At 60.1% G+C, this 57,671-nt stretch carries 42 protein-coding genes (1 of these 42 running past the window's edge); 30 read left to right on the top strand and 12 right to left on the bottom strand.

Going from position 1 to position 57,671, the window contains the following annotated elements; translation table 11 throughout:
• Nucleotides 1-746: 746 nt before the first annotated feature.
• Nucleotides 747-1,790 (bottom strand): SIS domain-containing protein, encoded by a 1,044-nt coding sequence (locus FE782_RS28780; RefSeq protein WP_138197807.1) that lies wholly within the window; start codon nucleotides 1,788-1,790, stop codon nucleotides 747-749.
• Between the two features lie 163 nt (nucleotides 1,791-1,953).
• Between FE782_RS28780 and FE782_RS28785 the strand changes: the two genes are divergently transcribed.
• The 13 genes from FE782_RS28785 (at nucleotide 1,954) to FE782_RS28845 (ending at nucleotide 20,998) form a co-directional block, all read left to right on the top strand.
• Complete coding sequence (locus FE782_RS28785) at nucleotides 1,954-2,928, top strand: ROK family protein (protein WP_138197808.1); 975 nt, start codon at nucleotides 1,954-1,956, stop codon at nucleotides 2,926-2,928.
• A gap of 12 nt (nucleotides 2,929-2,940) precedes the next feature.
• Nucleotides 2,941-3,795 carry a class II fructose-1,6-bisphosphate aldolase gene (fba, locus tag FE782_RS28790; protein ID WP_202914628.1) on the top strand — a complete coding sequence of 285 codons (855 nt, stop codon included), beginning with the start codon at nucleotides 2,941-2,943 and terminating at the stop codon, nucleotides 3,793-3,795.
• Nucleotides 3,796-3,801: 6 nt separating this feature from the next.
• Nucleotides 3,802-4,734 carry a 1-phosphofructokinase gene (pfkB, locus tag FE782_RS28795; protein ID WP_138197810.1) on the top strand — a complete coding sequence of 311 codons (933 nt, stop codon included), beginning with the start codon at nucleotides 3,802-3,804 and terminating at the stop codon, nucleotides 4,732-4,734.
• A 100-nt stretch (nucleotides 4,735-4,834) separates the two neighbouring features.
• Nucleotides 4,835-5,620: a DeoR/GlpR family DNA-binding transcription regulator gene (locus tag FE782_RS28800; protein ID WP_138197811.1), complete on the top strand. Its 786-nt coding sequence runs from the start codon at nucleotides 4,835-4,837 to the stop codon at nucleotides 5,618-5,620.
• A gap of 91 nt (nucleotides 5,621-5,711) precedes the next feature.
• Complete coding sequence (locus tag FE782_RS28805; RefSeq protein ID WP_158299602.1) at nucleotides 5,712-6,770, top strand: Gfo/Idh/MocA family protein; 1,059 nt, start codon at nucleotides 5,712-5,714, stop codon at nucleotides 6,768-6,770.
• Between the two features lie 139 nt (nucleotides 6,771-6,909).
• Nucleotides 6,910-8,700 (top strand): sensor histidine kinase, encoded by a 1,791-nt coding sequence (locus FE782_RS28810; protein ID WP_138197813.1) that lies wholly within the window; start codon nucleotides 6,910-6,912, stop codon nucleotides 8,698-8,700.
• Entirely contained in the window at nucleotides 8,693-10,201 is a 1,509-nt protein-coding gene (locus tag FE782_RS28815) for a response regulator transcription factor (protein WP_138197814.1), read from the top strand. Before FE782_RS28810 ends, FE782_RS28815 begins: the two co-directional genes overlap by 8 nt.
• 132 nt (nucleotides 10,202-10,333) lie before the next feature.
• On the top strand, nucleotides 10,334-11,800 hold the full coding sequence (locus tag FE782_RS28820; RefSeq protein WP_138197815.1) for an ABC transporter substrate-binding protein: 1,467 nt from the start codon (nucleotides 10,334-10,336) through the stop codon (nucleotides 11,798-11,800).
• Between the two features lie 94 nt (nucleotides 11,801-11,894).
• Nucleotides 11,895-12,833, top strand: coding sequence for an ABC transporter permease (locus tag FE782_RS28825; protein WP_138197816.1), 939 nt, complete (start codon nucleotides 11,895-11,897; stop codon nucleotides 12,831-12,833).
• A gap of 30 nt (nucleotides 12,834-12,863) precedes the next feature.
• Nucleotides 12,864-13,781: a carbohydrate ABC transporter permease gene (locus FE782_RS28830; RefSeq protein WP_138197817.1), complete on the top strand. Its 918-nt coding sequence runs from the start codon at nucleotides 12,864-12,866 to the stop codon at nucleotides 13,779-13,781.
• Nucleotides 13,782-13,805: 24 nt separating this feature from the next.
• Complete coding sequence (locus tag FE782_RS28835) at nucleotides 13,806-15,125, top strand: glycoside hydrolase family 125 protein (protein ID WP_138197818.1); 1,320 nt, start codon at nucleotides 13,806-13,808, stop codon at nucleotides 15,123-15,125.
• Nucleotides 15,126-15,130: 5 nt separating this feature from the next.
• The gene (locus FE782_RS28840; RefSeq protein WP_202914630.1) at nucleotides 15,131-18,244 is read left to right on the top strand and encodes an alpha-amylase family protein; all 3,114 of its coding nucleotides are present in this window, start codon (nucleotides 15,131-15,133) and stop codon (nucleotides 18,242-18,244) included.
• 18 nt (nucleotides 18,245-18,262) lie between these two features.
• Nucleotides 18,263-20,998, top strand: coding sequence for an alpha-mannosidase (locus tag FE782_RS28845; RefSeq protein ID WP_138197820.1), 2,736 nt, complete (start codon nucleotides 18,263-18,265; stop codon nucleotides 20,996-20,998).
• Nucleotides 20,999-21,079: 81 nt separating this feature from the next.
• On the opposite strand, the gene murQ is transcribed toward FE782_RS28845, so the two are convergent.
• From murQ to FE782_RS28865, 4 genes are all read right to left on the bottom strand, one after another.
• Entirely contained in the window at nucleotides 21,080-22,012 is a 933-nt protein-coding gene (gene murQ, locus FE782_RS28850; RefSeq protein WP_138197821.1) for an N-acetylmuramic acid 6-phosphate etherase, read from the bottom strand.
• Between the two features lie 57 nt (nucleotides 22,013-22,069).
• Nucleotides 22,070-22,942, bottom strand: coding sequence for a carbohydrate ABC transporter permease (locus FE782_RS28855; RefSeq protein WP_202914629.1), 873 nt, complete (start codon nucleotides 22,940-22,942; stop codon nucleotides 22,070-22,072).
• A gap of 25 nt (nucleotides 22,943-22,967) precedes the next feature.
• The gene (locus tag FE782_RS28860) at nucleotides 22,968-23,930 is read right to left on the bottom strand and encodes an ABC transporter permease (RefSeq protein ID WP_138197822.1); all 963 of its coding nucleotides are present in this window, start codon (nucleotides 23,928-23,930) and stop codon (nucleotides 22,968-22,970) included.
• Nucleotides 23,931-24,044: 114 nt separating this feature from the next.
• Nucleotides 24,045-25,673 (bottom strand): extracellular solute-binding protein, encoded by a 1,629-nt coding sequence (locus FE782_RS28865; RefSeq protein WP_238392703.1) that lies wholly within the window; start codon nucleotides 25,671-25,673, stop codon nucleotides 24,045-24,047.
• Nucleotides 25,674-25,875: 202 nt separating this feature from the next.
• Between FE782_RS28865 and FE782_RS28870 the strand changes: the two genes are divergently transcribed.
• Nucleotides 25,876-26,958, top strand: coding sequence for a hypothetical protein (locus FE782_RS28870; protein ID WP_138197823.1), 1,083 nt, complete (start codon nucleotides 25,876-25,878; stop codon nucleotides 26,956-26,958).
• Between the two features lie 746 nt (nucleotides 26,959-27,704).
• On the opposite strand, the gene FE782_RS28875 is transcribed toward FE782_RS28870, so the two are convergent.
• Nucleotides 27,705-30,929 (bottom strand): ATP-binding protein, encoded by a 3,225-nt coding sequence (locus FE782_RS28875; RefSeq protein WP_158299603.1) that lies wholly within the window; start codon nucleotides 30,927-30,929, stop codon nucleotides 27,705-27,707.
• A gap of 29 nt (nucleotides 30,930-30,958) precedes the next feature.
• Nucleotides 30,959-31,630 (bottom strand): response regulator transcription factor, encoded by a 672-nt coding sequence (locus tag FE782_RS28880; protein WP_138197825.1) that lies wholly within the window; start codon nucleotides 31,628-31,630, stop codon nucleotides 30,959-30,961.
• Between the two features lie 212 nt (nucleotides 31,631-31,842).
• On the opposite strand from FE782_RS28880, the gene FE782_RS28885 reads away from it, so the two are divergent.
• A complete protein-coding gene (locus tag FE782_RS28885; protein WP_138197826.1) occupies nucleotides 31,843-33,039 on the top strand; it encodes a styrene monooxygenase/indole monooxygenase family protein in 1,197 nt (398 codons plus the stop codon).
• Between the two features lie 22 nt (nucleotides 33,040-33,061).
• Here FE782_RS28885 and FE782_RS28890 read toward each other — a convergent pair whose 3' ends face one another.
• Both FE782_RS28890 and FE782_RS28895 read right to left on the bottom strand, forming a co-directional pair.
• Nucleotides 33,062-34,378: a BaiN/RdsA family NAD(P)/FAD-dependent oxidoreductase gene (locus FE782_RS28890; protein ID WP_138197827.1), complete on the bottom strand. Its 1,317-nt coding sequence runs from the start codon at nucleotides 34,376-34,378 to the stop codon at nucleotides 33,062-33,064.
• A 32-nt stretch (nucleotides 34,379-34,410) separates the two neighbouring features.
• A complete protein-coding gene (locus FE782_RS28895) occupies nucleotides 34,411-35,721 on the bottom strand; it encodes a BaiN/RdsA family NAD(P)/FAD-dependent oxidoreductase (protein ID WP_138197828.1) in 1,311 nt (436 codons plus the stop codon).
• 158 nt (nucleotides 35,722-35,879) lie between these two features.
• Between FE782_RS28895 and FE782_RS28900 the strand changes: the two genes are divergently transcribed.
• From FE782_RS28900 to FE782_RS28920, 5 genes are all read left to right on the top strand, one after another.
• Nucleotides 35,880-36,680 carry a polysaccharide deacetylase family protein gene (locus tag FE782_RS28900; RefSeq protein WP_138197829.1) on the top strand — a complete coding sequence of 267 codons (801 nt, stop codon included), beginning with the start codon at nucleotides 35,880-35,882 and terminating at the stop codon, nucleotides 36,678-36,680.
• A gap of 10 nt (nucleotides 36,681-36,690) precedes the next feature.
• A complete protein-coding gene (locus tag FE782_RS28905; protein WP_138197830.1) occupies nucleotides 36,691-37,032 on the top strand; it encodes a DUF1904 family protein in 342 nt (113 codons plus the stop codon).
• Between the two features lie 131 nt (nucleotides 37,033-37,163).
• On the top strand, nucleotides 37,164-37,529 hold the full coding sequence (locus FE782_RS28910) for a hypothetical protein (protein WP_138197831.1): 366 nt from the start codon (nucleotides 37,164-37,166) through the stop codon (nucleotides 37,527-37,529).
• A gap of 83 nt (nucleotides 37,530-37,612) precedes the next feature.
• Nucleotides 37,613-38,776 (top strand): acyl-CoA dehydrogenase family protein, encoded by a 1,164-nt coding sequence (locus FE782_RS28915; protein WP_138197832.1) that lies wholly within the window; start codon nucleotides 37,613-37,615, stop codon nucleotides 38,774-38,776.
• Nucleotides 38,777-38,868: 92 nt separating this feature from the next.
• Entirely contained in the window at nucleotides 38,869-39,909 is a 1,041-nt protein-coding gene (locus FE782_RS28920; RefSeq protein WP_138197833.1) for a Gfo/Idh/MocA family protein, read from the top strand.
• 99 nt (nucleotides 39,910-40,008) lie between these two features.
• Here FE782_RS28920 and FE782_RS28925 read toward each other — a convergent pair whose 3' ends face one another.
• Both FE782_RS28925 and FE782_RS28930 read right to left on the bottom strand, forming a co-directional pair.
• Nucleotides 40,009-40,338 (bottom strand): LysM peptidoglycan-binding domain-containing protein, encoded by a 330-nt coding sequence (locus tag FE782_RS28925; RefSeq protein WP_138197834.1) that lies wholly within the window; start codon nucleotides 40,336-40,338, stop codon nucleotides 40,009-40,011.
• Nucleotides 40,339-40,440: 102 nt separating this feature from the next.
• A complete protein-coding gene (locus FE782_RS28930; RefSeq protein WP_138197835.1) occupies nucleotides 40,441-41,325 on the bottom strand; it encodes an AraC family transcriptional regulator in 885 nt (294 codons plus the stop codon).
• 82 nt (nucleotides 41,326-41,407) lie between these two features.
• Between FE782_RS28930 and FE782_RS28935 the strand changes: the two genes are divergently transcribed.
• The 6 genes from FE782_RS28935 to FE782_RS28960 all read left to right on the top strand — a co-directional run bounded on the left by FE782_RS28935 (nucleotide 41,408) and on the right by FE782_RS28960 (nucleotide 50,067).
• Nucleotides 41,408-43,486: an alpha-L-rhamnosidase-related protein gene (locus FE782_RS28935; RefSeq protein WP_138197836.1), complete on the top strand. Its 2,079-nt coding sequence runs from the start codon at nucleotides 41,408-41,410 to the stop codon at nucleotides 43,484-43,486.
• A gap of 38 nt (nucleotides 43,487-43,524) precedes the next feature.
• Nucleotides 43,525-45,273, top strand: a complete 1,749-nt coding sequence (locus FE782_RS28940; RefSeq protein WP_138197837.1) for a sensor histidine kinase — start codon at nucleotides 43,525-43,527, stop codon at nucleotides 45,271-45,273.
• 12 nt (nucleotides 45,274-45,285) lie between these two features.
• On the top strand, nucleotides 45,286-46,767 hold the full coding sequence (locus tag FE782_RS28945) for a response regulator (RefSeq protein WP_138197838.1): 1,482 nt from the start codon (nucleotides 45,286-45,288) through the stop codon (nucleotides 46,765-46,767).
• Between the two features lie 151 nt (nucleotides 46,768-46,918).
• Nucleotides 46,919-48,289 (top strand): ABC transporter substrate-binding protein, encoded by a 1,371-nt coding sequence (locus tag FE782_RS28950; RefSeq protein ID WP_138197839.1) that lies wholly within the window; start codon nucleotides 46,919-46,921, stop codon nucleotides 48,287-48,289.
• Nucleotides 48,290-48,373: 84 nt separating this feature from the next.
• Entirely contained in the window at nucleotides 48,374-49,240 is an 867-nt protein-coding gene (locus FE782_RS28955; RefSeq protein WP_138197840.1) for a carbohydrate ABC transporter permease, read from the top strand.
• A complete protein-coding gene (locus tag FE782_RS28960; RefSeq protein WP_138197841.1) occupies nucleotides 49,237-50,067 on the top strand; it encodes a carbohydrate ABC transporter permease in 831 nt (276 codons plus the stop codon). The genes FE782_RS28955 and FE782_RS28960 overlap by 4 nt, the downstream gene beginning before the upstream one ends.
• Before the next feature lie 44 nt (nucleotides 50,068-50,111).
• Here the strand turns inward: FE782_RS28960 and FE782_RS28965 are convergent, their stop codons facing one another.
• A complete protein-coding gene (locus FE782_RS28965) occupies nucleotides 50,112-51,164 on the bottom strand; it encodes a family 43 glycosylhydrolase (protein WP_138197842.1) in 1,053 nt (350 codons plus the stop codon).
• Between the two features lie 202 nt (nucleotides 51,165-51,366).
• Here FE782_RS28965 and FE782_RS28970 point away from each other — a divergent pair, with 202 nt between their 5' ends.
• The 4 genes from FE782_RS28970 to FE782_RS28985 all read left to right on the top strand — a co-directional run.
• Entirely contained in the window at nucleotides 51,367-52,269 is a 903-nt protein-coding gene (locus tag FE782_RS28970) for a LysR family transcriptional regulator (protein WP_138197843.1), read from the top strand.
• 111 nt (nucleotides 52,270-52,380) lie between these two features.
• Nucleotides 52,381-54,681 carry a 5-methyltetrahydropteroyltriglutamate--homocysteine S-methyltransferase gene (gene metE, locus FE782_RS28975; protein ID WP_138197844.1) on the top strand — a complete coding sequence of 767 codons (2,301 nt, stop codon included), beginning with the start codon at nucleotides 52,381-52,383 and terminating at the stop codon, nucleotides 54,679-54,681.
• A gap of 114 nt (nucleotides 54,682-54,795) precedes the next feature.
• Nucleotides 54,796-56,349 carry an alpha-L-rhamnosidase-related protein gene (locus FE782_RS28980; RefSeq protein WP_138197845.1) on the top strand — a complete coding sequence of 518 codons (1,554 nt, stop codon included), beginning with the start codon at nucleotides 54,796-54,798 and terminating at the stop codon, nucleotides 56,347-56,349.
• An 84-nt stretch (nucleotides 56,350-56,433) separates the two neighbouring features.
• A protein-coding gene (locus tag FE782_RS28985; protein WP_138197846.1) for a sensor histidine kinase crosses the window boundary here: on the top strand, nucleotides 56,434-57,671 show its 5' portion. The gene runs 514 nt beyond the window's last position; the window shows 1,238 of its 1,752 coding nt (coding positions 1-1,238); it begins with the start codon at nucleotides 56,434-56,436; its stop codon lies beyond the right edge, outside the window.

A 57,671-nucleotide genomic window follows, 5' to 3' on the forward strand; every position in this document is an offset into this window, starting at 1 on the left:
AGCTCTGCCGCTGTTCACTCATGTGAACACCTCCTAGTTAAGTTCATTATTTAATGTCTCTTAACTGGTGTCCACTTTTTATTCTAGTTGCAAAACTCCGACTACAGCGCCGGGAACGGGCCCGGGAGGCGGAATAGTCGGAGAAACTCCGACTACAGCGCCGGGCGCGGGCCCGGGAGGCGGGATAGTCGGAGAAACTCCGACTACAGCGCCGGGAACGGGCCCGGGAGGCGGAATAGTCGGAGAAAGTCCGACTACAGCGCCCGGAACGGGACCGGGAGGCGGAATAGTCGGAGAAAGTCCGACTGCAGCGCCGGGCACGGGCCCGGGAGGCGGAATCGTCGGAGAAACTCCGACTACAGCGCCGGGCGCAGGCCCGGGAGGCGAGATAGTCGGAGAAGCTCCGACTACAGCGCCGGGCGCGGGCCCGGGAGGCGGAATAGTCGGAGAAACTCCGACTACAGCGCCGGGAACGGGCCCGGGAGGCGGAATAGTCGGAGAAACTCCGACTACAGCGCCGGGCGCAGGCCCGGGAGGCGAGATAGTCGGAGAAACTCCGACTACAGCGCCGGGAACGGGCCCGGGAGGCGAGTTAGTCGGAGAAAGTCCGACTACAGCGCCGGGGGCAGGCCCGGGAGGCGGAATAGTCGGAGAAAGTCCGACTACAGCGCCGGGCGCGGCCTGAGGCACAGACATCAAAGAAGACCGGCGGGCGCTAGGCCGGCCGGTCCTCCGTATAACGCGCCTTACAACTTAACCCAAGCGACGAGTCCGTCGGGTTGGTCGGGGTTGGTCCCTTTGCGCTCGGCGGCGACCAGGGCGGCGATCTGCGGGATGAAGATGAACGGAATGCCCTGCGCGGCGACGTCGAGCGGGCTCTCGGTCACGATCGAGAGATCCGTCAGCTCCGCCGGCGCCGCCTCGGCGCGGTCGGCGAACGCGATGACGCGGGCGCCGCGGCCCTTCAAATCGCGCAGCAGATTATGCTGATGCGTCGTGCCGCTGCCCGTCACCGCCGCGATGACGAGCGTCTCCGCGTCGACGGTGACCATCGGGCCGTGCCGGACGTCGAGCAGACGGTGCGAATGCGCCTGCATCTTGGCGATTTCGGTCAAGGCGATCGCTCCTTCCGAAGCGAGGCCGTACAGCTCGCCGTCGGCGAGGACGACGGCGTTCGTCCATTCGAAGTCGGCCGCTTGGCGGATGCCGTCCTCGACGCGCGCCATATACGCTTCGCCTTGGCCGATCGCCTTCCCGATGTCGGCGATCAGCGCTTCGTCGTCTCCGAGGTAGGCGGCGATCAACAGATTCGCGACGTACAAGTTCACGACCGTCCGCGTCTGGCAGACGCTGTGGTCGAACGCCCACGGAAGCTCGAGCGAGAAGTCCGCAAGTCCTGCAAGCGGCGAGCCTTCGACGCAGGAGAGCGCCAAGACGGGAACGGCGCGATCCTTCCGGACGAGGCGCAGCGCCTCCACGACCTCGCTCGTGCTGCCGGAGCGCGAAGGCGCGACGAGCAGCGCGTTCGCGAGCAGCGGCGCGTACGCATCCGCGTTCAGCATCAGGTCGCCGCCGGCGAGCGCGATCGACGGCAGGCCGGCGCGGAGACGGACGGAGAAAGCGGCCGACTCGCTCAGGCAGTAGCTGGAGCCGCAGCCGGCGAAGACGACGGAAGAGACGGCGGAAGCGCGAACGAAGGAGACGATGGCGTCCCGCTTGCTTTGCATATAATCGTAGGTTTGCTGTAAGGCGGCGTATTGCTGTTTGATTTCTTGATAAGTCAAACTCATGAATCAGGTACCTCCCCTATGAAAATGAGATCCAACCAATCATTCCTACCTCTCATTCTAATCATTAATATTCAAAAATCAATCAAAAAAATGATTGAAAAATTCATTTTCCAAAATTATTATTAAGTACATGAGGAGTTCATCGGGCAAGGGAGGGTCAACGATGAAATATGCAGCAGGCGTCGACGTCGGAGGGACGAATATCGTGTGCGGTCTGATCGAGGAGACGGGACGGGTCGTCGCGAGGAAGAAGTACGCTACGGCGCCCGAACGCGGATCGGCCGCCGTGCTCGAGGGCATCGCCGCGACCGTCGAGCGATTGCGAGAAGATGCGGGCATTCCCGCAGACGATCTGGAAGCGATCGGGCTCGGCATCCCCGGGCTGTTGGATCCCGAACGAGGCATCAGCGTTCGCGCCGTCAATTTGGGCTGGACCCAAGTTCCGGTAGCCGCCGAGCTGCAACGAAGGCTGGGGAAGCCGACGTACATCGATAACGACGTGCGCATGTACGCGTACGGCGAGGCGATCGCCGGCGCGGGGCGAGGCGCCCGCTATGTGCTCGGCGTGACGATCGGAACCGGCCTTGCGTCGGCGTTCGTTCAGAACGGCGAGCTCCTCTACGGCCATCGCTTCATGGCCGGGGAGATCGGGCATGTGCCGATCGAACATTTCGAATCGATTCCTTGCAATTGCGGACGGATCGGATGCCTCGAGACGGTCGTCTCCGCGACGGGCATCGCACGGCAAGCGCGGACGCGAATCGAGCGGGGCGAGCGCAGCTCGCTCGCCGAGCGGTTTCCGGATTTGTCGCGGCTGCGGTCGGTCGACGTGACGGAGGCGTGCCTCGCCGGCGATGCGCTCGCGAAGGACGTGTTGGACCGGACGGGACGGGCGCTCGGCGCCGCGCTCGCGTGGGCGGTGCCGTTGCTGTCGCCGGACGCGATCGTGATCGGCGGCGGCGGGGCGCTGGCCGGCGATGCGCTTTTCGTTCCGATGAAGTCGGAGTTGGATTCGCGATTGCTTCAGGATTATAAAGATCAGTTCGTTATCCGCAGCGCCGAGCTGCACGACGACGCCGGGTTGATCGGGAGCGCCTTATGGGCGCTCGCCCGCGGCCGGAAAGCACTTCATACCTAGGAGGAACCTATCATGCCCCTTATTTCTTCGACTTCGATGCTGCAAGCCGCCAGACAACAACAGTACGCCGTCGGCGCGTTCAACGTGCACACCCTCGAGATGCTGCAAGCCGTCGTAGAGGCCGCCGAGGAGACGCGTTCGCCGCTCATCATTCAATCCACGGTCGGCACCGTGAAGCATCTCGGACCGGATTATATCGCCGCCGCGGCGCGCGTCGCCGCCGATCGCACCGGGCTGCCGATCGCGCTTCATCTGGATCATTGCACGGACTTCGACTTGATCGTGAAGTGCATCCGCGCCGGCTATACGTCGGTCATGATCGACGCGTCCATGCATCCGTACGAGGAGAACGCGGCGCGTACGAGCAAAGTGATGGAGGTCGCCGAGGCGGCCGGCGTGAACGTGGAGGCGGAGCTCGGCAAGGTCGGCGGCGTCGAGGACGACATCATCGTCGACGAGCGGGACGCGCTGCTGGCCGATCCGAACGAATGCAAGGCGTTCATCGAGCGGACGGGCGTGCATACGCTCGCTCCGGCGATCGGCACGGCGCACGGCATCTACAAGGGCGAGCCGAACATCGACTTCGATCGGATCGCGAAGATCGCCGAGCTCGTCGAAGCGCCGCTCGTGCTTCACGGCGGCTCCGGCATTCCCGCGGAGCAGGTGAAGCGCGCGGTGTCGCTCGGCATGGCGAAGATGAACGTCGCCACCGAGCTGCGCATCGCCTTCTCCGACGCGATCAAGGACGTCTTCGCCGCGCATCCGGACGAGAACGACCCGCGCAAATACATGGTGCCGGCGAAGGCGGCGGTGAAGCGTCTCGCCATCGAGAAGATGCAGCTGTGCGGTTGCGTCGGGAAGGCGTAATCGCCGATGATCGCGACGGTTACACTGAACAGCGCTATCGATAAGACGTATTACCTGGGCGGTTTCGGGAAGGGGGGCGTCTACCGCGTCGCCCGCCAAATCGCCGAACCCGGCGGCAAGGGCAATAACGTCGCCAAGGTCGCTCGACTGTTGGGGGCCGAAGTCGCCGCTTCCGGCTTCGCGGCCGGGGCGAACGGCGCCTTCATCGTGGGGCGGCTGGCCGAACGCGGCATCCGGACCGCCTTCGTCCAGGCGCAGGGGGAATCCCGCATCTGCCTCAACATTATCGACGAGACCGACGGGAGCTCCACCGAGCTGCTGGAGCAAGGCCCCGTCGTTACCGAGACGGACGTCGCCGAATTGAAGCGGACGCTGCGGGAGCTCGCGTCGTCGTCGAGCATCGTCGTCCTGTCGGGCAGCTTGCCGCAAGGCGTTCCCGTCTCGCTGTACGCCGAGTTGATCGAGACGATCCGGACGGCGAACGCGAAGGCGTACCTGGATACGAGCGGCGCCGCTTTCGCCGCCGCGCTGCAAGCGAAGCCCGACTTCGTCAAGCCGAACGAACAAGAATTGGCCGCCTGGCTCGGCCGGGAGCTGCGCTCCGAAGACGAGGTCGCGCAAGCGGCTTCGAGCTTGGCGTACCTCGGCATCGGAGCCGTCTGCGTCACGCTGGGCGGACGAGGGGCGATCGCCTTCCTCGACGGGAAGGGCTACCGGGTGAAAGCGCCGAAGCTCGAAGCGGTGAACACGGTCGGTTGCGGCGACTCGTTCGTCGCCGGGATGGCGTACGCGGCGGAGCGGGGCGCCTCGCCCGAGGAGCGGCTGCGCTCGGCCGCCGCGGCCGCCGCGGCGAACGCGATGTCGGATCGGGCCGGGCATCTCGAACTACGAAGATATAAGGAGTATCTGAACGAGGTCGAAGTGACCGCGTTCCGTTGACGGAAGGCCGGGCGCGCCTTCGAGCTCCTTTTCAACCTAGCCTCCGCTTGTTAGAATATGGAGAGACGCGGGCCGGCTCGGCCCATCGAAGGAGAAGCGCATGGAGCATTCGAAGGGCGAAAGCCGCCGATTAAAGCTGCTGGAACGAATCAAACAGAACGGCAAAGTGTCCATCCAAGAAATCGTCGACGAGATGGGATGCTCGGAGGCGACGGCGAGGCGCGACCTGGACTTGCTCGAGAAGGCGGGGAAAATTATCCGCACGATCGGGGGAGCCGTCAGCGAAGGCGCTTCGTCGGCGCTCTCCGGGGAGCTTCCTTTCGCGAACAAGCGCTCCTTCCTCCGTCAGGAGAAGGAGCGCATCGCGGACACCGCGGCCGGCTTGGTCGAGGAAGGGGACGTCATCTGTCTGACGGGCGGGACGACCACCTTCTTCATCGCCAAGGCGCTGAAGGAACTGAAGGAACGCCGGAACCTGACCGTCGTCACCAACGCGGTCAACATCGCCGCCGAGCTGGCGGATGCGGAGGATATCCAGGTCGTCGTCATCGGCGGCGTCATGCGGTCGAAGAGCTACGAGCTGACCGGGCCGTTGGCCGAGAGCGTCATCGAGAAGCTGAACGTCGCGAAGATGTTCCTCGGGGTCGACGGCGTCTCGCTTACGCACGGGTTCACGATGCACTCGGAGTTGGAGGCGCGCATTGCGCAGCGGTTGATCGAACGGTCGGCGCAAGTATACGCGGTGCTGGATCACAGCAAGCTGCAGCGGACGGCGCTGTTCACGATCACCGCGCTGGATCGGGTGACGGGCATCGTCACCGACCGCAAGCCGGAGAAGTGGTTCGAAGACGCATGCGAGAATCATCGAATCCAAATTCATTATTGAAAACGCGGGGCCTTCCTCCGGTAGTTCATTCTGCCGAGAAGGCCCCTTCTTAGCGTTAAAACCTAGAGAGAGATCGGGAGGAATGGAGAGAATGAAACCATTGAAGACGGCGGTGATCGGGCTCGGCCGAATCGGCTGGTCGTATCATTGCCCGCAGCTTGCGAAGCACGAAGGGTACGCGTTGACCGCGGTCATGGACCGTTCTCCGGAACGGCTCGCCGAAGCGGAGCAGACGTTCGGCGTTCGCGGGTATCAAGATTTCGATCGATTGCTGGAATCGGAGAAGCCGGACCTGGCGGTCATCGCCTCGCCGACGATCTTCCATAAGGAGCAGGCGATTCGCGCCATGGAACGCGGCGTCGACGTGCTGTTGGAGAAGCCGATGGCGGGAAGCCTCGAGGAAGTGGACGAGATCCTCGAGGCGATGCGGAAGCACGGCAGAAGATTGATGGTGTTCCAGCCGCATCGGACGTATGCCGAATTTCTCGCGGCGAAGCGCATCGTCGACGGCGGCAAGCTGGGGCGGATCTTTATGATGAAGAGAGCCTCTTCCGGCTACGTCCGCAGGAACGACTGGCAATCGATGAAGAAATACGGCGGAGGTATGCTGAACAACTACGGAGCCCACTTCATCGACCAATTGCTCTGTCTGGCCGGCTCCGAGGCGAAGCGTGTCGCTTGCGGCATGAAGAACATCGCGACGCTCGGCGACGCGGACGACGTCGTCAAGCTCGTCATCGAGACGGAGAACGACATGACGCTCGATCTGGACATCAACATGGCGGCGGCCGTACCGCTCCCGCCGTGGACGATTCTCGGGCAGTACGGCGGCGCGAATTTGGAATATACGGAGCAGGGCGCGCGGTTCGTCGTCCGGTACGTCAAGCCGGAGGAGCTGCCGGACCTGAGCGTTCATCCGGAGTTAGCCGCTCCCGGGCGCACGTACGATAACGGGGATCGCCTCGTCTGGCATGAGGAGAGCGTTCGCGTCGACGAATTCCAACCGCTTAACTTCTACGATCAGTGCTGGGATTACTTCGCGCGCGGGGGGCCGTCCTTCGTGGCGGTCGAGCAAACCCGGGAAGTGATGAGAATCATCGAAGCATGCAGAGAACAGAACGCATCGGTCGAATCGCCGTTACCGGTATGATCCCCCAATTCCATACTGTCGCGAAGAGAGCATTCGGGTCCGAAGGACCGCCGATTGCTCTCTTCGCCGTTCCGCCGGTTCCGCGAAGAGGGGGACATCTGCTAGAATAAGGGGTCAGATCCGGGGGGATGAATATGGAATGAAGAATTTGTATAAAACTTTTTTTCAGAAAAAACTGTATGTCAAAATTATCGGGCTGTTCTCCGTCATGACCGTTCTGAGCGTCATCACGCTTTTCTACATGTTATCCGCGGTCATGTCCGAATCGATCACGCGGGTGGAGCTCGACAGTCAAGAAGAGGCGATGGAGCTGGTCGACGACGTCATTCGCTCGAAAACCGAGCAGGCGCAGTCGTTGATGCTGGCGATCTATCGCAACGACCCGTTGTATTCCGACTTTTCCGCTTTCCTTACAAGCTCGTATGAAGACTACATTCAAAAGCGGCTCAACCGCGCCCATCAATACCCGGGATTCGACTTCCCCAACGCGACGAGGTATTTCAAAGATTTCATCGACGACAACCGGGATGTGCGGCATGCGATTATATACAGCGGAGAGACGCAGGCTTTATATGCGCTCGGGCCTAGCGGGAACCTGAAGCACGTGGAAGTCAACGCGTCGCGATCCTATATTCCCGAATTCATGTCGTCCGACGTGCCGCTCGTCTCCGTTCCGAACGTCTGGGTTCGCAAGGCGATCGGGGAATTCGACCCGAACTTATTCGCGGTCAGCGTCCCGATTACGCAAGTGCGGACGTTCCGTCCGATCGGCAAGCTGGTCCTGCTGTACGATACGGAAGCGATCCGGAGAGCGGCGGGGGAGAAGACGGAGGCGAAGGGGAGCATCGGCGTCGTCGCGGCGGACGGGAAGCTGCTGTATCGATCGCCGGATACGCCGAAAGACGTGACGTTCGCCCTGCAGCCGGACGCCGATGTCGAAGCGAATTATTATATTACGACGGTAGCGAACCCCGCGGGCGGATATACGGTCGTAAGCGCCGTCTCGAAGGCGCTGATCGCGGAGCAGTCCCGAGGCGTCCGAGTCGGATTAGCGATCGTGGGCTTGGCCTGCATCGGAATCGCGATCGCGGTGTCCTCCTGGTTCATCGTGAGGCTCTCCAAGCGGACCAACCGCATCATCGGCTTTATGCGGCGGGCGGAAACCGGCGACATGGCGGTCCGAATTCCGGACGAGAAGGAAGACGAGCTGGGTCAAATTTCAAGGTCGTTCAATCAGATGCTGGACGAGCTGTCCAAATATATCGACCGGGTATATAAAGCGGAGATCAAGCAGAAGAACGCGGAGATGGCGGCGCTGCAGGCGAGGGTCAATCCGCATTTTCTCTATAATACCTTGGAAGTGATTCGCATGAGAGCCGTCTCCCAGGGCGCGAAAGACGTCGGGGAGATGATTTACAGCATGTCGTCCTTGTTCCGAAATTTCGTGAAGCCGAAGCCGAGGCATACGCTGCGGGACGAGTTGGGCAATTGCCGGCTGTATCTGGAATTGTTCCGGATTCGTTACAAGGACAAGTTCCGGTACGAGATCGACTGCGAGCCGGAGCTGAGGGAGATGGAGATCATCAGCACGTCGCTTCTTCCCATCGTAGAAAATTATATCGTACACGGATTGCGGACCGAAGCGTCGGATAACGTCGTTACGATTCGGGCCGTCCGGGAAGGAGACGACATCCGGTTCGTCTGCGCCGACAACGGCGCGGGGATCGAACCGGATCGGCTGGAGCGGATTCGCGCGACGCTGAACAACCCGGACGCGGAGTCGGAGTCGTTCGGATTGCGCAGCGTGTTGGAGCGGCTGGTGTTGTTCTACGGCAACCGCGCGCGGCTCGAGATCGACAGCGCGCCGGGGGTCGGCACGACGGTCGCCGCTTGGATTCCGATACAAGGAGAACATTCGAATCATGTATAAAGTGTTTCTCGTAGACGACGAACCTTTCATCATCGAAGGGTTGTACGACATACTGGATTGGTCGGAGCTCGGGCTGGAAATCGTCGGCAGCGCCGGGAACGGGAAGGAAGCGTCGGCGGCGCTGCGGACGGCGCCGGCGGACATTCTGATTACGGATATTTCCATGCCCTTCATGAACGGCCTGGAATTGATTCGCGATATTCGCGGCGATCGACCCGACATCCGGGTCATCGTGTTAAGCGGCTATAACGAATTCGAATACCTGAAAGAAGGGCTTGTACTTGGCATTGAAAATTATTTACTGAAGCCGATTAACGTGGAAGAGCTCCAGGCGACGCTGCGGAATACGGTCGAGAAGCTGGATCGGGAGCAGGAGCCGCCTAAGCTGCAGGGAAGCGACATCGGCATTCTGAAGGAAAACATTATGTACCGTTGGGTGACGGGCGGCATCTCGGAGGCGGAATTGGCCGAACGCGCGGAGCTGCTGCATATCGATATCGGCCGCGCCTGCTTCTTCGTCGCCCTTCTTCGAACGGACGGCGATCCGGAAGCGCTCTACCGGACGGCGGCGGAGCTCTTGCCGCCGGCGGTCCCGTTCCACGATCTGAACGGAGACGTCGTCGTCCTGTTCCTGACGGACGACGCGACGGAAGGGAAACGGGAGGCGATCGAACGACTGCAGCGGCTGCAGCGCCGAATGGAACCGTTCGGGGGATGCCGGATCGCGATCGGAAGCGTAGAGCGCGACGTCGGAGACGTGCGCAGCAGCTACGCGAACGCCCAGAAGGCCCAAGAATACTTCTTGCTCTACGATCGCCGCGAGATGCTCGATTACGCCTCGCTCCCGATCGGCGGCGAGCCGGCGCTGAGGGGCCTGCCCACGGAGATGAACTACGAGAAGTTGATTTTCGCCAAGGACGAAGAGAAGCTGATGCAGCGGATCGAAGCGGATTTCGAAAGCTTACAGCAGCTCGAAGGGATGACCCCGGGGTATCTTCAAAGCCTAGCGGTAGAGATGATCATTCAATTGCAGATGCCTTTCCGCGCCGGGCAGCACGGCGGACCTCCCCTGTGGTACAGCGAAGGGATCAAGAAAGCGGCCGCCGCGGCGTCCAAGGAACAGTTGATCGGCATCGTGAAAGAGGCGGCGCGACGAATGATGGAGTCGCTGCGCAAGGACGGCCGGAGTCCGATCGTACAGCAAGTGCTGAAGCATATTCACGAGTCCTATGCGGAATCCTTATCGCTCAAGTCGATGGGGCAGCGCTACCATGTCCATCCCGTATATTTAGGCCAGTTGTTTCTGCGGGAAACCGAAGTGACGTTCTCCGAATACGTGAACCGGTATCGGATCGAACAGTCGAAGCGGCTGCTGAAGGAGACGAACGAGAAGGTGCAGGAGGTCGCCCAGTCGGTCGGGTATTGGGAGATCGGTTACTTCTATAAACAATTCAAAAAATACGTCGGGTTATCCCCGACGGAGTACAGGGAACTGTCGTAAAGTACGCAGTTTCCTTTAATTTATCCAGCGAATCTTTAGTTTGATTCCTATTTGAAAATGCTTTCATGATTTAGTGTTAAGAGGTAAGCAACACATAAGAATCCAAGCGATGCAAAAGGGAGAGAGAAAGAGATGGCAATGAAGAAGAAGCGTGTAGGAACGACGGTCGCCTCGCTGCTCGTTACGGCGCTTGCGTTAACCGCTTGCGGCGGCGGCGGAAGCGCATCCCAAGGAACGGCGGAACAACCGGTAGAATTGCTCTGGTACACGATCGGCACTCCGCAGAAGGATACGGATCGCGTCATGGAGGAAGTCAGCAAGTATACGAAAGAAAAGATCGGCGCCACGGTCAAGATGACGCAAATCGACTGGGGCGACTATACGCAAAAGCTGCAGGTCATGGCGGCGGCGGGCGAGCCGATGGATATCGTATTCACTTCCTCTTGGGCGTTCGATTATGTGCAAAACGCGCGGAAGGGCGCCTTCCTGCCGATCGACGACCTGCTGAAGGAACACGGTCAAGGGATCGTCGAGACGTTGGACCCTGCGTTCCTGGAAGGTTCGAAGGTGGACGGCAAAAATTACGGGATCCCGGCGAACAAAGAGCTCCCGGCGCAAGAAGTATGGCGCTTCAACAAACAATATTTGGACAAATATAACCTCGACTACACAGGCGTCTATACTCTCGAAAGCTTAGAGCCGCTGCTGAAGACGATCAAAGAAAACGAACCGTCGGTAACGCCGCTCTCCCTCGATAAGAACTACAAGCCGTATGTCCCTTACGACTACGTGATCGAAGGGCTGCCGATGGCGGTGGCGCTGGACACGACGGATTACAAAATCGTAAACCTGTTGGAGACGCCGGAGATGAAGCAGGCGCTCGAGACGATGCACAAGTACTACAAGGCTGGGTACATTCCGGCGGAAGCCGCGACGATGACGTCCGCGACCGATATTCAGACGGCCGGCACGTGGCTCGTCGATCGCGCGACCACGCAGCCGTTCGCCGACAATCTGTGGTCGGAAAGCTTGGGATACCCGATCGTATCTACGCCGGCCAGCGAATCGACAATTTATAACTGGTCCGTCATGGGCTCCATGCAGGCGATCTCGGCGAATTCCGAATATCCGGAGAAGGCGATGGAGTTCCTGAATCTGCTGAATACCGACCCGTATCTTCGCAACCTGGTGGATTCCGGCATCGAGGGCGTTCACTACGAGAAGGTCAGCGACAACGTCATGAAAAACTTGGACGAGTCCAAAAACTACGATATGCCGACGTTCTCGTTGGGCAACGTCATGCTTACGTACTTGAACCCGACCGATCCGGAAAACAAGTGGGAAGAGTTCCAAAAGTTTAACGATGCCGGCAAACCGGCTCCGCTGCTCGGCTTCAACTTCGATACGTCGAACGTCAGCACGGAAATCGCGACCGTCCAGAACGTGAAAGAAGAGTTCTGGTCCGCCCTGATGACGGGGACAGTCGACCCGAACGAATTTACGCCGAAGGCGATCGAGAAATTCAAGGCCGCGGGCCTCGACAAGATCATCGAGGAAGCGCAGCGCCAATTGGACGAATGGCGCGCCGCGAATCAATAAGGTAAAGCGCGAGGGCGGGGGCGAATGTGAAGCACATTCGCCCTCTCCGTTTCGCCGATTTTCACGGATACAGCCGGAACGAGGAGGGTGAACGATGAGTGCCGTCAGGCGATTATTCAAGGATTTAAACGCAAACAAAGCGATGCTGTTGATGGTGCTGCCTGCGACGGTATGGTTTTTGATTTTTTCTTATTTGCCGATGGCCGGCTTGGTCATCGCATTTAAGGAGTACCGTTATTCCAGAGACGGATTTCTTGCCAGCATTCTTAACAGCGCTTGGGTAGGGTTCGAGAATTTCAAGTTTTTATTCAGCACGAACGATGCATGGATCATTACCAGGAACACGGTGCTTTATAACGTGGTCTTTATTGTCCTCGGTTTGTTGTTAGCCGTCGGGATGGCCATCGTGTTGTCGGAAATCGTCAACAAAAAATTAGCGAAGGTGTACCAAACCGGCATGTTTTTGCCACACTTCTTATCATGGGTCATCGTCGGCTACTTCGTTTTCAGTTTCCTTAGCTTCGACCGAGGCGTCTTGAATCAGCTCATGGAAGCGCTCGGTCTCGAACGGACGCAGTGGTATGCGGACCCCGAGCCTTGGCCGATCATCATCGTGTTGGTCAACCTATGGAAATCGGTAGGGTACAGCAGCGTGATTTATTTGGCGGCCATTACCGGCTTCGACAAGTCTCTGTATGAAGCGGCCATGATCGACGGCGCCAACAAGTGGCAGCAAATCCGAAGGATTACGATCCCCTTGCTTATTCCGATCATGACGATTATGACGCTGCTCAATATCGGCAGGATCTTCTATGCGGACTTCGGGCTGTTCTTCCAAGTGCCGAGAGATTCCGGGGCGTTGTATTCCGTTACGAACGTTATCGATACGTATGTGTACAGAGGCTTGACCACGACCGGAGAAATCGGCATGAGCACGGCCGCAGGCTTCTATCAGTCGATCATCGGCTTCCTCTTGGTCATCACGTCTAACTATATCGTCCGCAAAATCAATAAAGATAATGCGCTGTTTTAATTTTCAACGCCGAAGGGGGGCAGGAATCAGATGTTGGCCGTAACCAAAAAAAACCGCGATTTCCACCGGATCTCTCCCGTGGGGAATGCCATCTTCCATGCGATCGCCGGATTGTTCACCTTCGCGTGCGTATTCCCCTTCGTGTTCGTCATCATCATTTCCTTCACGGACGAGAGCACATTGGCTAGGAACGGATACTCGCTGTTTCCGGAGAAATGGAGTTTGGAAGCGTACCGTTATATTTTGTTGACCGGGGAACAGCTGTTCAGATCTTACGGAGTGACGATCTTCGTGACCGTCGTAGGCACGATCGTCAGCATGGTGTTCATCGCCTTGTTCGCGTATGCGATCTCGAGGAAGAGCTTTAAATACCGAAACTTCTTTTCGTTCTTGGCTTTCTTCACGATGCTGTTCAACGGCGGCTTGGTGCCGACTTACATCGTCGTCACGCAGTTGTTGGACTTGAAGGATACGGTGTGGGCGCTCATCCTTCCGATGGCGGTCAACGCCTTTTATATCATGATCATGCGTACGTTCTTCGTGACGTCGGTGCCGGATGCGATTATCGAGTCCGGGAAAATCGACGGGGCGAGCGAGTTCCGCATTTTCACCACTCTGGTCCTTCCGTTGTCGCTCCCGGGTCTGGCTACGATCGGATTGTTCAGCACGCTGGGATACTGGAACGATTGGTTCAACGCCCTGCTGTACATCGACGATCCGGGCCTCGTGCCGCTGCAATCGATGCTGATGCGGATCGAAAACAGCATGTCGTTCCTGCTTCAGAACACGTCCAACGCGTCGATCAACGCCGGGATTCTCCAATCGCTGCCGCAGGATACGTCTCGGATGGCGATGGTCGTGCTGGCGACCGGACCGATCGTGCTCGCCTACCCGTTCTTCCAGCGGTATTTCATTCAAGGCTTGACGATCGGCGCGGTGAAAGAATAATTCGTCCTGGAGGAACCAACACACATGGAACAATTTAGATTACCGAAAATTCCGATGCCGGAGCTGCCGCTGCCCGAATCGATCCAAGCCGTGTGCCGGGAAGCGGAAGAGAAGCTGGCTCATCGTCCGAAGCTGCTTCGCCAGTTTTTGAACTGCTTTCCCAACACGCTGACGACGACGACCAAGCTGACCGACGACGGAACGACGTTCGTCATTACGGGGGATATCCCGGCGATGTGGCTTCGCGATTCCGTGGAGCAGGTCGTGCATTATCTTCCGTTCGCGAAGCGGGACGCGGACCTGCAGCGGATCGTCGGCGGCTTGATTCGGCGGCATATCGAGATGATCCTCATCGATCCTTATGCGAACGCGTTCAACGAAACGGCGAACGATTGGCACTGGAACGCGACCGACGAGACGGAGATGTCGCCTTGGGTGTGGGAGCGCAAATTCGAGCTCGATTCCATCTGCTTCACGATTCGCCTGGCGTATTTGTATTGGCAGGAAACCGAAAGAACGGACATCTTCGACGCGAACTTCAAGAAAGCGATGCTGAGAATCGTAGATTTATGGAAAACGGAGCAGCGCCACTTCGAGCTCTCGCCGTACCGCTTCGCGCGGGATAACGGCATCCCGACGGACTCGCTGCGCAACGGCGGGCTGGGGATGCCGGTCAATTACACAGGCATGATCTGGTCCGGCTTCCGCTCCAGCGACGACGCTTGCGATTTCCACTACAACATTCCCGCCAACATGTTCGCCGCGGTCGCGCTGCGATACATGCGCGAGATGGCGGAGTGGGTGTTCCGGGATATGGCGCTCGTGAAGGAGCTGACGAAGCTGGAGGCGGACGTGGATCACGGGATTCAATTATACGGCATCTATCGGCATCCGGAATTCGGGCCGATCTATGCCTACGAAACCGACGGATTCGGCAACTACTGCCTGATGGACGACGCCGGCACGCCGGGTCTGATGTCTATCCCGTATCTCGGCTACGCGGCGGCGGACGATCCGATCTATCGCAATACGCGCAGATTCGCCCTGAGCAAGAGCAATCCGTTCTATTACGAGGGGAAAGCGGCGAAGGGGATCGGCAGCCCGCACACGCCGCCCGGCTACATCTGGCATATGGCGTTGTCGATGCAGGGGTTAACGGCGACGACGGCGGAAGAGAAGCTTGAGACGATCGCGATGCTGGAGGCGACGGATGCGGATACGGGGTATATGCATGAGGGCTTCCATGCGGACGATCCGACGAGCTTTACGCGGAAATGGTTCGCCTGGTCCAACAGTCTGTTTTCGCAGCTAGTGTACCGCGCGATGAAAGAAGGGATCTTGTGAGCCGAATGAAGGATACGATTATATTCTACGACGTCGAGTTTCCGGGCGCGGAGCATGCGCGTCCGGATCCGGACGCGCTGCGGGCGATCGGCACGGTGGTCGGCGCGCGCGAGCTGTCGGCGGCGCTTCGCGCCTCTTCCGGCGGATGCTTCGTGACGCTGCATGCGCCGTATTTTCCGAAAGCGGCTTGGGAAGACATCCTTGCGTATCTCGCTCGAGGCGGCGGATTGATCAGCGTCGGCGGAGCGCCTTTCAAGCGGCCCGTCCTGGAGTCCGGCGGCCTGTGGGCGGCGGAGCCGGAACAAACCGCCTACCACCGGGAGCTGCGCATCCACGAGACGCTTGCCGTCGATTCGAGCCCGATCGATCGCTTCGAGGCGCTGGGCGACGTCCCGATCTTCGCCGGGAAGGAATCGTTGTTCGCGCCGGCGGAGACGTGGAACTTGGTCCCTCACGTCTCCAAGAGCAGCGATCTTCCGCATCAGATGGGTTCGGCGGGACCGATGGACGCTCATCTGTATCCGGTGCTGAAGGGGATTTCCGCGGCGGGACGCGAAGTCGCCGCACCCGCGGTGCTGTGGGAGCATACGAAAGGCGAGTTCGCGGGAGGACGCTGGTTGTTCGTCACTCAACCGGCGGAGGCGCGGTTTTGGGCGAACGGAGGCGTCGACGCATTAGCCGAATGGGCCGAGTATTGCGCGGCGGGCGCGACCGAGCTTTGGCTGAAGCCGAACTATGCTTCCTACGAGCTCGGCGAACGGCCGATGCTGACGCTGCAGACGCAGCGTCTCGGGCGGCTTGGCGGTTCGGAGCCGAAGGAATGGACGTTCGCCATAACCGTATGGCATGCGTCGAACGCGGCGGAGCCCGTATGGCGTCGGGAGCTGTCCGTCTTGGCGACGGAGCGGCAGAGCATTACCCGCGTGACGGTTCCGATCGGCGTCGAGCGAGGGTTTTACCGGGTGGAATGCGTTGCCGTCTCGGCGGACGGGGAAACGCGCACGCTCCGTCAAGGCTTCTGGGGACGCGACGAGGCGATGCTTGCGGAAGGAACTCCCGTGTCGGCCGGTCGGGATTATTTCGAGAAGGACGGCAAGCCGCTTCCGGTCGTCGGGATGACGTATATGACGTCCGACGTGGCGCGGAAGTTTTTGTTTTTGCCGAACGCGGCCGTCTGGGATCGGGACATGGCGCAGATGCGCAAGGCGGGGATCAATTGGATTCGTACCGGAATCTGGACCGCTTATCGCAATATCATGCAGGTCGACGGCCATGCGTCGGAGGAGGCGCTTCGCTCGATCGACGCCTTCCTGATGACGGCGAAGAAGCATGATCTCCAGGTGACGTTCACGTTCTTCTCGTTCACGCCGGAGACTTGGGAAGGGGTCAACCCTTATTTGGATCCGCGCAGCGTGGAAGCGCAGAAGCGGTTCATCCAATCGATCGTCTCCCGCCACAAGGATACGACGAACGTCGATTGGGACTTGATCAACGAGCCTTCCATGTTCGACCCGGCGCGCATCTTCTCGAACGGTCCGCGGTCCTGCCGCGATCGATTCGAGCAAGAGGCGTTCTCCGCATGGCTGAAGGAGCGGCACGGCGACATCGAAGCGCTGCAGGCGCGATGGAATATGACGCCGGGGCAGCTTCCGAATTTCGACGCCGCCCGCCTGCCGGAGCCCGAAGAGATTAACTTCGACGTCCAAGATATGCATCAGGGGAAGAGAGGGACGCGCTGGCTCGATTATGCGTTGTTTTCGATGGAGATGCACAATCGGTGGGCGAAGCAGCTCTACGACGCGATCAAAGCGGAGTGTCCGCGCCATCTCGTGACGGTAGGGCAGGACGAAGCGTTGGGCGCTCAGCGTCCGTCCCCATTCTTCTATGCCGAGGCGGTCGATTATACGACGGTCCATTCATGGTGGCTTAACGACCACCTGGTCTGGGACGGCATCTTCGCCAAGACGGCGGAGAAGCCGAATTTGATCCAGGAAACCGGGATCATGTACGTGGAGACGCCGGAGGGACGCGCCAAGCGGTCGGAGCTCGAGCTGCGGAACATTCTCGAGCGGAAGTACGCCTATGCATTCGCCGCCGGCGGCGCCGGCGCGGTACAATGGATCTGGAACACGAACTTCTATATGGATAACGCGAACGAGTCCCATATCGGCGCCTTGCGCGCCGACGGCACGGAGAAGCCGGAGGCGAACGTCTCGTACGACTTCGGGCGGTTCATGAACGAGATCCGGGAGCTGTTCCGAGGTCGCCGGCTGGAGGATGTGGCCGTCGTATTCCCGTATTCGAACGACTTCTCCAATCGAAAGCTGGCGTTCGACGCCACGACGCGGCTGACGCGCGCGTTGGCTTACGAGCTGAAGGTGCCGTTCCGCGCGGTAGGGGAATATCACCTCGACGCGCTGGAGCAAGCGCCCGCGAAGCTGATCATGGTGCCGAGCCCGCACAATATGGACGACGCCGCGTTCGCGAAGCTGACGGACATCGCCGATCGCACCGGCGCCGTCCTGCTGCTCACCGGACCCGCCGGGCTCGACGCGTATTGGCGAACGTCCGAGCGGCTGACGCGGACGCTGGGCCGCCGCGGCTTGCGCAACGTGCTGCGGGAGGAGGCGCTCGACGTCGGGGGCGAGATCGTCCCGGCGTCGTTCGGGAACCGACGGATCGCCGAAGCGTGGAAGGAGGTTCCGGCGGAGCCGTCTTCGGAGGCGGCCGACCGCGTGCTCGACGTTCCGCTCGGCGGCGGGCGGCTCGTCTGGAGTCCGCTGCCGGTAGAGCTGAACGACCGGTCGGAGCCGATCCTCGCGCTGTATCGGTACGCGCTGCGCGCGGCCGGCTGCGGGAGCGACCTGGAATGGCTGGAAGGCGGGCGCCTTCCCGGCGTATACGGTAGGAAGCTTCGATTCGACGAAGGATCGCTCCTGATCTTCGTATCGGAATTCGGGCACGACGCGGCCGTGAAGGTGAAGGACCCGGAGACGAACCGCACGTACTCGTTCCTGTTGGCGAAGGAACGCTCCGTGCTGTTCGCATGCGACGCGGACGGCCGAGTGACGGCCGCGTACCGCCCGGAGGAAGTAGCGATCGCCGTCGACGGCGAGTAAAGAGGAGGCTGCCCAACGATGACCGCGCAACGAACCGCGCATCTCGTATCCCATACGCACTGGGATCGGGAATGGTACTTGCCTTACGAGAGGCATCATGTTCGATTGATTCAATTGATGGACGACTTATTCGAGACGCTTCGAACCGATCCGGACTATAAGAGCTTCCACCTGGACGGGCAGACGATTATCTTGGAAGACTATCTGCAGGTTCGCCCCGAGCGGAAGGAAGAGCTCGAACGTTGGATTCGCGAAGGGCGGATCCGCATCGGTCCTTGGTACATCTTGCAGGACGCGTTCCTGACGAGCTCCGAGGCGAACTTGCGCAATCTGCTGATCGGGCATCAAGACGCCCGCCGGTACGGCGCGATCGAGAAGGTCGGCTACTTCCCGGACACGTTCGGGAACATCGGGCAAGCGCCGCAAATCATGAAGCAAGCGGGGATCGACAACGCGGTATTCGGCCGGGGCGTGAAGCCGACGGGCTTTAACAACACGGTGGCGGACGGCGATTACGAATCCTCCTTCTCGGAGTTGATCTGGGAAGGTCCGGACGGCTCGCAAGTATTGGGGTTGTTGTTCGCCAACTGGTACAGCAACGGGAACGAGGTTCCGGCGTCTCCGGAAGAGGCGAAGGCGTATTGGGATCGAAAACTGGCCGACGCGGAGAAATATGCGTCGACCGGGCAGCTGCTGTTCATGAACGGCTGCGATCACCAGCCGGTTCAGAAGGATTTATCGGCGGCGCTCCGACTCGCCCGCGAGCTGTATCCGGATACGGCGTTCGTCCATTCGTCCTTCGAGGAATATTTGGCGGCGCTCAAGCGGTCGCTGCCGGAACGGTTGTCCGTCGTCAAGGGCGAGCTTCGCAGCCAGCGCACGGACGGCTGGGGAACGCTCGTGAACACGGCTTCCGCAAGGGTGTATTTGAAGCAGATGAACCAGACGGGTCAAGCGATGCTGGAGAAGGTGGCCGAGCCGCTCGCCGCGTTCGCCGCTTTGCTCGGGAAGCCGTATCCGCATCATCTGTTCACGTATGCGTGGAAGACGCTGATGCAAAATCACCCGCACGACAGCATCTGCGGCTGCAGCGTGGACGAGGTTCATCGGGAGATGATCGCCCGCTTCGACAAGAGCCGGCATGTGGCCGAAGCGATCGCGGAGGAGAGCAAGCGTTACGTCGCCGAAGCGGTCGACACGTCCGGCTTCGCGACGTTCGGCGCCGACGCGGTGCCGTTCGTCGTGTTCAACACGACGGGATGGGCGCGCAGCGGCGCCGTCGAGGTCGAGCTCGAGCTCGAGCGGCTGTATTACCGGGACGGGGTCCCGCAGGCTGAGATGATCCGGCGAATGAAGTCGGTCGAGCTTGCGGACCGCCGGCTGGTGAACGCCTCCGGAGAGGCGATCCCGTTCGAGATGGAGGATCTCGGGGTTCGCTTCGGATACGACCTGCCGGACGATAAGTTCCGTCAGCCGTACTGGGCGCGCAAGGCGAAGGTTACGTTCGAAGCCGCGAGCGTGCCGGCCCTCGGGGTCGCGGCATATGCGCTCGTGCGGTCGAAGGAAGCCGCCGGGGCGTCGTCGTCGGATTCCTTGCTGCGGGGCGATCGTTCGATGGAGAACGATCGGCTCCGCGTCGAGATCGGCGACGACGGCGCGCTGCGGGTGACGGACAAGACGACCGGCCGGACGTATTCCGACCTATGCGTGTACGAAGACACCGGAGATATCGGGAACGAATACATGTACAAGCAGCCTAACGGAGAAGCGGGCCTTACGACCAAGGGGCTGTCCGCAACGATCCGGACGGTCTTGGATCGGCCGGATCGCGCGACGATCGAGATCGTCCACGACTGGCATGTGCCGGCTTCGGCGGACGAGCGCTTCGAAGAGGAGATGCGGGAAGCCGTCTATTTCCCCGATCGGCAAGCGGGGCGAGTCGAGCGGACGGTGCCCCTTACGATTCGCACGCGGGTGAGCTTGGGCCGTTACGGCAAAGGGGTCGAAATCGAGACCTCGTTTACGAACCGGGCCAAGGACCATCGCGTACGGGCGTTGTTCCCTACGGATTTATCGACGAAGCGGCATCGGGCGGATTCGATCTTCGAAGTGGCGGCGCGCGATAACGAGCCTTCCGCCGAATGGACGAATCCGAGCTATTGCCATCATCAGCAGGCGTTCGTCGACGTAAGCGACGAGCGCGGCGGGCTGACGATCGCGAACCTCGGATTGCATGAATACGAAATCGCACGGGACGGACGCAATACGATCGCGGTCACCTTGCTCCGCTCGGTTGCGGAATTAGGCGATTGGGGCGTGTTCCCGACGCCGGAAGCGCAATGCCTCGGAGACCACGCGTTCCGCTTGGAGATCATTCCGCACGCCGGAGACGGCGCTCGGACGGGCGCTTATGCGGAGGCCTACCAATTCCAAGCGCCGTGGACCGTATGCCAGACCGGCGTGCATCCGGGCGCCGTCGCATCGGGCTATGCTCCGATTCGTTGGGAAGGAGACGGAGTCGCGTTCTCCTCGCTCAAGTTCAGCGAAGACAGCGGGGATGCGACCGTTCGTTGGTATAACCTGACCGGGGAGGCTTCCGATGTCGCTCTCGATCTCGGCCAAGGCGTCGAACAAGCCTACAAGAGCGACGTCTTGGAGCGAGTCGGCGACATTGTGGTGACGGATGCCGAAGGCCGTTGCACGCTGTCGATCGGACCTTGCGAAATCATGACGATCGGTTTCCATAAGAAATAAACAAGAAGTCCGGTTCCGCCAAGGCGACAAGCCTTGATGGAACCGGACTTCGGCGTTTATTCAGGCACGGGCACGTCGGGTTCATTCCGCCTTGGCGGGTGGCAATGCGCCCTTCGCGGCGCGGATCGCCGCCTTCAGCCGGCCGTCGTGACGCAGCAGCAGGTCGGCGGCTTCCCCGGCGTTCGCGCCGGTTTCGATCATGAGAATCGCCGTCTTGACGTGCATATTGGCTTGCTCCAACGCTTCGACCGCTCGCTCTTCCGAGGCGCCGGTGCTCGTGCGCACCATGCGGATCGAGCGGTCGTACAGCTTCGTATTGCTTGCCCGGAGGTCGACCATCAGGTTGTTATATACTTTCCCCAGCTTGATCATGACGCCGGTCGTCAGCATGTTGAGCACGAGCTTCTGCGCGGTGCCGCTCTTCATCCGGGTGGAACCGGCGACGACTTCGGGGCCGACCACCGGCGCGATGCAGATGTCGCACGCTTCGCCGATGCGGGTGTGCGGATTCGTCGTGACGCCGACGGTGCCGGCGCCGAGCTCCTTCGCGCGGCGGACGGCGCCCAGGACGTAAGGGGTGGAGCCGCTGGCGGTGATGCCGACGACCACGTCCTTGGACGTGACGCCCTTCTCGTCCATCAGCCGCGCGCCGGCGTCCGCGTCGTCCTCGCAGCCTTCCACGGCCGTGCGCAGCGCGCCGTCCCCGCCGGCGATGTACGCCTGCACCAGCTCCGGCGCCGTGCCGTACGTCGGCGGGCATTCGCTCGCGTCCAGGACGCCGAGACGCCCGGAGGAGCCGGCCCCGACGTAAAACATTCGGCCGCCGTCTTTGAGGGATTCATAGATTCGGTCTACCGCCGCTGCGATCGATTCGATCTCCTTGCGGACCGCGAGGGGGACGAGCTGGTCCTCGTCGTTGATCAGCATGAGCATATCCCGGGTTTCGCACTCGTCGATAAATTGCGTAGCGGGGTTGATCTTCTCGGTCGTCAATTTCGCGAAGTACGAAGTCATCGTTCATCCATCCTTTTCTGCTGTGTAGATAACCTGGTCGTCATTGCGCCGCTCGCTCTAGCCCTTGACCGATCCTACGATCAGTCCCGCTACGAAGAAGCGCTGCAGCAGAGGGTACAGAATGATGATCGGCAAGGTGGAGGTGATGATGACCGCTGACTTGATCGACATGGCGATCGTGCTCTTGTCCGCCGAACCGGCGCCGTCGCCGACCATAGTCGTCCCGTTGACGATATTGCGCAGGAACAGCATGACCGGGTACTGACTCGTATTCAAGTAGATCAAGCCGTTAAACCAGTCGTTCCAGAAGAAGACGGCCGTGTACAAGCCGATGGTCGCCAGCGCGGGCGTGGACAGCGGCACGATGATCTGGCGCAAGATGCCGAAGTAATCCAAACCGTCGATAATGGCGGCCTCTTCGATTTCCGAAGGGACGGCCCGGAAGAAGTTGATCAGAATGATCAGGTTGAACTGGTTGATCGCGAACGGCAGCAGCATCGCCCACGCCGTGCCGGTCAGATGCAGGTTCGAAATGAGCAAGTAGGTCGGGATAAGTCCTCCCGAGAAAAACATGGAGAATACGACCAGCTTCATGACGATTCGCTGTCCCTTCAGGAAACTCTTGGACAACGCATAGGCGAAGAGTGTCGTCATGAACAGGGCGATCAACGTGCCCGCCACGGTGTAATACAACGTATTTCCATACGCCCGGAAGAAGTTCGGATACGTGAAAATTTGAATATACGCTTGGACGTTAAAGCCCACCGGCCATAGCGACACTTGGTTATTGACGATCGCGGACGGGCTGGACAAGGACATCGCCAGCATGTAGATGAAAGGCACGATGCAAATCAGGACGACCAAAATCATGATAAAATTGATGACCAGGTCGACGAACGTCATGGAATGAAGCTTTCGTTGCTGGACCACGCGCGGATCCTCCTTTCCCCGATCGTTAATAGATGCTTTCGCCGGATACCTTCTTGCTGAGCCAGTTCGTCCCGGAGACGAGGATGACGCCGATGACGCCGCTGAACAAGCCGATGGCCGTCGCATACGAGTAGTTCTGATTCATTAAGCCCGTGCGGTAGACGAGCGTATCGATAATGTCGCTGACCATGGCGTTCGAAGGCGTGTAAAGCAGCAGCACCTTCTCGAAGCCGAGGCTGAGCAGCGAACCGACGTTCAAGATAAGCATGATCATGATCGTGGACATGATCGACGGGATCGTTACGTATATGATTTTTTGGAAACGGTTGGCGCCGTCGATATCCGCCGCCTCGAACATCTCCCGGTTAATGCCGGTGATGGCCGCGAGATAGATGATGGCCGTCCAGCCGGTAAATTGCCACGTCTCGGTTAAAATATAGATGGGCCGGAAATATTGCGGTTCGTTGACGAAGTAAATCGGCTCCATGCCGAATACTTGCTCCAGGATGCGGTTGAGCAGTCCGGAGCTGGGAGACAAAATTTCGCCCAGGATGGCGATGACCACCACCGTGGAGATAAATCGGGGCATGTACGAGATCGTCTGCACGAATTTACGGAACCGGGCGTTGCGCACCTCGTAGAGCAGCAAAGCGAAAATAATCGGAATCGGAAAATTGATCAAGATGTTCCCGAAGGAAAGCACCAACGTATTGCCGAACGCCCGCCAGAAGGAGGGATCCCCGAAAAACCGTTCGAAGTAGGCGAATCCGACCCAATCGGTACCGAACGGTCCCATCCCCGGCCGGAAGCGGCGGAACGCCAAGATATTGCCGACGAGCGGCGCGTATTTGAACAATAGAAAATGGACCAACGGGATGACCAGCATGACGTACAACTGCCAGTAACGTCGGAAGTGGCGGGAGCGCGACCCCGGGGATGACCCGACGGAAGGCTGCGCGCCGGTCGAGCGGATGGACGTATCGGCCATATCCTTCACCTGCTTCTTGTTGTAAATTGCGAATCATAGAACAGGGCCTGCCTGAACATGTCGTCCAACCGCGACTACATTCGGAGGGCAGGCCCTTGTTCCGTAACTTACGAATTACTTCTTCATATTATCGTTGTACAGCTGAGCGAACTTCTCGATTTGCAGGTTCTTCATCTCTGTGACGTACTGATCCCAATCCGCGTTCAGATCCTTCTTGCCGGTCAGGAACGCGTCCGCCCAAATTTCGAACGTATCGGCGAGCGGCGTCTGGAGCGAGCCGGCTTCCTCGGCCGTCATGTCGTCGAACATCGGGCTCGGCGGAATCGCTTGAATCGCTTCGTCCATCGCCGCGACCGTCGCGTTGATTTGCAGGTAGTTCTCGTCGTACTTCGTCATCTCGCGGGCGTTCACCCATACGAGCTGGAGCGGATCCGCGCCGAAGCCGTACTTGAGCTGCATCGACTTATAGATGCCGTCCGCGGAGCTCGTAAGATCGTCGGCATACTTGATCTTGTCGCCGTCCATCGTGTACGTGACGCCTTCGACGCCGGAGCTTGCAAGCTTCGCGCCTTCCTCGGAGAAGAACATCTCGTCGATCGTGCGGACGATGCGTTCGAAGTCGTCGCGCTCGGCCGTCTTCTTCGGGAACAGGATGCCGGAGCCCGTGCTGCTCTTCGGCTGGTGATGCGCGCCGGCCGGACCTTGGAGCGGCGGGTACATCTGGAGGTTGAAGCCCTCTTCCGTCGCCGACGCCTCGATGCCGCCGATCTGATCGTAATACGCGTAGGATGCGAACGACTTGCCCGTCGCCATCTTCTGCGCCCACTTGTCGCCGTCGATCGGTTCGGCCATCTCCGGATCGAGCAGGCCTTCCTTATACAGCTTCGCGAGGTATGTCATGTATTGTTTGTACTGGTCGCTGATAGCGCCCGGGAAGTATTCTTGCTTCTCGTAATCCCAGCTGAGCGTGTTCGTGCCGGAAGCGCCGTTCTTGCCGACGCTGACGCCGTAAGACGGCATCGTCATCCGGTACAAGACGCGAGGGCCGGCAAGAATCGTCAGAGGGTACGAATCCGGGTTTTCTTCTTTGAATTTCTTGAGGACGGCGTACAGGTCGTCGAACGTTTTCGGCGCCGGCAGCCCGTATTTTTGCAACAGATCTTCCCGCAGAATCAGGCCGCCGTCGTAGAACGGCTTATCGAACAGCGAAGGGAGGTAATAGCGCTTGCCGTCCTTCAGCTCGAGCGCCGCGATTTGCTCCTGCAGGCCGAACTCTTCGACGCGGGCGTTGAAGTTCGGCGTCCAGTCGGCGTAGTCGCTGATCGGGACGATCGCGCCGTTGAGCGCGAGGGATGCGTTTTCGCCCTTCGTGGTTTGATACAGGATGACGTCCGGTACGTTCGTGCCCGTGTTCAATGCAAGGGACACCTTCGTCGCATAGTCGGCTACCGGAATGACTTCGAAGGATAAGTCCACGTTGTAGCGCTTCTCCCACTCCTGAACGATCAGCCAGTCTTCCTTAAACGGGAGCGTCGCGTTGTCGGCATAGTAGAGCGATAATTTGAGCGGTCCTTCCGCTTCGGTCGTCGCGCCGCCGGACGTATTGCCTTCGTTCGATGGGCTTGGCGTTGTGCCTTCGCCGGTGGTGCCGCCGTTGCCGCCGCTGCCGGCGTTGCAGGCAAGAAGCGTAGACATCATCAGACCGAGCACGACTGTGGTGGAAACCAGCTTTTTCTTGTACATACGCTTAAATGACCTCCCTAAACCTTTGAATTGGAATCCGTGAACCGCTTACATCACGAATCATAGCATTATTTTATTTCACCAGTCAACGATTATTGTGAAATTTTATTTCACGATCTTTTCCTTATTACATTTTGGAATTGTTAAACCGATAATCAATGGTGGGAAAGACCAAATATTTCCGTTTTCGTCGAGGTGCAACATGAACATTCAGGGGATTTCGCCCGCTTTCTTCGCCGTGCAAGGGAAGACTTCGGCGGCGCAGGTCGGGACTGTGCCGGACCTTAGGGCGTTGACGCCGATCGCGATCAGTCCGGTCGCTTACACGAAGTTCGATTTTCTGCAGCGTCTTCGGTCTTCGACGGACGGCGGACCGGCGGACGGCACGTTCCTTCAGAGGCTGGCGGAACGATACGGGGCCTTGAGGACCGAGATCGAATCCGGCGGAGCGGCCGACTCGAAGGACGAATGGCTTACGATGTTGGACGAGGTGTACGACGAAGTCGCCGCGGAAGCGGCGGACCGGCTTTCGGGGACGTTCGACGTCTTCTTCGACTTCGGCTCCGGCCGATACGGCGAAGCCGTCGACCGGTTCGATCGGCAAGCGTTCAAGTCGCATCTGCTCGCGATGGCGCAAGACGCCAAGTCGGCTTCGGCGTCCGGCGCGGGAAGCGTAGAGGAGCTGCTTGCCGCGAAGTATGCGGCCTCGAATCGCATGGAGTCGATGAGCTTTACGGACGTCGTCCGGCTGAGCGGAGCGATTCGCGACATCCTCGGCGCCGCCCCGGCGATCGCGGGAGGCGATACGAAGACTTACGGCGCCGCCGTAGCCGATTGGCAGTCGGAGGCGAGCCGGCGATTGGACTCGGCCGGCCTGTCCGACGATGCGAAGTCTGCCGCGGAAGCCGCATTGCGGGAGCAGGCGGCGACGCGGCTGAAAGGGGGAGCGTTCGTGCGCGCGGTCGACTCGATGCGCGAGAAGATCGAGGAGTCTATGCGCGAGCTGGCGAGATTGAACGCGCAGCGGGCTTGGATCGATCGGCAGCTGGAGCGGCTCGCGAAGGAGCTTCCTCCGGGGCACCCGATGCTGCAACAGCTGTTGGAGCGCGAACGGCAGCTGATCGAGGAGACGAAGTCCGAATCGCTAAGGATCAAGGAAATGCAGGAGAAGCGGAAAGGCGTCGTGGACGATCCGAGCTCCGTTACGGAGCTGGAAGAGTACGCGCAGGTCGTGGGGAGCTACCAGGAGCGGCTGTCGTCCGCCGAAACTCGAAACGAACCATAGAGGATGATGGAACCGTCGGTGCACATTAAAGTGCTTGGCGGTTTTTTCTTTGTTGCGGCGATGTAGAGGGGAAGCAGTGCGGGGGGGGGATGAGCATGGGGAGGTGGAATGGGGCGCACATGAGCGAAATGGTGTCAAAATTTGAGCAGTTTGGGGAAATGAGCGCAAATTTTGAGCAGTTCCTCCTTGTGGGAGGAGTACCCGATGGCAGCGTCGCGGGAGCGTAGAACATGGGGAGATGAAACGGGGCGCACAAGAGCGAAATGGTGTCAAAATTCGAGCAGTTAGTGGAAATGAGCGCAAATTTTGAGCAGTTCCATCTTGGGGGAGGAGTACCCGATGGCGGTGTCGCGGGAGCGTAGAGCATGGGGAGATGAAACGGGGCGCATAAGAGCGAAATGGCGTCAAAATTTGAGCAGTTAGTGGAAATAAGCGCAAATTTAGAGCAGTTCAACCTTGTGGGAGGAGTACCCGATAGCGGTGTCGCGGGAGCGTAAAGCATGGGGAGGTGGAACGGGGCGCACAAGAGCGAAATGGTGTCGAAATTTGAGCAGTTCGGGGAAAAGAGCGCAAATTTTGAGCAGTTCCTCCCCGCGGGCGGATCGCCGGAGGGGGATAGAGTGGAGTGCCTAAGGAGGCGGGGGATGCCCCCGGGGAACCGCCAGGCCGATAATGGCCCGGCAATCCCGGAAGGAAGCCAATCCGTCTCCGACGGCATTACAACGACGGGAAATGATGCAGGGGGTTCATATCGGTAATACGATGCGGAGATCGCAGCCCCAGCCGGGGGCGTCGGTCACCTGAAGCGAGCCGCCCAGCTGCACGACCCGCTCCCGCATGGCGGTTAACCCGAAGCCGAACGGCGTATCGCCGTACGGGGCGCCGTTGTTTTTCAGCGAGAAGCGCAGCTGCCCGTTCTCCGCATACAGCCGGAAGGCGAAGGCGCTGCCGCCGCCGTGCTTCAGTCCGTTGGTTAACCCTTCCTGCAGCGCGTGGAAGACGACCTTCCGGTACAGCGGCGGGAGCTCCGGCAGCGCATCGATCCGGACGTCTACCGACACGCCGGTGATGTCCTGCGTTTCGGAGAGCAGCTTGGTGAGCGATTCCCGCAAGTCCGTCTTCGCCACGTCGTCCTTCAGCATCCGGACGGCCGACCGAATTTGGTCCAAGCTGTCGCGGACCAAGCCTTGCGCCGCGGAGAGCTTCTCGAGCGCCAGCTCCCGATCGACGGCGAGCAGACGTTTGGTGGCTTCCAGCTGCATAACGGTGGCCGTCATCGTGTGGCCGACCGAATCGTGGATTTCGTGAGCGATCCGATTGCGCTCCTCCAACGCGACGATCTCTCGAAGCGCTTCGATCGTCTCGTGGATGGAAAACTGCAGCTCGCGATTGCGCTGCTCCAGCTCGGCGGTCCGCTCTTGCACCTTCTCCTCGAGAGACCGATTCAGCTCGGTAATCTTCAGGTGCAGGTTCACCCGGGCGAGCAGCTCTTGCTTCGCGACAGGCTTCGTGACATAGTCGTTCGCGCCGGAGCGGAAGCCTTCCGCCAAGTCTTCCGGCAAGCTCCTCGCCGTCAGCATGAGGATCGGGAGATCGGCCTCCCCGTGCGTGCGGCGAATACGACGGCTCAGCTCGTACCCGCTCATGCCGGGCATCATAACGTCGGTAATGATCAGATCGGGCCTCAGTCCCTCTTCCAACGCCGTCAGCGCTTGGGAAGGGTGCGCGTGCGCCACGACCCGATACGACGGCGAAAGATGGACGGCCAGCACTTCCAAATTCGCGGGTTCGTCGTCGATGACGAGAACCGTTCTTCGCTCCGCGGCCGGCGAAACCGGCTGCTGCGGCGCCGAAATCCGCGGCTCGGGCTCGTCCGTTCCGGCGAGCGCCGGCGTGCGTTCTGGCTCGAGCGGCCGCCCGGCCCCATCCGGCGCAGGCGCCGCCGCTGCCCCCGCCGCCGCCTCCTCCGGCCACAGCGGCAGCGTGAACGTAAACGTGCTGCCGACGCCAAGCTCCGACTCCACGTCGAGCCGCCCGCCATGCAGCTCAGCAAGCTGCTTGCTGATCGTCAGCCCCAGCCCCGTCCCGCCGATCCCTTGCTCCTCGGTATGGCGGCTTTGGCGGAACCGTTCGAAGATGCGCTCCCGGTCGTTCTCCGGGATGCCTAGTCCGTTGTCCGAGACCGAGATCCGCAGGAATCCCGCGTCCGACTCGTCCGGGGCGGCGTAGATCGTAATGTCTCCCTCGGTCGAGAACTTCACGGCGTTGCCGAGCAGATTGTATAAAATTTGCTCGACCCGGTCTTCGTCGGCCATGACGGGAGGCAGTTCCGCGGGAATGGCGCAGCGGATGACGAGCCCTTTGGCCTTGGCTTGGGGCTGCAGCAGCGCGGCGACGGCTTCCGCCGTCTTCCGCAGATCGACGGGACGCACGGTCAAACGGAGATCGTTGTGCCGCAGCTTCGACAGATCGAGGATGTCGTTCACGAGCCGCGTCAGCCGGCGGCCGCTGGCGACGATGAGCGACAGGCGCTTTCGATCCTCCGGATCGGTCGTCGCGGATCGGTCCAAGAGCGATTCCGCCATGCCGGTGATCCCGAACAACGGCGTGCGGAGCTCGTGGGAGGTTCGCGCCAGGAAGTCGTCCTTCATCCGATCGATCTCCTGCAGCTGCAGGTTCTTGGCCGCAAGCTCCACGGCGTATCGCCGGATCTGGCGAAGCGTATCGTCGAATCGCAAAATCAGCACGGCGCCCAAACAGAGAACGAAGAGAAACACGCCTAAGGTCAACTGGGCTCCGTTAAGGTATATCACGAAGAACGGGAACCGCTCGTACAACAAGTGGACGAATGGGTATACATTCACTTGCACGTAATAGACGGCCGCCAAGACGAGCAGCAGGACGATCCCCGCGAACACCCATACCGTCTCCCGGTCCTTGCTCCGCCGATAAGAGCGGACCATGAGATAGAGCATGACGCTCAAATACGCGCACAGGATGCCGGTCAGAAGCTTGTCCACGAGCAGATGGTACGTCGGCTCGCGATAGAGCGCGGCGACGAGAATCAAAGCGGCGAAACCCCATAACGACAGCATGAACGCGCGGAACAGCCTGCTCGCGCCGCCCCCGTACATCCGGCTCAAGAAGCCGAACAGCGCGCCGGCCCCGACGGTGAAGACGACGTCCTGCAAATACACGAAGAGCGGGAGGTCGGCGAACAGCTGCAGCGTAGGCGCGCGGTTGACGCTGCCGTAGGCGGCGCACGCCGTCAAGACGGCGAAGTGGAAGTAAATCGTATCCTTGGCGTTCACGGCGAACAAGAGGAACGAGCTGATCGAAAAAAACAGGAACAAAACGCAAAGCACGACGCGGAGGACGTCCTGCCGAAGCATGTCCAAATAAAAGGCGTCCGGTCGGCCGACCAGGACGCTTCCGAAGCTCGGAGCGACTCCTTCGGTGTACACCCGAAGATAAATCGTCTTTCCGAAGTCCTCCGAAGCCAAGGGAGCCAAGCCCCAGCGGATATGCTTATTGACTCTAAAGTCGTACGGCTCCATGTTGAATTCGTAAATTTCCCTCGAATCGCTAAACAGCTGCACCGCTTTAAAGCCGCGAAGAAGCAGCTGCCGCCCTTCGCCTTCGTCCCGGAAGCTCTCGGGCAGCGGAGCGCGAAGCCAGTAATGCCCCTTGTAATCGGATGGAACGACCTGCTGGGGAAGATTGTCCCCTATAGGTTTCCAGTCCGTGTCCGCTAGAGGGGCCGGCAACCCTTCGTGGGATCGAGGGATATCCTCAAGCACGTATTCCCACCCCGGAGAGGACACCCAATTGTCGTAGCTGTGGAAGCCTTCGTTCAGACTGTTCCAGGAGACGATAAACCAAAAGAGCCAAAGCAGCCCTGCGGCCGGCAGCGCGAACAGCCCGATCATGAGCGGACGCCGCCATGACTTGCCGCGAACGAAAGTCGTCATCGATCCATCCCGCCCCTCCCCCCGGACGTTCATTCGTCGGCGAAGAGCTCCTTAAGGCAGTGGATGGCCTTAGAGCGTTCGTTCACTCCGATTTTCTGGTAAATGATGCTGATGTAATTTTTGGCCGTGCCTTCGGTGAGGAAGAGCGCGCCCGCGATTTCCTTGTTCGACTTGCTTTCGAGCAGCAGCTGTATGATTTGCCGCTCCCGATCGGTGAAGGCGATGCCTTGCCGCTTCAGCTTACCGGCGAGGCGGGGCTTGTGGTACCCGGAGGTGAGAAGCGAAATTCGAGAGGCCAGCTTGCCGGCCACGGAGGAGGGAAGCATCATCTGTCCCGCAGCGGCGTCGCGGATCGATTGGATGATTTTGTCCCCGGGCATGTCCTTCAAGAGGAAACCGCTTGCACCGTACGCCATGCTGTCCACGATGTACTGGTCCTCCAAGAAGGTGGTCAAGACGACGACGACCAGGTCGGGAAACTCGTCCAGCAGCCGCCGCGTCGCTTCGATGCCGTCGATGCCGGGCATGCGGATGTCCATAAGGACGAGATCCGGACGGAACCGGCGGACCGCTTCCATAGCGGCGATGCCGTTATCGGCCGAAGCGACGACCTCCATGTCTTCTTCCAAATTAATAATCGTTTGCAAGCCGTCTCGCAACAGCGTCTGATCGTCGGCGATCACAATGCGAATCTTGGTCATAAGTCTTTTCTCATCCTTTTTTCTGCCTCTGCTATGGTATTCATTATAGTGCATCCTTCGAAATGTGGAAGATTTTGTTTCCGAGGGCAGGACGAATAGCCTGTTCGGCCAGGCTTCGCCATGACCCTCGTCGTGACGGCGGTAACTATCCTTATGACCGTACCGCCAACTAGAATTGCACATGACGAACGATTCGCGAGGAGGATGAACGAGTGAGGAAGAAGAAAATCGCAGTGATCGGCGCGGGCATCGCCGCGCTGACGCTGGCGTACGCCATCCGTAAGGACGATCTGTTCGACGTGACGGTGTACGCAGCGAAGAATGCCGACGAGATTCGGAACGGCCGCATTCCGTCGACGCAAATTCACTTCGACCGGTTCCTTCGGACGGAGGAACGGTTCGGGATCGGGCCGTACGGAGACGTCTATGACGTGAAGGAAATCGAACTGCTCGTGGGCGGACAGAAAATGTTCAAAGGCCGCGTGAACGCCAGAGCCGTCAGCATCGATCAGCGGGAATATTTGGCAGCCCTTCAGGAAGGGCTCAAGAGGCAAGGGGCGGACGTCCGGAAGCGACGGGCGTCTCCCGAGGATATTAGCCTGTTCGCCGATGAATACGATCTGATCGTCGACTGCACCGGCAAGATCGGTCCGGTCGTCGATTTCCCGATCTACGATCGTATCCGCAACGCGCCCGTCGCGCCCCAGCGCGTCTGCTCCGCGGGGATGTTCCGGGGCCTCGCGCCGGACGAAGAACAGAAGATGGCCTTTAACATCGTGCCGGGTTTGGGGGAGCTGTTCGAGACGTCGACGATGACCCGGCACGGTCCGGCGCGCGTGCTCTTGTTCGAGCCGATCCCGGGAAGCGAGATGGATTGCATCAAAGGGGATAAGGGACCGGACGTCTTCGCGAAGGAAATGCTGGGCGCGCTGGATGCGTATTTCCCCCATATTCGCGAGAGAGTCGATCCGAACGAATTCCGCTTGGTCGATCCGAACGCCTACATGCGCGTCGCGATCAAGCCGGAGCTGCGCATCCCGTACGCGACGGCGAACGGCACGCTGGCGCTCGGCTGCGGCGACAGCGTCGCGCTGAACGATCCGATCACCGGTCAGGGCGCGAATGCGGCTTCCTATTGCGCGGAGGCGCTCTACGACGTGTTGGCGGAGCATCGGGATGCGACATGGGATTCCGCCCTCGGCGAGCGGTATTGGGACCGGACCCGGGAGTTCGCGACGAAGATGACGGAGTGGACGAACGGCATGATGGGGCCGCTATCGGACTCGTTCTCGGAGCTGTTGGGCCGGGCGACGCAGAACCAAGCCGTCGCGGACGAAGTCGTCGGGCTGTTCCTCGATCCGATCCAGGCGCATCGGGTGTTCTTCGCTTCCTCCATGCTCGAGGCTTGATTTCGTTCGACAGGAGCAGGACTTACTCGGCGCCGGTCAGACGGTCGGCGAGCGCCATCGCGGCGGCATAGCCGGAGCTCCAGGCCCATTGCAGGTTATAGCCGCCGCAATCTCCGTCCACGTCCATCACCTCGCCGCACAAGTAGAGCCCCGGCACGAGCTTGGATTCCAGCGTTCCCGCTTTGAGCTCCGTCGTATCGATGCCGCCGGCCGTCGTCTGCGCATTCGCGAAGCCGTTCGTGTCTAGCACGGGAAAGTCCCATTGCTTCATCAGTCGATACAAGATTTTCTTCGTTTTCCACGATAGATCTTGACAGAGCAGGTTCGGCTCCTGATCGATGCCCGCCTCTTTCAACAGGACGGGGATCAGCTTCTTGTTTAAGATGCCGATGAAGGAAGCCGCGACCGTCCGGTGCCCGAACATGCCCCAGTGCGTATCCAGAAAATCGACGACCTCTTCCTCCGTGCGGTCCGGCATCAACTCAAGCGACAGGACGACCTTGTCCCCTTTCGCGAGGCGATACGCGGCCTTCCGGCTTAACTGGAGAATCGGCGGGCCGGAGGCGCCGTAGTCCGTAAACAAAATTTCCCCGTATTCGCTGCGGATGCATTCGCCGCCTACGACGATGTGACCCAAACCCTCGAATTTGACGCCGGACAGCTCCTTCAAATACGGATAGTCCAGCTTCAATTGCACGATCCCCGGCACCGGATGGATTAGGGTGTGTCCCAGCCGCTGGGCCAGCGTATAACCGGAGCCGTCCGTTCCGGTTTTCGGAGCGGTCAGGCCGCCCGTGCAGAGGAAGAGATAATCGCTGGTATATACGACCTGTCCCTCCGCCTCCGTCTGACATACAATCGTGAACCGCGGATGACCCGTCGACACCTTCACGTCCGACACTTTGGTCTTGAAGTAGATCGGGACGTCCCGATCCTCCAGCGCGATTCGGAAAATTTCCAACACCGACGCCGCCTGCAGCGACATCGGGTACATCCGGCCGTTCTCTATCGCGACCAGCGGAAGGCCGAGCGCGTTGAAAAATTCGACGGTTTGCCGAACGCCGAATTGCTTCAGCACGGGCAGCGGAAACTCCGCTTGGCTGCTATGGTATTTTTGCGATAAAGCGGCCGCCTCGTCCGTACCCGCCAACGTAGATTGGTTCGTAATATTGCAGCGCCCGTTGCCGGTCGTCAATACCTTCTTCCCGACCCTATCGTTGCTCTCGACGATGCCGACGTCGATCCCGAGGTCTCGCGCAGTGACGGCGGCCATGAGGCCCGAAGCGCCGGCGCCGATAATAAACAGTTCATGGTGCTTTGAAGAGGGAGAGTCATACATATCCGGTGGATGCATTCCTTTTTCCGATAGATTCATTTGAAAATGTGTTTCCCCAGCGCCATCGCGGCCGCATAACCGGAGCTCCAGGCCCATTGCAGGTTGTAGCCGCCGAAGTCGCCGTCGACGTCCATCACCTCGCCGGCCATATAAAGCCCGGGCACGAGCTTGGATTCCAACGTGTCCGCGACGAGCTCCCTCGTATCGATGCCGCCGGCCGTCGCTTGCGCGTTCTCGAAGCTATGGGTGCCGGTCACTTTAAAGTCCCATCGCTTCAATATTTTATAGAAGACACCCTTCGTTCTCCACGAGAGGTCCTGGCAAAGCAGGTCCGGCTGTTGATCGATGTCCGCTTCCTTCAGCAGGACGGGAATCAGCTTCTTGTGGATGAACCCGGTGAACGACTCCGCGACTTTCCGGTGCTCGAAGGTTCCCCAGTTCATCTCCAGGAATTCGACGACCTCTTCCTCGGTGCGGCCCGGCATCAGATCGACGGATACGGTCACGGAATCCCCTCTGGCGAGATGGAACGCAGCCTTCCGGCTAAGCTGGAGAATCGGCGGGCCGGAGAGGCCGTATTCGGCGAAATGAATTTCGCCGGATTCGCTGCGGACGACTTCGCCGTTCGCGAGGATATGGGCTTGTCCTTGGATTTTGATGCCGGACAACGCCTTCAGATGCGGATACTGCACCTTCAATTGCACGATGGCTGGCACCGGCTCGACTAAGGTGTGCCCTAAGCGTCGGGCCAGCTCGTACCCGGAGCCGTCCGTACCCGCGTTCTGGCCGGTCAAGCCGCCTGTGCATAGAAACAGGTACTCGCTCGTATAGACAACCTGCTCCTCCGTCTCGGTTCGGCATGTTATCGTAAATCGCGGATGCTCCTTCGATACGGTCACATCCACGACTTTGCGGTTCAGGTATACCGGAATGCTCCGATCCTCCAGCGCAAGCTCGAAAATGTCCAACACGGACGCGGCCTGCAGCGACATCGGGTACATGAAGCCCTCCTTCAATCGCGTAAGCGGAAGCCCGAGCACATGGAAGAAATCTATGGTTTGTCGGATGCCGAATTGCCGCAGCACAGGCAGCGGGAAGTCGGACTGACCGCCGTGATATTTGCGCAATAAAGCCGCCGCTTCGTCCGTCTCCGTCGCAGTGGATTCGTTCGTAATGTTGCATCGCCCGTCGCCCGTCATGGAAATCTTCTTGCCGATCCGGTCGTTGCCGTCAAGAATGGCGGTATCGATCCCCAGATCCCGGGCGGTAACGGCGGCCATCAGTCCTGACGCGCCCGCGCCGATAATGAGCAGCTTGTGGTGCATGGAAGTCTGATCTTCGTTCATGGTCGGTCGATGCATCCTTTATCCCGTTTTTTCTTTTCGCACCGATGCGCAGTTATCGTTCATTATACCATAATCGGGACGCTATTTACTCCGCGGAAAAGGGTATGGTTAAATGAGGGTATTATTCCCATTACTAATTTCGAAGGAGATTTCCGAACATGAGGATTCGTTACGATCGCTTTCCCGGCGGCGTATCCAAGGCGCTGACGCTCAGCTACGACGACGGGCGCGTCCACGACCGAAGGCTCGTCGAGAAGCTGAACGCTTACGGGCTCAAAGGCACCTTCCATCTGAACTCCGGTTTTTTCGGCCTGGAAGGATACGTTCATGCGGAAGAGGTGGCCGCCCTCTATCAGGGACACGAGGTGTCCGCGCATACGGTGAACCACCCGTTCTTGGAGCAGTCTCCGCCCGAGCAAGTCGTCGGCACGATCCTGTCCGATCGTGAAGCGCTCGAGGCGCTGGTCGGATACCCCGTGCGCGGGATGAGCTATCCGTTCGGCACGTATAACGACCGCGTCGTCGCGACGCTGCCGGCCCTCGGCATCGAATATGCGAGAACGGTCGCGAGCCACGGCAAGTTCGACATCCCGAGCGATCCGCTGCGCTGGCATCCGACGTGCCATCATAAACAGATGCTCGAGCACGTCGACGCCTTCCTCGCGCCGCTTCGCCATTCGAGAATGAAGCTGTTCTACATCTGGGGACACAGCTACGAATTCGAGAACGACGACAACTGGGAGCTCGTCGACCGTCTCGGCGAACGGCTCGGCGGCCGCGACGACGTCTGGTACGCGACGAACGCGGAGATCGTTGCGTATTTGCAAGCGATCGAGCGGCTTCGGTTTTCCGCGGACTGCCGCATGATCCATAATCCTTCGGCCATCCCGGTGTGGATCAGCGCGGAAGACGAGCCGCTCAAGATCCCGGCGGGACGCGTCGTTCGCGTAGAAGGGTAGGGGACATTCGATGCCGCAATTAACGGTTAGAGGAATCGCCGTCGAGCGTCTCGTCTCCGTCAGCAAACCGATGGTGGAGGAGCTGGCCGCCGTCTGCGGCTGCGGAAAGGACAATTTCACCATCGATCGTTTGGCGACGACGTCCGTATTCGAGGGAAAGACGACGGAGACGTATCCGTTCGTGGAGGTCGCTTGGTTCGAGCGCGGCCGCGACGTTCGGGATCGGGTGGCGGAGACGATTACCCGATTCGTTCGTCAGGCGGGCGTTCCGGAAGTGGAGGTCGCCTTCAAGGAATATTCGGAAGCGGCTTATTATATCAACGGCATCGCATGCGATTCAGGGGAGAGCTGAGCCGCTGAACGAGATGCAGGCCGTCCCGGCGGAAAGTCCGCCGCGGACGGCCTGTTTTTTTCGGGGCGAGACGACGACACAATCTTCTACCATTCCTTTTCATAGAGTAATAGGGAAAGGTGGTGGGACGAATGAAAGCGACCATATCTCAAACGTATCCCCGACTCTATCTATACAGCGAAGAGAATTACGCCGGACGCAGATTCGTGTGGCGCGGCAACGTAGGGATTCGGAACCTGGAGGCGCGCTATGACGATATCGAGAGCCTGCGCTTCTTCTCGCCGAACGCCGGCGCGACGCTCGTGCTGTTCGCCGGCCGGAACTTCCAAGGACGCTTCCGCGTCTTCCGGGGAACGACGAACATCGCCGATTTGGACGACATCGTCGCGGGGGAAGAACCGGAATCGTTGATTATCTCTAATTCCCGGCTGACGTTGGCGCGGATTCGGGAGATTCGACGCACGGGACGTCTTCCGGAAGGGTATAGAACTATATAATGGGAGAAGACGGGGCCGCGGATGTTCGGGCTCCGCTTTCTTTTTATGTATAATGAGAGGAGGAACGACAAGGAGGGCCGCATATGATCCGATGGATCGACCAATACGTTCGCAACGCCGCGGAGCGGGAGCGCGTCCGCGCGGCCGACGCCCTGGCCGCCCGATTCGCGGAGAGGGCCGGAGCGCATGATCGCGACGGCTCGTTCCCGTTCGACAACATGTCCGACCTGTTCGAAGCGGGTTATCTTCGGCTTACGGTTCCGAAGCGGTACGGCGGCGACGAAATTTCGTTGTACGAATTGGTGCTGCTGCAGGAGCGTCTCGCGTACGGCGACGGCGCGACGGCGCTGGCCGTCGGCTGGCATCTCGGCCAGACGATGCACTTCCGAGAATGCCGGAAGTGGCCGGAGCCGCTGTTCGCCGAGCTGTGCCGCGACATCGTTCGGGACGGCGCGATGATCAACACGTTCGCGAGCGAGCCGGCGTCGGGCAGTCCGAGCCGGGGCGGAAAGCCGGAGACGGAAGCGGTCCGAACGGACGGAGGCTGGCTGATTTCCGGGCGGAAGACGTTCAGCACGTTGTCTCCGATTCTGGATCGGTTCGTCGTCACCGCCTACGTGCCTGAGGAAGGCGCCGTCGGCGAGTTCCTCGTGCGGAAGGGCGAGGGCGTAACGGTGGAGGAGACGTGGAATACGCTCGGCATGCGGGCGACCGGAAGCCACGACGTCGTCCTGGATCGCGCGTTCGTCTCGAGCGACGCCCGGCTCGGGCAAGTCGAAGTCGACGACGGCGGCGGTTGGCTGCTGCATATTCCCGCTTGTTACATGGGCATCGCGATCGCGGCGCGGGACTTCGCGCTGGACTTCGCCCGGACGTATAAGCCGAACAGCGTGACGACGCCGATCGGGGAGCTCCCGACGGTACAGCAGTCGATCGGCTTGATGGAGGCGGAGCTCCGAGCGGCCCGGAGCCTCTTATACGCGACCGCGGACCGGTGGGACCGGGAGCAGGAAGGCCGCGCGGCGCTCAAGCCGGACCTCGGCTTAGCGAAGTACGTCGTCACGAACGGCGCGATCAAGATCGTCGACTTGGCGATGCGGATCGTCGGCGGCGCGAGCTTGTCGAAGCGGCTGCCGTTGGAGCGGTACGCTCGGGACGTGCGGGCCGGATTGTACAATCCGCCGATGGACAACAACGTGTTGACGATGCTGGCGAAGGCGGCGCTCGGCGAGTCGGGACAAGGGTAAAGCCCTTGTCCCGTTTTTCGCGTGATTGTTCGTTCCGTTTGCTATAATGAGAGAAGCGTATCCATCTCACGGAGCATTGGAGTGAAGGGTAGATGACCGATACATACAAGATCGTAGTGGCCGGCTGCGGCAATATGGCGAACGCCTGGGTGAAGGGCGCGCTGGCGAGGGACAATGCGGAGATCGTCGGTTTGGTGGATATCAAACTCGAATTCGCGCAGGCGATGGCGGACCGCCATGGCCTCGCATGCGAGACGTTCACGGATGTTGCGGAGGCGTTGGAGCGGACGGGGGCGAATCTCGTCTTCGACGTAACGATCCCCGCGAGTCACTTCGGCGTCTGCTCGACGGCGCTGCAGCGGGGAGCCCATGTGCTCGGCGAGAAGCCGATGGCCGAGTCGATGGCGGACGCCCGCGAGTTGATCGCGATCGCCGATCGGACGGGTCGATCGTACGCGGTCATGCAAAACCGGCGATACAACGCCAACATCCGCGCGCTGCGCGAGCTCGCGAAGAACGGGACGATCGGCAAGGTCGGGTACGCCGGCGCGGACTTCTTCCTCGGTCCGCACTTCGGCGGCTTCCGGGAAGCGATGGACAGTCCGCTTCTTCTCGACATGGCGATCCATACGTTCGATCAAGCGCGCTTCCTGACGGGGGCGGATCCGGTTTCGGTGTATTGCCATGAGTTCAATCCTCCAGGATCGTGGTATGCGGGCGACGCCTCGGCGATTTGCATCTTCGAGATGTCGGACGGCTCGGTGTTCGCGTACCGCGGTTCTTGGTGCGCGGAAGGCGCGCCGACGTCCTGGGAAGCGCAGTGGCGCATCCAAGGGGAGAAGGGCGCGGCGATGTGGGACGGAACCGGCGCGCCGTACGCCGAGGTCGTCGCGCCGGGCGGGCAAGAAGGCAAGTTTATGCGCGAGTACGAGCGCGTGGAAGCGCCGTTCGTATGGCAAGGCCGGTCCGGCCACGAAGGCTGCTTCGACGAGATGTTCGCGGCGCTGGAGGAAGGCCGGCCGGCCGAAACCGACTGCCGCGACAACATCAAGAGCATGGCGATGGTATACGGCGCGATCGACAGCGCGAAGGCAAGGCGGAAGATCGACTTGAAGCCGTATTACGGCGGATAGTCCAGTCCTCCGACAGAATCGTAAAAAAAGGCGGCCGATTCGCGGCGCGATTTCCGCGCGCGGACCGGCCGCCTTTTTTTCGCCGTGACGTTCCTCCGGTTACTGTCCCCCTTGTTCTAGACGGCGGACGCGCTGCCGCAGCCGGTCGACCTCGTTATCGAGATTATTCAGCTGCCGCTCGAGCTGCGCGGTCTGCCGCTCCAGCCGATCCACGCGTTCTTCGAGCCGACGGCCGCCCGGCAGTGGGATCGGAAGCGGGAAGGGGGGCGGATATCCGGCGCCGCCGCCGGTGACCGGAATTCGCAGCTGTTGGCCGACATAGATGTAGCCGCCTTGCAAATTGTTCGCTTGGACGAGCGCGTCGACCGTTACGCCGTAACGGGAAGCGATGCCGTACAGCGTATCGCCGGGTTGCACAGTATAAAACATGCGGTGAACGACCTCCAATAAGTAAGGTGTTTTCCCCATATCGTATGTGTCCGATAGGCGAACCGCCCTCCGCATTCGCCCAATTCCGACGTTCGGCCGCGCTTATTCGCTTCTCCGGTACCGGCTCGGGCTCGTCCCGGCGTGCCTGCGGAATATCTCGGTGAAGTGCGCCGCGTCCCGGTACCCGGCGGCTTTCGCGATCGCCGCGACTTTCAGGTCCGTCTCCGTCAGCAGTCGGCAAGCGTATTCGATGCGCCGGCGTTGCATGTATTCCGAGAAGCCCATGCCCGTCGCCTGCCGGAACAGCCGAAGGAAGTGCCGCGCGCTGACGCCGAACGACGAAGCCAGCGACTCGACCGTCAGGCGTTCCGCGAAATGAAGCTGGACGTAATCCAAGATCGCGGAAACATTCGGTTGAGGCGTCCGCGCCGCCCCGAATCGTTCGGGCGCATCCATACTCCGCGAAAGACGGGAGAGGCGAACGACAAGCGACAGAAGGCTTCCGAAGACGGATGCCTCGAAGCCCGGTTGCCGTTCCGTAAATTCGCGGTGCATCCGCTCGAAGAACGAGGCGAGCTCCATGGTGCGGTCGACGAGCGCGAGCGACGCGCCCGGTTCGCCGTCCAGGACGGAGAACGCCGCTTCGCCGTGCTGCGCGTAGCGAGACAACCACGACCGAAGCTCCCGCACGAAATCCGTCTTGATACAGACGTTATAGACGAGAAGCCTGCTCTTCTTCGACGCGCCGCTCGGGCGGAACACATGCGAGGTGCCGACCGGCAGCACATACAGACATCCCTTATGCGCCTTCTCGACCCGGTCGCCGACGTAATGGTAGCCTTCGCCGGCCATAACGTACGCGATCTCCACATAAGCGTGATCGTGTTCGCTGAGATCGAACCCTTCCTCCCATCGATTCACGAACAGCGGGAAGCCGCCTTGGAAATGCTCCGAAAGATCGGAATGATAGACATATTTCCCCCTCATGGTTGTCACTTCTCCCTATGTTTCCGTCCTTCGGCCTATTATACAATCGAGCGTATAAGAGGCGGAAGGGGTTTACAAACACATGAACGGCAATGCGACATGGATATGGTATCCCGGGGATTTCGAAATTCGGTTGCATGAGAAAATGTCGGTGCAGCGACGCGCGCGCGGCGTCATGTACCCGGCGTACTGGCGGCTGGACCGCCATTATTCCAACATCCAATTCCGGTATACGTACGACCTGGAGCGGGAGGAGCGAATCGCGATCGCCGCGGAAGGGACATTCTCCTTGTTTCTCGACGGCAAAGACAACTGCCGGTCGAACGAAACGCAGTTCACCTTGCCTGCCGGCAGGCATGAAATCACCGTTAGCGTCTTCAACGACGCGGAAGCGCCGGCGCTCTATATCGACGGCCCTACGGTGCGGACCGATTCGTCCTGGGAAGTCACCTCTTACCAGTACGAATGGAAGAACGCAGGCTCCTGGACGTTCGACGATCCGGCATGTCCCCCGTCGCGCTTCCGGCTGTCGACAACCCCGTTGGAGCCTGTCGGCCAGGAGCGCATCGACGGGTTTCCGTTATTGGATTTCGGTCGGGAGACGTTCGGGTACTTACGGTTTCATAACGTGACGGGCTCCGGCGCGATTCGCGTCTATTACGGGGAATCGAGGGCGGAGGCGCTGTCGCCGGACGAATGCATGAGCCTCGATCGGTTCGAAGCCGCCGATGCAGCCGCCCGGAGCGATAACGGGATCTATACCCTCGCCGAAGCGAAAGCGTTCCGTTACGCATGGATTCATGCCGACGCCGGCGTTCGTTGGGATGAAGTCACGATGCTGTACGAGTTCGTGCCGGTAGCGTACCGAAGCTCGTTCGAATGCTCGGATCCGAAATTAAATCGAATCTACGACATGTCGCTGTACACGCTGCATCTGAACACGAGGGAATTTTTCCTGGACGGCATCAAGCGGGACCGCTGGGTATGGTCGGGAGACGCCTACCAAGCATTCTTGATGAACTACTATAGCTTCTTCGACCTCGACGTGACGCGCAGAACGCTGATCGCGCTCCGCGGCAAAGATCCGCTGACGAGACACTTCAACACGATCCTGGACTATTCGTTATATTGGTTTATTTCGCTGTACGATTATTACCTGTATACGGGCGACTTCGAGTTCATCCGTCAATATTACGATCGTGCCGTCGGCTTAATGGAGTTCGTCTTGAAGCAGCGCAACGAGGAAGGCTTGCTCGAGGGCAGACCTCAGGATTGGGTATTCGTGGATTGGGCGGACTTCCAAAACACCGGCGCCGTCAGCGCGATCCAAATCTTGCTCGTTCGGAGCTTGGAAGCGATGCGCCTGTTCGCCGGGCGGCTGGGAGACGAAGAAGCGGCAGCCTCCTACGGCGCTATGGCGGACGAAATCAAGGAGACGACGTTCCGCCTGTTCTGGGACGATGCCCGAGGGGGACTGCTGCACCATAGGGTCGACGGCGAGACGAAGCCGACGTTGACGAAGCATGCCAGCATGTTCGCGCTGACGTACGGGTACCTGTCCTCGGAGCAGCGCCGGTCCGTTATCGACAACGTCATGCTCGACCCCGGCGTTCCCCGCATCCGGACGCCGTATATGCGGTTTCACGAGCTGGCGGCGCTATGCGAAAGCGGGAAACACGATGTCGTTCGCGGGGAGCTGCTGTCATATTGGGGCGGCATGATCGAGCTCGGGGCGACGACGTTCTGGGAGGAGTACGATCCGGCGCTCGCGGACGACGAACACTACGGCATGTACGGAGTCGCCTTCGGCAAGAGCTTATGCCACGCTTGGGGAGCGGGACCGATTTACCTCTTGGGTAAATATTTCCTCGGCGTCGTTCCGACGTCGCCCGGTTATGAAACGTATCGGGTCGCGCCGAATCTCGGCGGCTTGTCCCGAATGAAAGGGACGCTGCCGCTCGGGCGCGGCCGGATTTCCCTCGAGATGGATCTCTCCTCGATCCGAATCGAAAGCACGGCCGGCATGGGAACCCTCGCGATCGCCAGCGCGGAGCCTCCGGCCTGCGACGCGGGCGAGGTGCGCGCGGCCGGCGACGGGCATTACGAGGTAACCATCGAACCGGGAAGAAACTACTGCATCTCCTACCGATCCGCTCTATAATAGGAAAAAAACGCTTACAGAGGGGGCGGGCGGATATAATGGATCGCTGGCGAAGATGGTTCGACCGTTACCGCATTCGTCGGCTTCGGACAAGGTTCCTCGTCGCGATGATCGCGCTCTCCGTGCCTCCCTTAGCCGTGCTTGGCTACGTCTCCTACAACATCGCGAAGGATACGATGATGGAATCGAACGCCCGGACGAACGAGGATCATCTGAGAACGTCCAGCGAGGTCGCGGACTTGCTGTTTCGCAACGTCTCCAACCTGAGCCGGGCGGTCGTGCTCGACGAAGACATCCGCAGCGATCTGATGTACAGCCTCGGCCGAACCGAGCAAGAACGAAGCGTCCTGAGGATGCGATTACAGTCTCAGATGCAGCGGTTGATCAACAGCAACTTTCTCGATTCGAGCTTCGTGGAGTCGATCTGCCTCTATAACTTAAACTACGACGCCTTCTGCCTGGGACGCACGGACGATGCAGGCATCTACGAAGGCGCGGGCAAGCAGGACGCCATTCGGAACGAAGCATGGCATCGCACGGCGACCGAGGCGCAAGGCCGCGTCGTGTTTTTCAGCGATAACGTGCTCGGCGATTCTAGCAAATCGTTTTCCACGGTGAAGCTGTTTCGGGATGCCGCCAGCATCAAGGGAGAGCCCGTGGGGATGCTGGTCATCAATATTTCCAAGGGGATCTTCGGCAAAATCTTCACCGGAACGGAGCAATACGGGGGCCGGTTTCTCGCGCTCGACGTCGATGGGGAGTCGGCGAAAGTCGTCTATCCGATGGAATCCGAGGGGCTTCCGATCGCGGAGGGGGGCGAGCCGGAATCGATCGTCGAACGGTTGCGGGAGGAGGGCTACCTCGTCAGCCAATTCCGGAACGGGACGACCCGGTGGACGTTCCTCCATATCGTCGAAATCAAGGAGCTCCTGAAGCAATCGAATCAGATCGGGACGTTCACCGCGCTGATCGCCGCTTCCATCGCCTTCGTCGCGATCGCGTTCTCCTTCTTTCTGTCCGGCAGCATTACGCGGCCGCTGCTCCGGCTGAAGAAGATGATGTTGGATTGGACGAAGGGAGCGCGGGATTTCCAAGAGACGTTCGCGCAAGACGAGGTCGGCGCCATCGGCGAATCGTTCAAGAAGATGGCCTTGGAAAACGCCGAACTCAGCGAGCAGCTGATTCGCTCCGTGCTCAAGGAACGAGAGGCCGAGCTGCGGGCGCTGCAGGCGCAGATCAAACCCCATTTTCTATATAACACGTTGGACTCGATCTACTGGATGGCGACGCTGCAGAAGAACGAAGATATCGCGCAGATGGCGGTGTCGCTGTCGGAGAGCTTCAAGTTAAGTCTTAACAAAGGCAAAGAGACGATCCCCGTGTTCAAGGAACTGAAGCATGTCGAACATTATTTGACGATCCAAAACATTCGGTTTAATAAACGGTTTACGTACGTTCAAGACGTCGACGAGTCGATTCTCGGCATGGAGATGTTAAAGCTGCTGCTGCAGCCGCTTGTCGAAAACGCGATCTACCACGGGCTGGAGCCGAAGGTCGGGGAAGGTACGATCCGCGTCACCGGCAAGAGGGAGGACGACTTTATCGTCTTCGCGGTGGAGGACGACGGCGTCGGCATTCGGGATATGGCCGCGACCGCCCAAGGGTACGGGTTATCGAACGTGAGGGAACGCTTGGCGTTGTATTACGGGCCGACCAGCGCGCTGCGAATAACGAGCGGCGTCGGCGTCGGGACCCGCGTGGAACTTCGCTTCCAACCCACTCGTTAGGAGGAGATAGGCGTGCTGAAAGCGGTCGTGTTCGACGACGAGCATATCGTGCTGCAGGGGCTTAAGACGATGGTGGATTGGGAAAGCTTCGGCATCGAGCTGGCCGGTACGGCCGAGAACGGGACGTCGGCGCTGCGCTTGTTCCGGGACGTACGTCCGGATCTCCTTCTTACGGACATCCGCATGCCCGGCATGGACGGCTTGCAATTGATCGAAGCCGCGCTCGCGGAGGCGCCTGAGACGTACTGCATCGTGTTCAGCGGCTTTAACGAATTCGATTACGTCAAGCGCGCGATCCAATTGGGCGTCGCGGATTATTTGGAGAAGCCCATCACCGTGCCGTCGATCGAGCGGGCGATCGGCAAGGCGGTAGGCAGAATCAACGAGCAGAAGGAAACGACGTCGTACAAGCGGCGATGGGAGGACGGCAAAAGGGAGTTGTTGGAGAAGTCGACGTCGGATTTACTGCTGCTCGGCGAGGACGAGAAATGGCGGGAGCCCTTCGGTCCTCAAGCGGATCACGTCGTCGGCGTGACCGTCCTCGCCTATTGCGGCGAGTTCCAAGTGCCGGAACAGCCCGAGTATCGTACCGTTTACGTGCGGGTCGGGGAGGAGCGGTTCGCGGTCGTGTTCCACTTTATCGATCCCGGGCACGCGTTCTGGGAACGACTTGCGCAGGAAGACGAGCGGGAGGACATCGCCGTCGGCGCGGGACGGACATACGCGGACCCGGCGCAAGCGGTCTTCAGTTTCTCGGAAGCGAAGCGCGCGCTTCGCTCCGCTTGTTTCCTCGATGCGAGCGGGTTGCTGCGCTTCGAGGAACTGGGGGAGCTCATTACGTCGCCCGAAGGGTTGACCGAGAGAGAGGAAGCCATGATCCTATCGATGCGCGCCGGCAACATCGCGGGCGTGATGGAGCAGGTGGACCGCTTCCTCGCTTGGCTGCAGTCGGAGAAGGTGGGGCCGGATGTGGCCGAACGCGAAATGGTGAAGCTCCTGTACTTCGCCATGGAGGCTTCCAAGGAGGGGGAAGCGGCGGAGGGCGGTGAGCCGTTCCTTCCGCACGTCGAAATCCGCGAGGCGCTTACGAGGGGCAGAGTGCATGAATGGTTTCGCGAACGAATGGAGCGCATCGCGGCTTCCTCGTCGGAGCGGCGGGAAACGACGAAGCATGCGGCGGTGGATCGAGCGATGTCGTTCATCGACAGGAACCTGTCTCGCGATCTGTCGCTCGAAGAGGTCGCGGGGCACGTCGGCATGAACGCTTCGTATTTCAGCGTGTTGTTCAAGGAGGTCATGGGCGAGACGTACATCAAATACGTAACGCGTTCCCGCATGGAGCTGGCGAAGCGGATGCTCGGGCAAGGCCTCAAGGTGAACGAGGTCAGCGAACGAGTCGGCTATCGCGCGTATCGCCACTTCTCGGAGGTGTTCAAGCGATACGCGGGAACGACTCCCGGACAATACAAGGAAGGAGGAGGGGATCCGAAGTGATCCCCTTCCGCGTTCCCCCTCCCAAAAAAAACGTACGCGAATCCATAAAATGCGGCAGTGCCGAAACGAGGGCGAGCCGCTTTATAATGAGCGTACAGGGAACCCGGGCCCTTATGTAAACCTCGTTGGATAACGAAAAGGGGGATATCCTATGCGCAAGGCGAAACGATTCGGCACAGGGCTTATCTGTTTGACCTTGTTCGGCAGCTTGTTGGCGGCATGCGGCGGGGGGGCGGCGACGACCTCGGAGCCGAATGAAAGCGCTGCCGCCGATCCGAACGGAACGACGGCGGAGACGCCTTCCGATAACGCGGCACCCGCCGAGAAAGTCACGATCTCGCTGCTGACGGATAATACGCAGGATGCGGTGGCCGGCGCGAAAGCGTTGATCGAAGCGTTCCAGGCGAAATACCCGAACGTAACGGTGGAACACGAGACGCGTCCGCAAGGCAGCGAAGGCGACAACTTCGTGAAGACGCGCCTGGCGACCGGCGATATGAACGACGTATTTTTCTACAACTCCGGTTCGTTAATGCAAGCGTTGAACCCGGAGCTCAATATGGCGGACCTGACGAACGAGCCGTTCCAAGCGGACGTCGTCGATTCGTTCAAGCCGACCGTCACGTTCAACGGCAAAATTTACGGCGCGCCGGTCGGTTCGACCATGGGCGGCGGCTGGTTTTATAACAAGAAAATTTACGCCGACCTCGGCTTGTCCGTTCCGAAAACCTGGGATGAGCTGATGGCGAACAACGATAAGATCAAAGCGGCCGGCATGACGCCGATTATAGGGTCTTATAAGGAGACCTGGACGTCCCAGCTGATCATGCTTGCGGATTACTACAACGTGCAGGCGCAGGTTCCGACGTTCGCGGACGATTATACCGCCAATAAGGCGAAATACGCGTCGACGCCCGCCGCGCTGCGAAGCTTCGAGAAGCTGGAGGAGACGGTCGGTTATATGAACAAGGATTTCTTGGCGACGACCTACGACGGCGGTCTGAAGATGCTCGCGGAAGGCCAAGGCGCGCATTACCCGATGCTCACGTTCGCCGTACCGGCCATCGTGCAGAACAGCCCGGACAAGATCGACGACATCGGCTTCTTCGCGCAGCCGGGCGATTCCGCGGACCGGAACGGCCTTACGGTATGGATGCCGGGAGCCGCCTATGTATACAAGAACGGCGAGCATATCGAAGAAGCGAAGCGGTTCGCGGCGTTCGTCGCCTCCGTCGAAGGCATCGCGGCGCTCTCCAAGGTATCGAAGCCTTCCGGGCCATACGTCGTCAAAGGCGCGGTCATGCCGGACGACACGCCGCAGGTCATCTTGGATATGCTGCCGTATTTCGAGAACGACCGGACGGCTCCGGCTCTGGAATTTTTATCTCCGATCAAGGGTCCGAACTTGGAGCAAATTACGGTCGAGGTCGGCTCCGGCTTGCGATCTGCCGCGGACGCCGCGGCGATGTACGACAAGGACGTGGAAAAGCAAGCGCAGCAGCTCGGGCTTGAAGGCTGGTAATCGACGGAATCGACGATTCGCGTTCGGCCCTGCCGCGTCGGCGCGGGGCCGAACCTATCCTACAAGCGTTGAGGGGGGAAAAAGATGAACAAGGTCGTCAAGCGGACCTATTCCTATTATTTTTTGATTCCGGCGGCCGTCATCTACCTCGTCATCTTCATTCTGCCTACCGTGATGTCCTTCTTCTTCAGCATGACGAGGTGGACGCTGGCGGAATGGGAGTTCATCGGATTTCAAAACTTCGCGACCTTCTTCCAAGAGCAGTCGCTCAGCATCGGCTTCCGAAACACCTTCGTGTACGCGGTCGTTACGTGCGGCTTGAAAGTGGTCCTCGGCTTGCTGCTCGGGGTGTTCCTCACGAGCGGCCTCAAGACGAAAGGGTATTTGAGATCGGTCGTGTTCTTTCCGACGTTAGTGAGCACGATCGCCGTCGGGATCGCCTTCGGCATGATGATGCACCCGACGCAGGGGTTGTTGAATACAGCGCTTGCCGCCGTCGGCATTCCCGGTCCGGACTGGCTCGGGAACGTTCGGATCGCTCTGCTGTCCGTAGCGCTCGTCGACGTCTGGAAGGGCGTCGGGTTCGCGACGGTCATCTACATCGCCGGCATCATGTCCATCCCGGAGGAGTATTCCGAAGCGCTGCAGATCGACGGAGGCAACGCGTTCGATAAGTTTTGGAACATCATCGTACCGCTCAGCCGGCCGGCGACGAACGCCGTTATCATCCTCGCGTTCATCGGGGGCCTTCGCTCCTTCGACCTGATCTGGACGATGACGAAGGGCGGTCCGGGCTTCGCGACGGATTTGATCGCCTCTATTATTTATAAGCAGTATCAAGCCGGGTTTTACGGTCTGTCCACCGCGGGCAACGTGATCTTATTCCTGTTCGTCACGCTGCTGGTCTACCCGCTGACGATGTACTTGAACCGGAAAGAGGTGGATCTATGAGCCGGAAACTGCGAACGTTCGGAATCGAGGCGGTCGCGGTGCTGCTTTCCGTCGCGATCTTTTGGGTGCCGCTCTATTTCGTCTTCGTGAACGCCTTGAAGGATAGCAAGGAAGCGTCCGAGCTGACGATCGACTGGCCTTCTTCCATTCACTTGTGGAGCAATGTGAAAGAAGTCGTTACGGCCCGCGATTTCATGCTGGTGCGGGCTTTCTACAACAGTGCGGCATTAACGGTCTTATCGATCGTCGTCCTGGTGTTCGTTTGCGCGATGGCGGCTTTCGTCATGCAGCGCAGGCAGGACCGGTTTACGCCGTGGATCACGTTCTTCGTGCTCGCGGGCCTCATTATCCCGCCGTCGATCGTACCGACGATTTGGGTGCTCGACGGCATCGGCTTGTTCAAGACGATGACCGGGATCGTCTCGGTCGAGGTGGCGCTGGGCATCTCGTTCGCGACGCTGCTGTACCGGAACTTCATGGCGAGCATTCCGCGGGAGATCGACGAGGCCGCGATCATGGACGGCTGCGGCGGCTTTCGATTGTTTTTCGGCATGATTTTGCCGCTGCTGCAGCCCGTGACGGCCACGATCGTCGTGACGTCGTCCGTTACGATTTTCAACGATTTCACCAATCCGCTGTACTTCTTCCCGGGCTCGAAAAACGCGACGGTTCAATTGACTTTATATAACTTCATGAGCCAGTTCGTTTCTCAATATAACCTGTTATTTATGAACATCTTGCTCATTACGATTCCGCCGCTCCTGTTGTTCATTTTCTTTAATAAGAAAATCGTCGCCGGCATGACGGCCGGCTCCGTGAAAGGATGAACGGAAAGGACCTCCGGGCGGCTAAAGCCCGGAGGTCCCTTTTTTTACTCGTAGTCCTCGACGCGCCACTCGTCCTTCCAGTCGAGATACGCCATCTTCCCGTCGAACCGGAACGGCAGCCAGACGTAATCCGCCTTCGTCGTATCGACCGGCTGGAAGTGATCGACCGTCGGATCGAGTCCTCGGTTCGGATTGAAGATGCGATCGAACGCATCCGCCGCTTCTTCGTACGTCCTCGGGTTGCCCGGCGTATGTTCGGTCACCCAGCGGTCCGCCAACGCGATATACAGATCCTTCTTGTGCGGATGCTTGAATACGGAACAGATCTGGGAACCGAAGGACGTTCTGGAGTCGTCGCCGACATGCGGATCGCCCAGCACCTCGAACGGACCGTGATACAGCTTGGAGCAAGCGACCTCGGACGGATTCGGGAAGTACCCGGTCGTGCCGGAGGTCACGAGATAATGCAAGCCGTCGCGGAAGAAATGCGCCGGCGCCTCCCGCACGTACGGCGGATGCGGCTGCGGGAAATGGGTGGAATAATATCCGGTGACATCCGTATAGTCGTCGGTTAAGTCCGCGCAAATCATCTCGCTGTGCACGCGTTCGAAGTAATAATACGCTTTGCCGTCGCTCGGATTGACGACCAAGTCGAAATCGCCGGCGCTCATGCCGAGCGGCTTGAGGCCGTCCCTTACCATCGTGTAAGGGCCTAGGATGTCGTCGGCGACCAGTACGGTCGACTTCTGAGAGGCGTCCGGCTGCATGATCTTCAGCCAGCAGACGTACTTTTTCGTAAATCGGTTATAAATGATGTGCGGGCGATCCACGAGCTTCGACGGATGCAGGGAGGATGCCGGATCGTCCGGCTCGGGCGGAATGATCAGCCCTCGATCCTCCCAGTTGTACAAATCCTTCGACGCGTAGCAGCGGACGCCCCAGTGCCAGACGCCGCTGCCGGGCGCGGATTTTTCCTTGTTTTCGCCGTACCAATAGAAGGTGCCGTCGACATGAAGAATGGAGCCGCCGTGCGCATGAATTCGTTTGCCCTCCGTATCCAACCACGTTTGTCCCGGTCGAATGCTGCGATAAGTCATCGTTCCGTCCCCCTCGTATGATCCGTTATGCCGTACTGCCGTTATGCAAAATCATCATAATACGGCGCCGGGCGGCTGTATATTTCACATTGTTTGGTTTTCTTTTCTTCTGTTTGGAAGGTGAGCGTTCTTGTTTCGATCCTCGGCGCGTGCTATTTTGAGGAGAAACGCGGTATTACCCGCAGCGAGGAGGTGGCGTCGAATGACGATCCAGCAGCTGAAATACGCGATCGCCATCGTGAAGCACGGCTCCATGAACGAGGCTGCCAGGCGGCTGTTCGTTTCTCAGCCGAGCTTATCGAATGCGATCAAGGAGTTGGAGGACGAGCTCGGCTTCGCGATTTTCGAGCGGTCCAACAAGGGGATCCGGCTGTCCGGCGACGGCGCGGAGTTTCTGCGATACGCTCGGCAGGTGGTCGAGCAGGCGGAGCTGCTGGAGAGCCGGTATTTGAATAAGAAACCGTCTCCCCAGCACTTCTCGGTTTCGACGCAGCATTACGCGTTCGCGGTGAACGCGTTCGTCAGTCTCGTGCAGGAGCACGGACAGGAGGAGTACGAGCTCTCGCTTCGGGAGACGAAGACGTACGACATTATCGAAGACGTGAAGAGCTTCCGGAGCGAGCTCGGCATCTTGTATTTGAACGAGTTTAACGAGAAGGTCATCGAGAAGCTGCTGAGGGCCGCGAATTTGCAGTTCCACACGCTGTTCGTCGCGAGGCCGCACATCTTCATCAGCGTTCATAATCCGTTGGCCAAGCAGTCGATCGTCACGATCGACCAGTTAAGCCGATACCCGTATTTGTTTTTCGAGCAGGGAGAATACAACTCCTTCCATTTCTCGGAAGAGATTCTCAGCACGATGACCCATCCGAAGAGCATTCGCGTCAGCGACCGGGCGACGCTCTTCAACTTGTTGATCGGCCTGAACGGATACACCATCTCGACCGGCGTGCTGAGCGCCGATCTGAACGGCAACGAGATTATCCCCGTTCCGCTGGATTGCGAAGAGACGATCCGCGTCGGGTGGATCGCGCACCGGAACTCGTCGTTATCGACGCTCGGAGCGGCGTACGTCGAGTGTTTGAAGCGGGCGATCGCTCAATAAACTCACCGTTATAGCTTTAGGCTATAGCTAGGAATAGCATTTAGCAGTTACCCGATCGCGGATCGGTCATGATACGTTGTTGGTAACAACCAGCAGAGGAGTTTGGGAATCATGGCGAAGAGCGGCGCGTTAGGGTATCCGCGGATCGGCGCGGGCCGAGAGTGGAAGAAGGCGTTGGAGGCGTATTGGGCGGGGAAGCTGGAGGAGCCGGAATTTCACGCCCGGCTGCGGGAGATCCGGCTCGACCGGCTGCGGAAGCAGCGGCGGAAGGGCATCGATTTCATTGCGGTGAACGATTTCAGTTATTACGATCATGTGCTCGATACGGCCGCGATGTTCGGTCTCGTGCCGAGCCGCTTCCCGTACGAGGGCGGCGTCGTCCCGCTGTCGGCGTACTACGGCATGGCTCGGGGCACGGAAGACGCGGCGGCTTGCGAGATGACGAAGTGGTTTAATACCAACTACCACTACATCGTCCCCGAGCTGGACGGAGCGTCGCCGGCGCTGACGGAGAATAAGCCCCTTCTAGCGTACCGGGAAGCGAAGGAGTCGCTCGGCATCGAAGGCCGGCCCGTGCTCCTTGGTCCGCTCACCTTCCTGAAGCTGTCGAAGGGATACGCCCCCGAGGAGCTCGACCGGTGGCTCGACCGCCTTGTCCCGCTGTACGTGCAAGTGCTGCGGGAGTTGGAAGCGGAAGGCGTCGAATGGGTTCAGATCGACGAGCCGATCGTCGTCGCCGCGTTGGACGAAGCCGATACCGAGCGGTTGAAGTCGATCTATGCGACGTTCGCCGCTTCGGCCCCGAAGCTGAACGTCATGCTGCAGACGTATTTCGAGTCGGTCGAGCGGTACGCCGATATCGTCGCGCTTCCGGTGCAGGGCATCGGACTCGACTTCGTGCACGGACGCTCCGGCAATCTGGCGGCGATGCGGGCGCACGGGTTTCCGGCGGACAAGACGTTGGGCGCGGGCGTCATCGACGGCCGAGGCATTTGGAAGACGCCGCTTCGCGACCGGCTCGCGCTGCTGGATACGCTCGCCGACTTCGCGCCTCATGAACGGTTGGTGGTACAGACGTCCTGCAGCTTGCTGCATGTTCCGATCTCGGTCGAAGGGGAGACGCGCCTCCCCGCGGAGCTTCGGGACGCGCTGGCGTTCGCGGACGAGAAGCTGGACGAGCTCGCGCGCATAACGAAGGCGTTCTCCGGTCGGAGTCCGCAGGCGGAAGCGGGGCTGAGCGATTACGACCGCGCTTCCTCGGCGCTGGCGCTGTCCGGCGCGCGCCGCCGAACGGACGTGCGGCGGGCGGTGGCCGCGATTCGCGAAACCGAGGCGCGCCGGAGCCGGCCGTTCCCGGAACGTTACGCCGCGCAGCAAGCGAGGTGGCGACTGCCTCTGCTTCCTACGACGACGATCGGCAGCTTCCCGCAATCCGCGGACGTCCGGCAGGCTCGGAGCCGATTTCGGAGCGGCGCGTGGAGCCGGGAACGGTACGAACGTTTCATTCGGGAGCAGATCGAGCGCTGGGTCAAGCTGCAGGAGGACATCGGGTTGGACGTGCTCGTACACGGCGAATTCGAACGCACCGACATGGTCGAGTTTTTCGGCGAGAAGCTCGAGGGATTCGCGTTTACGCAGAACGGTTGGGTGCAGTCCTACGGGTCGCGCTGCGTCAAGCCTCCGATCATCTACGGGGACGTGGCGTTCCGGCAGGCGATGACGGTCGAAGAGACGACGTATGCCCAGTCGTTGACCGCACGCCCCGTGAAGGGGATGCTGACGGGGCCGATTACGATATTGAATTGGTCGTTCGTTCGCGACGATCTCGAGCGCAGGGAGGTCGCCTACCAACTGGCCTACGCGCTTCGGCAGGAGGTCGAGGCGCTCGAGCGGGCCGGGATCGGCATGATCCAAGTCGACGAGCCTGCGATCCGGGAGGGGCTTCCGCTCAAAGCGAAGGACCGATCCGCCTACGCCGATTGGGCGGTCGAGGCGTTCCGCATAGTTACCTGCACCGTGAAGGACGAGACGCAAATCCACACGCATATGTGCTACTGCGAATTCCATCACATGATCGACGCGATCGAGGCGATGGACGCGGACGTCATCTCGATCGAGACGTCGCGAAGCCATGGGGAGTTGATTCAAAGCTTCGAGACGAACACGTACGCGAAGGGGATCGGTCTAGGCGTATACGATATTCACAGCCCTCGCGTCCCGGCGGTCCGGGAGATGACGGATCTGATCGACCGCGCGCTGCGCGCGCTGGACCCCAAGCTGTTCTGGATCAACCCCGACTGCGGGTTGAAGACGAGAGGCCTCGAGGAGACGATGGAGTCGCTGCGCCATATGATCGAAGCGGCGCGGATCGCCAGAGCGAAGTATGCGTCCGCGACCGCCTGGGGCGTCTGATCCGCAATCCAAAAAGAAGAGACAAGGAATCCAAAGAAAACGTCGTATACACAAGTTCCGCCCCCTCTTTATAATGAAGACACCACAAGATCTTTAGCGAAAAGGGGAGTCTCCATGCCGATCAATGAGACACTAGTAACGGAAGCGGAACGTCTGACGCCGAAGCTTCGGGAAGCCGAGATCGCGCCTCGCGCTCTGGTCGACGCCGTCCCCGATCCGGACGCGTTCCAAGGCTGGCGCATGGAGCCGGCGGGCGACTACGAAGGCCTCTCCGGACGCGCGTTCGGGAAGGGCGAGAGCTTCGTCTTGGACTTCGGCGACCACCAGGTCGGCTACGTCTCGTTCGCCGCGGAAGCGGTCGGCAGCCCGCCGGACGCGCCGCTGAAGCTGAAGCTCGTCTTCGGCGAGATGCCGTGCGAGATCGGAGAGAATTTCGCCGAATACGACGGATGGCTGAGCAGCTCCTGGCTGCAGGAGGAGACGATGTACCTCGACGTCCTGCCGGCCGCCGTGACGCTGCCGAGAAGGTATTGCTTCCGATATATGAAAGTCACGGTCGTCGACGCTTCGCCGAAATACCGGGCGCGGTTCGCGGACTTCCGATGCGCGGCGGTCACGTCGGCCGACGTCTCGAACGTGCCGCCGCTTCCGGACGGCGTGCCGGACGATCTGGCCGCGATGGACAGGATCGCGGTCAAGACGTTGCAGGATTGCATGCAGACGGTGTACGAGGACGGTCCGAAGCGGGACCGCCGGCTGTGGATCGGCGACCTGCGGCTGCAGGCGCAGGCGAACTACGTCACTTTCCGAGATCGGGACGTGGTGAAGCGGTGCTTGTACTTATTCGGCGGCATGCCGCTCGAGAGCGGGGCGGTCGGCGCCTGCGTCTTCGAGAAGCCGCATCCGCATGTCGACGATACGCGGCTGTACGACTACTCCCTGTTTTTCGTCGCGACGCTGCACGATTATTACGAGGCGACCGGCGACCGCGAAGCGCTGGCGGCGCTGTGGCCGATCGCCTTGCGGCAGCTGAAGCTTGGCGCGGAACGGCTGGACGAGCGCGGCGTCGTGACGGACGACCCGTCCTGGTGGTGCTTCATCGACTGGCAGGGCGATCTGAATAAGCAGGCATCCGCGCAGGCGGTGCTGATTTATTGCTTGAAGCGGGGGCTCGCGCTCGCGGAAGCGGCCGGCGACGGCGAAGCGGCCGCTTGGATCTCGGAGACGACGCATCTTGCGTCGGAGGCGGCGATGTCCCGCCTCTGGGATGCCGAACAGGGCGTCTTCGTCAGCGGTGCGGACGCGCAAGTGTCGTGGGCGTCGCAGGTATGGATGACGCTGGGCGGGGTGCTTGCGCCTGCGGAAGCGTCGGCGTTGTTCGACCGCTTGTTCGCGAACCCGCCCGAAGTCGGCATGAACACGCCGTACATGTACCACCATTACATCGAAGCGTTGTTCGAATGCGGCAAGTCGGACAAGGCTTGGGCGGAGATGCGGGCGTATTGGGGCGAGATGATGCGGGACGGGGCGGACACGTTCTGGGAGCTGTATAACCCGAACGACAAGAAATTTTCCCCGTACGGCAGCAATCTGATCAACAGCTACTGCCACGCCTGGAGCTGCACGCCGACGTATTTCATCCGCAAGTACTGGAACCGAACGAAATAAAGGAAGTTCCGGCCCAAAACCCGACGCGGGGTTGGGTCTTTTTCCGCTTCTATAGATTCGATAAGGAAAGGGCGTATTCGCAGCATGCAACTCGCGTTCCGATGGCTGAAGTCTTTGCGCATCTTCCCGAAGCTCGTCCTCGCCTTCCTGCTCGCGTTAGGGCCGATCTATTACATCGGCTTGACGATGAACCGTTCGGGAGCGGAGCATGTGCGGGCGGAAATCGGGAATTCGCTCATGTCCCGCGTAAATTTATATACCGAAATTTTGGACGTCGACTTCGACCGCACGATCCGCCTCATGCAAGAGTTCGTCAACGACGTCGACCTGCTCGAGCTGAGCGTCGCGCACGAGGTCATGACGGACATCGAGCGGACGGAGGCGGTGCTGCGCGTGAAGCATCGGATCGACCTGCTTCGCCAATCGAGCGTCTTCGTCCGGAGCGCTTTCGCGATGATTCCGTCGCTCGACCGGACGATCTCCTCCGAAGTGACGGCCATTACCGAGCTGGAGCGGGATCAGCTCGAGGCGCTGCTCCAAATCAAGAACCTATACGAATCTCCGTTCCTCGAATGGAACGGCCGCCTCTTCATCAGCGTGCCGTATCCGGATGCGGGCACGGCGAAGACGCCGCTGTTCGTCGTCGCGGTCGAGGTGTCCAAGGCCGAGCTGACGAAAGCGCTCGAGCGGTTTACGAGCGAGGGCGGCGGCGCCGTGCTGACGGGCCGGCGCATCCCGTGGACGGTCGACGGCGGGCTCGAGGCGGATCGGGCGCAGGCGCTCCGGAAGGAGCTGGAGCGGCTCGGCGTCTCCGCCTCCGGCGAGGCGCGGACCGTTACGGTCGGCGGCGTCTCTTACTTGCTTTCCCAGCAAGCGTCCGACCGGCTGGACGTCACGATGAGCATGTTCGTGCCGTCGGAGCAGATCGAAGCGCCGCTTCGCGATTCCCAGCGCTGGCTCATCGTGTTGTCGGCGGCGTCCGTCGCGTTGGTGATCACCTTTTCCTACAGCATCTATCGTATGATCCATCGCCCCTTGAAGTCGTTCATGCAAGCGTTCCGCAGGCTCGAGCAGGGCAACTTCAACGTCGAGCTGCGCTATTCGTTCCAGGACGAGTTCGGCTATCTCTACGATCAATTCAACGCGACCGTACGGCAGCTGAACGTCCTCGTCCACGAAGTGTACGAGCAGCAGTACCGCGCCCGGCTGTCCGAGCTGCGCCATCTGCAGTCTCAGATCAATCCGCACTTCTTGTACAATACATACTTCTTGTTGTATCGGATGGCGCAGCGCAAAGACTTCGATAACGTCGTGCCGCTGAC

The sequence above is a fragment of the Paenibacillus antri genome, assembly GCF_005765165.1.
GTDB classification, from domain to species: domain Bacteria; phylum Bacillota; class Bacilli; order Paenibacillales; family YIM-B00363; genus Paenibacillus_AE; species Paenibacillus_AE antri.

Bases quoted from the DNA above. Each gene is read 5' to 3' on its own strand.
- FE782_RS28780 (WP_138197807.1), bottom strand. From the start codon at position 1,790: ATGAGTTTGACTTATCAAGAAATCAAACAGCAATACGCCGCCTTACAG.
- FE782_RS28785 (WP_138197808.1), top strand. From the start codon at position 1,954: ATGAAATATGCAGCAGGCGTCGACGTCGGAGGGACGAATATCGTGTGC.
- fba (WP_202914628.1), top strand. From the start codon at position 2,941: ATGCCCCTTATTTCTTCGACTTCGATGCTGCAAGCCGCCAGACAACAA.
- pfkB (WP_138197810.1), top strand. From the start codon at position 3,802: ATGATCGCGACGGTTACACTGAACAGCGCTATCGATAAGACGTATTAC.
- FE782_RS28800 (WP_138197811.1), top strand. From the start codon at position 4,835: ATGGAGCATTCGAAGGGCGAAAGCCGCCGATTAAAGCTGCTGGAACGA.
- FE782_RS28805 (WP_158299602.1), top strand. From the start codon at position 5,712: ATGAAACCATTGAAGACGGCGGTGATCGGGCTCGGCCGAATCGGCTGG.
- FE782_RS28810 (WP_138197813.1), top strand. From the start codon at position 6,910: ATGAAGAATTTGTATAAAACTTTTTTTCAGAAAAAACTGTATGTCAAA.
- FE782_RS28815 (WP_138197814.1), top strand. From the start codon at position 8,693: ATGTATAAAGTGTTTCTCGTAGACGACGAACCTTTCATCATCGAAGGG.
- FE782_RS28820 (WP_138197815.1), top strand. From the start codon at position 10,334: ATGGCAATGAAGAAGAAGCGTGTAGGAACGACGGTCGCCTCGCTGCTC.
- FE782_RS28825 (WP_138197816.1), top strand. From the start codon at position 11,895: ATGAGTGCCGTCAGGCGATTATTCAAGGATTTAAACGCAAACAAAGCG.
- FE782_RS28830 (WP_138197817.1), top strand. From the start codon at position 12,864: ATGTTGGCCGTAACCAAAAAAAACCGCGATTTCCACCGGATCTCTCCC.
- FE782_RS28835 (WP_138197818.1), top strand. From the start codon at position 13,806: ATGGAACAATTTAGATTACCGAAAATTCCGATGCCGGAGCTGCCGCTG.
- FE782_RS28840 (WP_202914630.1), top strand. From the start codon at position 15,131: ATGAAGGATACGATTATATTCTACGACGTCGAGTTTCCGGGCGCGGAG.
- FE782_RS28845 (WP_138197820.1), top strand. From the start codon at position 18,263: ATGACCGCGCAACGAACCGCGCATCTCGTATCCCATACGCACTGGGAT.
- murQ (WP_138197821.1), bottom strand. From the start codon at position 22,012: ATGACTTCGTACTTCGCGAAATTGACGACCGAGAAGATCAACCCCGCT.
- FE782_RS28860 (WP_138197822.1), bottom strand. From the start codon at position 23,930: ATGGCCGATACGTCCATCCGCTCGACCGGCGCGCAGCCTTCCGTCGGG.
- FE782_RS28865 (WP_238392703.1), bottom strand. From the start codon at position 25,673: ATGTACAAGAAAAAGCTGGTTTCCACCACAGTCGTGCTCGGTCTGATG.
- FE782_RS28870 (WP_138197823.1), top strand. From the start codon at position 25,876: ATGAACATTCAGGGGATTTCGCCCGCTTTCTTCGCCGTGCAAGGGAAG.
- FE782_RS28875 (WP_158299603.1), bottom strand. From the start codon at position 30,929: ATGACGACTTTCGTTCGCGGCAAGTCATGGCGGCGTCCGCTCATGATC.
- FE782_RS28880 (WP_138197825.1), bottom strand. From the start codon at position 31,630: ATGACCAAGATTCGCATTGTGATCGCCGACGATCAGACGCTGTTGCGA.
- FE782_RS28890 (WP_138197827.1), bottom strand. From the start codon at position 34,378: ATGTATGACTCTCCCTCTTCAAAGCACCATGAACTGTTTATTATCGGC.
- FE782_RS28895 (WP_138197828.1), bottom strand. From the start codon at position 35,721: ATGAACGAAGATCAGACTTCCATGCACCACAAGCTGCTCATTATCGGC.
- FE782_RS28900 (WP_138197829.1), top strand. From the start codon at position 35,880: ATGAGGATTCGTTACGATCGCTTTCCCGGCGGCGTATCCAAGGCGCTG.
- FE782_RS28905 (WP_138197830.1), top strand. From the start codon at position 36,691: ATGCCGCAATTAACGGTTAGAGGAATCGCCGTCGAGCGTCTCGTCTCC.
- FE782_RS28910 (WP_138197831.1), top strand. From the start codon at position 37,164: ATGAAAGCGACCATATCTCAAACGTATCCCCGACTCTATCTATACAGC.
- FE782_RS28915 (WP_138197832.1), top strand. From the start codon at position 37,613: ATGATCCGATGGATCGACCAATACGTTCGCAACGCCGCGGAGCGGGAG.
- FE782_RS28920 (WP_138197833.1), top strand. From the start codon at position 38,869: ATGACCGATACATACAAGATCGTAGTGGCCGGCTGCGGCAATATGGCG.
- FE782_RS28925 (WP_138197834.1), bottom strand. From the start codon at position 40,338: ATGTTTTATACTGTGCAACCCGGCGATACGCTGTACGGCATCGCTTCC.
- FE782_RS28930 (WP_138197835.1), bottom strand. From the start codon at position 41,325: ATGAGGGGGAAATATGTCTATCATTCCGATCTTTCGGAGCATTTCCAA.
- FE782_RS28935 (WP_138197836.1), top strand. From the start codon at position 41,408: ATGAACGGCAATGCGACATGGATATGGTATCCCGGGGATTTCGAAATT.
- FE782_RS28940 (WP_138197837.1), top strand. From the start codon at position 43,525: ATGGATCGCTGGCGAAGATGGTTCGACCGTTACCGCATTCGTCGGCTT.
- FE782_RS28950 (WP_138197839.1), top strand. From the start codon at position 46,919: ATGCGCAAGGCGAAACGATTCGGCACAGGGCTTATCTGTTTGACCTTG.
- FE782_RS28955 (WP_138197840.1), top strand. From the start codon at position 48,374: ATGAACAAGGTCGTCAAGCGGACCTATTCCTATTATTTTTTGATTCCG.
- FE782_RS28960 (WP_138197841.1), top strand. From the start codon at position 49,237: ATGAGCCGGAAACTGCGAACGTTCGGAATCGAGGCGGTCGCGGTGCTG.
- FE782_RS28965 (WP_138197842.1), bottom strand. From the start codon at position 51,164: ATGACTTATCGCAGCATTCGACCGGGACAAACGTGGTTGGATACGGAG.
- FE782_RS28970 (WP_138197843.1), top strand. From the start codon at position 51,367: ATGACGATCCAGCAGCTGAAATACGCGATCGCCATCGTGAAGCACGGC.
- metE (WP_138197844.1), top strand. From the start codon at position 52,381: ATGGCGAAGAGCGGCGCGTTAGGGTATCCGCGGATCGGCGCGGGCCGA.
- FE782_RS28980 (WP_138197845.1), top strand. From the start codon at position 54,796: ATGCCGATCAATGAGACACTAGTAACGGAAGCGGAACGTCTGACGCCG.